The organism is Crocosphaera sp. UHCC 0190 (assembly GCF_034932065.1).
Classification (GTDB): domain Bacteria; phylum Cyanobacteriota; class Cyanobacteriia; order Cyanobacteriales; family Microcystaceae; genus UHCC-0190.
In genome coordinates, this window is the sequence record NZ_JAYGHP010000006.1 from 1 (window position 1) to 57,671 (window position 57,671).

The following is a 57,671-nucleotide window of genomic DNA, read 5'->3' on the forward strand; positions in this document are numbered from 1 at the left end:
TTGTTGATAACAAGTGAAAACGGTTACATCGGGTAAATTTAGTAAAGTATCTAGATGAAAGTCCATTTTTAAGTCTGTAATAAAAAGTAGCTATCGCTACATTTTACCACAGAATGCTGAAAGAGCCGGTGATAGTTTAGATGGTGCAGCAGGATTTGATACTTTAATTGTTAATTTAGCTACGATTACTGATGATGTTTCTATCGATTTAAGTCAAGCAACGAATCAATTTAGCGATAGTTTTGGCACTGAAGCAAGTAATTTTGAAGACTTAGGAAGTATTAATTTAGGAAGTGGCGATGATACGGTTAATTTAGGGAATGGAGTTGGGGTTGATAATGGAGCAGTTATTGATGCAGGAGATGGTTATGATGTTGTTATAGCAGACTTTACGAATGCTGATGATGGCCATATTGGCAGTTCGTTAAGAGGAATTTATAATGATGCTAATACTATCAGAGCAGTGGCTAATGGTGGGGTTATTTTCTTAACCTATAATAATGTTGAAAATCTCAATTTAATTGGTAGTGCTTATAACGATAATCTCATCGGTTTAGCCAATAATGATACTCTTGCGGGTGGTGCAGGGAATGATACTGTTGACGGGAAAGAAGGAGATGATACCGTAACAGGAGTTAACCCCTATTCTGACACAGCAGGCCAAGGAGAAATTGACACAGCAACGGGAGGAAGTGGTAACGATACTTTCTTATTAGGTAATAACAGTCAAGCATTTTATGATGATAATGATATTGCGACCAATGGAACCAGTGACTATCTAAAAATAACTGACTTTACTATTGGGGAAGATAAGATTCAACTACATGGAGATAAGAGTAATTATCGTTTAGATGTTTCCCCCTTAAATGGTTCAGATACTGCTATTTATCTGATTAAACCTAATACTGAACCTGATGAATTAATTGCTGTTCTCGAAAACATTACCTATACTGACTTAGACATTAATTCTGATAGCTTTGTTACTGCATCAGATGTCTTTAACTTCAGCAAAGCAGACTATATTACCGATGAAGATGGGGCAACTCAAGCAGCTATTACCCTAAATCGTACTTTTGGCAACCGAGGAGAAGCAAGTGTTACTGTTAATTTAAGTGATGGTACAGCAACCGCAGGAGAAGATTACACCGACACACCAATAAATGTAACTTTTGCTGATGGAGAAAGCAGTAAAACTGTCTATATTCCTTTACAAGATGACACGGTTTATGAAGGCAATGAAACAGTTAATTTAACCTTATCAAATCCCAGTACAGGGACAACCCTTGGCAGTCAAAATAATGCCGTTTTAACCATTGTTGATAATTCCACTTTAGCCTTTAGTCAAGCTAATTATACTATTAATGAAGATGGAACGGCGATCGCACCTGTTACTATAACCCGTAGTGGGGGAACAGATGGCGCAGTTAGTGTTACTTTAAACCTAACTAATGGCACAGCTACAGCACCCAATGATTATACAAATAATAGTCCTATAACGGTTAATTTTGCATCAGGAGAACGGAAAAAAATTGTCAATATTCCTATCATTAATGACTTAAGCAGAGAGGGTGATGAAACCTTAAATCTAGTTATTTCTAATCCCACAGGTGGCGCAAATTTAGGTACTCAAACCACTGCAACCCTAACCATCGCTGACAATGATATTGGTTTAGATGCTCAATATTTTGATGGTTATTTTAATGATAATTTGAGTTTCTTTACTAATAATCAACCTGTTTTGAACCGCACTGATAAAACGGTTAATTTCTTAGATAATGCTACTTCTTGGAATTTAGGAAATACAGTTTTATCTGATTTAGAAACTTTTAGCGTTCGTTGGCAAGGTGTTATTAATATTCCCACCACAGGAAATTATACTTTTTATCTAAATAGTGATGATGCTAGTTATCTATTCTTAGATGGTGCAACTCAATCACCAACTACAACTAATGCACTGATTAATAATGGGGGTCTTCACCCGTCAGTAGAAAAAAGCGGAACAACCTATTTACAAGCAGGTTTACATCAAATTTTAATTGTATTTGGTGAAAATGCTGGTGGTAGTATTTCTCAGTTTTCTTGGTCAAGTCAAGATGCTGGAATCACTAAACAAATTGTTCCTGATAGTGTATTATTCACTGTAAATAGTACGGACTCCCCTGCATTTTTATCCTTCAGTGAAGCGAATTATAATGTTAATGAAGAAAACGGAACTATTGATGTAACTGTTACTCGTGACGGACGAACAACGGGAGAAGTTACTGCTACTATTAGCTTGACAAATGGCACAGCAACCTATCCAAATGATTATACTCAAAACAGCTTTAATATTACCTTTGCTGATGGCGATACGACCCCTAAAATTATTAGTATTCCTATCGTCAATGACACAAAATTTGAAGCAGATGAAACTATTAATTTAGGATTAACTAATATCACAGGTGGGGCAACATTAGGAACTCAAAGTAATGCAACCATTACTATTATTAGTGAAGATGCTCCTATCCCTGGTACACTCACCTTTAGTAACTCTCAATTTAGTCTTTATGAAAATGGCACATCTGTAATAGCTGTAACAGTAAATCGTACAGGGGGAAGTGATGGAGAAGTTAGCGCAATAATTAGCTTAACCGATGGTACAGCAACCAACCCAGAAGACTATATCAGTAATACTATTACCGTTGATTTTGTTGATGGTGAAACCTCAAAAATTGTCACCATTCCCATTGAAAATGATGACCTATTGGAAGCTAATGAAACTATCAATTTAACCCTAAACTCTCCCACTAACGGCGCAACTATTGGCACAGAAAACACCGCAACTTTAACCATCATTGATGATGATCAACCTGATTTAATTGTAACTAATTTAAGTGGAGAAAATGGGTTTAGCGATCGCAGTACAAATGTCACCTATACTGTTAAAAATGATAGCAATTTTGCAGCCACAGGCCCTTGGGTAGATCGTTTGTATCTCTCCCCTGATAATATCTTTGGTAACGGTAACGATATTGCCATTGGGAACGATACAGGAGGAACATTAGGGCGAGGTATTGAGTTTGCGGGAACCCTTGACCCCCAAATCGAATATACTCGCACTATTCCCGTCATTTTGCCTGAAAACCCCGGTAATTACTACCTGATCGCTGTAACAGATGCAGATGAACAACTCAACGAAGGAGACGCAGAAAACAATAACCAACTTATTACCGTAACACCCCTAACCGTTACACCTCTTTACTATGCAACCATCGAAACTGATATCATAACTAGCGTAGCAGGGCAAACCATCGAGATAAAGGGACAAACTATCAGCAATCAAAACGGACAGCCCATACCCTTTGAATTTGCGACGGTTTACCTCGAAAATGAGAATACAGGCGGAATTTTAACTATTGATATTCTCACCGATGCTAACGGTAACTATAACTATAACTTTACCCCCACAGCCAGCCAAGGAGGTAACTATAACCTCTACGCTACCCAATACCTTAACCCTGGCGAAAGAACCACCCCAGAGGACGAATTTAGCGTTTTAGGGCTAAGTTTCACCCAATCATCCGTTTTACTGAATGTCACAGAAGATGCGGCCAAAACCGGACAACTTACCCTAAGAAATTATAGCCCCCAAAGCTTAACAGGACTCACTACCAGTATTATCGGTGCGCCTAGTGACTGGGTAATTAGTACCAGCGTTGACCCCACAATCGGCAATAATAACACCAGTACCCTAAATTACAGCATTTTAGCCCCAGATGCCGATATATTGCGGGATACCTTTGAAATTGAAGTAACTACTGCCGAAGGCGTAACCAGTCGCATTCCTGTTACCGTAGATGTTAACCCCCTGCGATCGCAATTAGTGGCCAGTTTATCCCCCTTAGATGCAGGAATGCTGCGGGGAGATCAAACCATTGTCGAGTTTACCCTCACCAATACCGGATCATTAGCGTCGGGTAATATAGATGTTCTACTGCCTGATGTACCTTGGTTATCCTTAGCCACAAATACCACAATTCCCACATTAGATCCCAATGAGTCAACTACTGTCACCCTCACCTTAACCCCAGATGCAGATTTACCCCTAACCCTGTATCAAGGTAGTATTGCCTTTAACGATAATTTGCGTCCTAGTGATAGTTTACAACTGCCCTTTAATTTCCGCGCCGTATCCGATGCTATAGGGGGTGTTAACTTCAATTTTGTTGATGAATTGTATTATTTGGCAGAAGGACAGCCAAAAGTTCAAAATACGACCATTACCCTCTTAGATGGTATCACGGGAGAAATTCTCAACACCTATACAGATCCTGATGGGATGTTTTCCTTAGATAACCTAACAGAAGGTTTCTATACCCTGAGAGTGGAAGCAGATAAACACGGTATCGGGACACAAAATTTCGCTGTAGAAGCAGGAGTTACCAAAGATATTGATGTATTTTTACCCTATCAAACCGTTAAATATAACTGGGTTGTTCGTCCCACAGAAATCGCCGATGTTTACCAAATTACCTTAGAAGCGACCTTTGAAACGGAAGTACCTTTACCTGTCGTCACCGTAACCCCTGGTTCTTTCGATCTCTCCAGTTTAGATGAAGTGGGAGAAGTGCAGATCATTGATGTTACTGTTACCAATCATGGCTTAATTGGTGCAGAAGATGCTTACTTCTCCTTTGGTGAACATCCTTATTATGATATTGACCCACAAATCGACTATTTAGGGACAATTCCCGCTAAAAGTTCCCTAGTTGTTCCCATACGTCTCGAACGCTTAGCAGGAGACGGCCCAGCCCCTTGTGACATCTTTGGTGCATTATTCTGGGAATACCAAAACTTTGACCACAGTTTAGACGACTTCATCAACGTTGAACAAAGTACCCCCATTCCTATCTATCATGTTGACGGAGATTGTCCCTTACCTCAAATCACCTATGGTGGTGGTGGTGTTACTGGTGGTGGTGGTTTCGTCCCTGGTGTGATTACCATACCCTTTATTCCCGGTTCACCTACCCCTTATGTTACCGCACGGGTTGGTATTGAAATCAGCCAAGATGCGATCATGACTCGTTCCGCTTTTGAGGGAGTTTTGACCTTAGAAAACCTCAATGATGATATTTCCTTAGATAATATCCTGATTAATCTGGAAATCACCGATTCTGAGGGTAATCAGGTTAATGATCGCTTTGCTATTACGTCCCCAACCTTGATGGGTTTGACTGAGATCAACGGTACTGGTACTCTGGCAGCAGATAGCATCGGAACAGCTAACTTTACTATCATTCCCACCGCTAACGCCGCACCTACTACCGAAACTGAATATAATATCGGGGGAAGCTTCAGTTATGTGGAAAATGGTCAAACTATCACCGTTGATCTCTATCCTACGGAAGTTACGGTATTACCCCAAGCTGAACTATATTTAGATTACTTCCTAGAACGGAATGTTTACTCAGATGATCCCTTTACTGATCCTATAGAAACATCAGTACCATTTGCTTTAGGGTTAATTGTTCAAAACCAAGGTTACGGAACGGCCCAAGATTTAGAAATTATCTCCGCAGAACCGAAAATCGTCGAAAGTGAACAAGGTTTACTGATTGACTTCGATTTAATTGGTACTTCCGTCGGTTCTCAACCTATTACGCCCTCTCTCAAAGTTAATCTAGGAGATATTGCCCCAGGAGAAATTCAAACCGCTAACTGGTATCTGAAATCTACCCTACAAGGGCGTTTTGTGGAATATGATGCCAGTTTTGAGCATATTAACGGCTTAGGTATTCCTGAACTTTCCCAAATTGCAGAAGTCAATATTCACGAATTAACCCACATTGTACGGGCAACAGTTCCCAATGATGACAGTTTACCTGATTATCTCGTTAATGATGACCCTGACGTTGATATTATTCCTGATACTATCTATTTTAGTGACGGGGGGACTGCTGCGGTTAACGCTGTTTATGAGGGGACAACTGATGGCCCTTTAACAACAAGCGATCGCAATGTAGTAATTACGGTTAACTTAACTGACGGTTGGAACTATATTCAACTTGATGATCCGAGTAACGGAGAATCGAGAATTGAAAGGGTTTTACGTTCCGATGGTACAGAAGTTTTATTAGAAAATGTTTGGTTAACCGATCGCACTTTCCCCCAAGCAGGCCGCCCAATTTACGAAAATAAGCTTCATTTATTCGATTATACGGCGACTTCTGGAGATAATACTTATACTTTAGTTTATGATGCCCCTCCTGATAATCCTCCTATGGTTGCTAATCCTCTTAATAACATTAGTGTGGATGAAGATGCAACTAATAGCATCATTGACTTAACTAATGTGTTTAGTGATGTTGATGGGGATGTCATTATTAAGAGTGTATCTGCTAATAGTAATACAGGGTTAGTGACAGCTACGGTTAACAATAATCAATTAACCCTTGATTATCTAGATGATAAATCAGGAACGGCTAATATTACAGTAAGAGGGACATCTAATGGTCAATTTGTTGATAATATCTTCACCGTTACTGTAAACCCTGTAGATGATTTACCTGTAGTTCAAAATCCGATTGCACCTGTTACTGTTAATGAAGATGCAGCTAATACAATCATTGACTTAACAAATGTGTTTAGTGATGTTGATGGGGATGTCATTAATAAGAGTATTTTAATTAACAGCAATCCAGAGTTAGTAATAGCAACTATTAATAATAATCAGCTAACTCTTGATTATCAAGTTAATCAATCAGGAACAGCAGAAATAACCATTCGAGGAACAGCTAACGATCAATTTATTGATAATACTTTTACGGTTAATGTTCAAGGTTTGATGCTTACTGTTAATGGAACAGAAATTAGTAATACCCTAGAAACCTATGGTAATGCTTCTGTTTTGAATGGGAAATCTGTTCCTCAAGATACCCCCCAAGCTGCTGTTACATATCTGGACAATAATAATCAAGTAAAACTTGAGAATAATGCTTGGAAATACTTTGATTTAACTAATTACAATATTACCGCTAATACAGCTTTAACCTTTCAATTCCGTAGTGATAGTGAAGGAGAAATACAAGGATTAGGCTTTGATAATAACGACAATCTTTTTGACAATACTAATACTATTTTTCAACTTTTCGGTACACAAAGCTTCGGAAATCAAGCCTTTAATAATTACAATACTGTTGATGGTTGGAAAACTTATACAATTAACGTGGGAGACTTCTTTACGGGTAATTATAACCGTTTAATTTTCATGAATGATAATGATACTCCTAATAATTTAGGTAGTTCTAGTCAGTTCCGTAATATTATCTTAGAAGAAAATACCCCCCCACCTGTTAGTAATCAACTGACTCTCAATCTTCAGGGAACTAATACTAGCAAAACCCTAGAAACCTATGGCAATGCTTCCATTAATAATGGGAACTCTTTACCTCAAGATACTACCCAATCTGTTGTCACTTATCCTGATAATGGTAATGAAGTAAAACTTGAGAATAATGCTTGGAAATACTTTGATTTAACTAATTATAACATTACTGCAAATACAGCTTTAACCTTTCAATTCCGTAGTGATAGTGAAGGAGAAATACAAGGATTAGGCTTTGATAATAACGACAATCTTTTTGACAATACTAATACTATTTTTCAACTTTTCGGTACACAAAGCTTCGGAAATCAAGCCTTTAATAATTACAATACTGTTGATGGTTGGAAAACTTATACAATTAACGTGGGAGACTTCTTTACGGGTAATTATAACCGTTTAATTTTCATGAATGATAATGATACTCCTAATAATTTAGGTAGTTCTAGTCAGTTCCGTAATATTATCTTAGAAGAAAATACCCCCCCACCTGTTAGTAATCAACTGACTCTCAATCTTCAGGGAACTAATACTAGCAAAACCCTAGAAACCTATGGCAATGCTTCCATTAATAATGGGAACCCTGCACCTCAAGATACTACCCAATCTGTTGTCACTTATCCTGATAATGGTAATGAAGTAAAACTTGAGAATAATGCTTGGAAATTCTTTAATTTAACTAATTACAAGATTACTCAAAATACCCGCCTAAGTTTTCAATTCCGCAGTGAAGAAGAAGGAGAAATACAAGGGGTTGGTTTAGAGAATGATGATAATTTGTTTAATAATACTAACACCATATTTCAACTTTACGGAACTCAAACTTTTGGTAATCAAGCTTTTAATGATTATCAAGGTTTAAATGATGCTGAAGCTGTTAATGGTTGGAAAGATTACAGTATTAGTCTTGGTCAATATTTTACAGGTGATTATGACCGTCTTGTTTTCTTTAATGATAATGACACCCCTAATAATTTAGGCAGTTCTGCTCAATTCCGTAATCTTGTTTTGTCTGAGGCACTTTAAATGAAGAACTCAGTCGAACGCTGAGGCTCACGCGGAAACCTCATGAGTCCGAGAAACCCTATAATTGCAGTTACCTACTTTTGACTACTCGCTTTATAAGGAGCTTTCTCCCACCAAGAATTAAGGGGATAATAGACCACTGGGGCCCATAAACTGCTTAAAATCGCTGACGATAACACTAATTGTTGATAGTCCCGCCAAATATCAATAAAAGGGCGCATAAATCTTATAAGATATTGGAGAGAAGTAAGAGTTTCAGCCACAATTACCATACCAAATACAATTAAAGCAACGGAGATAAAATCTTCTTGAATATATTTTTGTTTTTGAAGACGAGCGGTTAAAACGCCTACCATAACTAAACTCAACATATGGGTAGGATAAGCCCCCGTGAGTCCGTCTTGAATTAATCCCATGACTAACCCGGCGATCATTCCCTGAAATACGCTGCGTTTCATACTCCACACCACCACCCAAATTAACACCCAATTAGTGCCAATACCGAGCAATTCCATTCCAGGAAGACGGGTAAGAGATAGTAGCAGACACAGGGTAGCCGAACTTCCAATAATAATATTATTCAGTAAAGAATACCGTTGCCAGTTCATGGGTTAATAGTTAATAGTTAATAGTTGATGGTTCATAGCTAATGATTTTTTACTTATTACTTACTTTTAAACGGATGAATAACCGCCCATTCTAAATCATTAATGGGGGAAGTTAATAAAATTTTGGCTTCAGGGGCCGGGCCTTTCTCCAAGTCAACAGACTGCACCCGTCCAATAGGTAAACCATCAGGAAACAGACGACTAACCGGAGAAGTCGTAATCGTATCCCCAGGACTAACTTTAGGCACTTTTTCAAAAAAGCGCATCACCGCAATGCGGGAACCATCCCCTTTAATCACCCCCATAGTACCAGTACGACTCACCCGCGCCCCCACATGACTCGTCGGGTCACTTACCAGCAAAACGCGACTGGTATGGGGCGTAACATCCACAACCCGACCGATTAATCCGCCAATTCCCGTTACCACATAACCCACTTCGATACCGTCTTGACTGCCGCGGCCCAGAATTACCTGTTTCCACCAATCATCCGCGCTGCGGCCAATGATAGGGGCCGCAATCACGTTTTGTTTTTGAGCTTCAAAATAACCAAGGAGTTTTTGTAATTGTTGGTTTTGTCGCTCTAACTCTACTAAACGTTGTTCTAATTCCAGGGTTCGTGCGTTGGTTAGTCGCTCTTGTACGACTTCAGGAGACTCGGACTGTAAAGGACGAGTCACCCAATAATACATTTCCAGGATAGCGGCCCCTTGGGTTTGGCGGAGAAACCAACCCATTCCTAAAGCGACCCCTGCCCATATTAGTTTAGAGCCATACCGAGCATACCAACGACGCACTATCAGCATTTTGTGCCTTTCTCTTGAGTCCTGTTTACATCATGCGAGAGCTTTCGCTGAGAACCCGATCTAAAACCGTGGGGTTTTTCAGCACTTCTCCAGTCCCTTTGACGACGCAACGCAAGGGATCTTCAGCGATATGGGTGACAATTCCGGTTTCATGACTGAGTAAGGTATCGAGTCCCCGTAATAAGGCCCCACCACCCGCTAACATGATGCCGCGATCAATGATATCCGCCGCTAATTCGGGAGGGGTACGCTCTAACGTCCGTTTAATGGCATCGACAATGACAGCTAAGGGTTCAGCCATACTTTCGCGGATTTCTTCCCCTTTAATGGTGACGGTACGGGGCAACCCTGACATCAGATGTAAACCGCGCACTTCCATGGTCGGTTCTTCTTCATGACGCATAGGATAAGCAGAGGCTAGACGAATTTTGATTTCTTCAGCAGTTCGTTCCCCAATGACCATGTTGTGGACTTTTTTCAGGTAGTGGATGATGGACTCGGTTAATTCATCCCCTGCAACCCTGACAGACTCACTTAATACCCGTCCTTGTAAGCTTAAAACTGCTACTTCTGTGGTTCCCCCACCGATGTCAACAATCATGTTTCCGGTGGCTTCTGTTACTGGTAAACCGGCCCCTAAAGCAGCGGCGATGGGTTCTTCGATTAAACCCACATCTCTGGCCCCTGCTTCTCTGGCCGCATCAATGACGGCCCGTCTTTCCACTTCTGTAATACCGCTAGGAATGCCAATCACCATTCGAGGGTTGCCCAGGGGACTACCTTCATGGGCCCGACGAATAAACTCTTTGAGCATGATCATGGCACTCAAAAAGTCCGCAATTACCCCATCCCGCAATGGACGCAAGGCCACTACATTACCAGGGGTACGTCCTAACATTTTTTTGGCTTCTTCCCCCACGGCCAGGGGAATTTTGCGATCTTTATCAATGGCGACGACAGACGGTTCTTCGAGGACAATACCTTTGCCAGAAACATAGACAAGGGTGTTAGCAGTGCCTAAATCTATGCCCATGTCCCGCGATAAGGAAAAACGACTAAAAATACCCACGTTTGCTTACGCCCCTTAATATAAAAGACTACTATGGCTCAATGACCCACAAGGGGTCGAACGGATTTTATTACGTTTCTTTTAGTAAGTCTAGCTGTATTAATCAATTTATACTAGAAATTTGCCAATGGTAAGTAGAAGTTATCAGTGATGTCACGTTTGACAAGGGTTCGGGGGGATTTGTTCCCGTTGTGGAGAGGTGGGAAAAGGAATCTTGCAAAATTAACAAAGATAAATTTCCTGTCTGGTCATTGATCACTGACAACTGCTAACTGATAAAATACGTTAGTACCAAATAAATTTGAGCATAAATTTTATGGGCGTAAATGTTGTTAATTTAGTCGGTCGTGCGGGTAGAGATCCAGAAGTCAGATATTTTGAATCGGGAACGGTTTTGTGTACTTTGACTTTGGCCGTTAATCGTCGTTCTAGTAAAAGTGATGAACCGGATTGGTTTAATTTGAAAATCTGGGGGAAAACCGCAGAAATTGCCGCTAATTATGTTAAAAAAGGTAGCTTAATTGGTATTCAAGGTTCATTAGAAATTGAAACTTGGACAGATCGGAATACAGGGACAAATCGTTCGAGTCCTGTAATTCGGGTTGATCGTTTGGATCTATTAGGCTCAAAACGGGATACTGATGCGAATTTAGTGGGCAGTTATCAAGGAGGAGATGATGAATTTTAAAACACTTAATTCTTAATCATTATTGGTGGGTTATATCCCATAACCCACTCAATACTTCTCTCTGTTGAATTATTTTCTAAATTTCTGATAATCAAAAACAAAATCATAAAAAACAACCCCAATTAAAATTAATCCTGGGACTGTTAATCGACTAATAATTAAGGCGACACCAATACTGATAATAATTCCCCATAGAGATGTTTGACGAATGATTTGAAAGTTTTCTATTGTTCGTTGATGTTGATTGAATTTGATTAACTCATTTTGTTGTATAATTTCTCGATAAATTTGCAGGCAAGTTTCAATTTCTTCTGGAGAAGCAGAAATTAATCGCTTTTGTAACTCCTCAATCAATTGATAATTTTCTGATGGTTTATCGAAAGATTTTTGAGATGGCTTTTCTGGTTTGATATCTATCATTTTCAGTTTACCTAAGTTATTTATATCCAATTTTTTAGGTGTTATCATCAATATTCCTTGACAAATTAGTCAATTCCTGATAGATTTTCCAGACAGTCAACTGTTTAGATATAGGATTCAACAAATTAATGCTTATTATCTGTTGTGGCATGATGCGATCAGGATCAACTCTACAGTATCAACTTACTTTAGCAATTCTAGAGAAAACTAACAAAGGAACCGGATTAGGAGAAATTCGTGATGGTGACTGTCAGCAACTTCTGCAAACACAATCAGATGATCAAATGCAGGTGTTGAAAGTTCATCAATTTCGTCATCTCAAGGGAGTAGAAACTGCGATCACACAAGGACAAGCAAAAGGAATTTATACTTATCGTGATATTCGAGATGTTACTGCTTCTTTGATGAAAATGCGAAAAGCGACCTTTGAAAAACTGATGTTTCATACAAGAGAAATTGAAGAATGTATTCGTGATTTTTATCATTGGACTAATCTCGATCATTTGTTGATTTCTCGCTACGAAATCATGGTTAATGATTTAACTCAAGAAGCTTTAAGAATCGCAGACCATCTTAATATTAATCTTTCCCAACAAGAGGCGCAAGTGATTGCCGATGAATACAGTATTGAACGCCAAAAAAGTAGAATTAGTAGCTGGAAAAATAATCAAGTCAATGATTCTAAGTTTTATGATCCGAAGAGTTTACTTCATGCTAATCATATTGATTCTGGTAAACTTAATAAATGGGTTAATACCCTGACACCTCTACAAGTCGCATATTTAGAAACTACAGCTAAAGATTGGCTGATTTCTCAAAATTATCCTCTAAGTCAACCTCTATTTATGGACTGGTTAAGTCAGGTTGTGTATGCTAAATATGGAATTGCTAAAAAGATCAATCGTATCAAAGCTATAAAGTAAGGATAATGATTTACCCATGCAACTTGGTTATACTAAGAATAGTCATTTGTGAGATAATTAATTAGTCATTTCAGGAACATATTCTAATATTTTTTTGGCTCGTTTTTCCCAAGAAAATTCTTTCCCATACTCGATATTTTCCTGATAACCTCTTATTTTTCTAGGATACATTTCTAATGCTTTTTCAATTGACTCGGCAAAAAGAATCGGGTTATCGGGTTCGCACCAAACCCCAACAGGAACAGTATTTTTAAAGTACATTAAGGGAGGAATTTCTGTAGAAACAAGGGGGGTTCCTGATGCTAAATATTGGAAAAATTTGACAGGATTAGTGAAATTTGCTGACTTTCCTGAGAGGTGAGGATGTGCTAAAATATCCGCAGCTTGGAATAAACTAACAAGACGCGATCGCGGTACAATCCAACCTAAAAAATTGATATTATTAACTTGTTCATCTTGGGATAATTGTCGATAATGCTTAACTTGTTCTTCTGTTCCTCCTGTAACACAAAATTGAATATTTGGTAATTCTTTAGCAACATCAATTAATAAATCAACTCCCTTGAAAGGATATAATGCACCGGAATAAATCACTAAATGTTTACGATTATCTTTCAATAGTTCATTGCGCCATTTTTGAGCATCTTCTGGGTATCTTTGTAGAAAGGATTGGTTAAACCCATTATGTAACCAAATGGCTTTATCTGGTGGCATTCCTGCTTCAATTATGCTTTGTCTGGTTAATTCTGATTGAGTAATAATTACTCTAAAATAAGGGTTATTAACAATGTCTTGCTCAAAGGGTGTTTCTGCAAAGTAATGACGTTCAAAAATAGTAGGAATTTGATTTTTAACAGCAGCTTTAGCAAAATTCCAATCTCTTGTATGAACTGCCTGAATATTATTTTTTAGATGAATCGGCAAATAATATTTACAGACTAAGGTACTAAGATTTAGACGATTAATTCCTTTATCAATTATTTGAGGAATAGATAAGGGTAAAACCTTTAATTTATCTTGAACATCATAAAATTCTACCAAGCTTTGAGCAGGTTTTTGGGGTTTAAAGGGAGATAGTAAAGGGAATAAATTAAATCCTGATGTTTGTTTCTCTGGATAAGCTAAAATGGAAGGATAGCCAAGATTAGCGACAGAATTGGCACACATTACATCAAGATGTTCATGTGCAGAGTCAGGTTTTTGTGAAAGTTGACTATAAACTAAATAATGTTTCATTGGGAATTCATTTGAACATTGGCTTAATGATAATTTGTATTATAGGGCATTTTAGTCAATTATCGAGAAGAAAACAATGAAGTTATTCTTCGCTTATCAACCAAATGATCAATGGAAGATAGAAGGTGCATTGAAACGATTTAGAGATAACTATTTATCACGGGATTGGAAATCATTCTGTAAGCAAGACGGAAAAATTATTAAAATTTATCGTGATCTTCGTCATCGTAATGCTCATCCAGATTGGTTATTTACTCAAGGAGGATATCTTTCAAAAGAACAAATGGAAAAATCTCTAGATGATATGATTTTTTTAAGTCGTTTTTATGGTTATATGATTCTAGCGATAGCAGGTGTTAAAGAGTTAAAACCAGAATTTCCATCACCACACAAGGAATCGCCACCTTTATGTACTTTATACCCAAAGCCGTCTAAAAGTTATATCAATCTACAAGATAAAGAAATTGCTCCAAAATAAACTAAAATACTAAAAGAAAATATTGCTAGTTTTGCCGATGATTGGAATAGTGAAAAAATGAATATAAATGAAAATTATAATAACAGATAATTAAATAAAAAAAGGTGGGCAATGCCCACCCTACAAGTTTAATAGTAATTTCCTACTTTTCGGTGATGAATTGCGGTTAAACCATCAGGGTTTGAGACTCGTCCATTGGTAACTTTACTATACACAACCCAATGATCATTACACTCCATTCGACTCACCACTTCACACTCTAAATAAGCTAAAGCATCCACTAAAATTGGTGATCCATTATTAGCAGTTTGGATATTTATCCCTTCAAAACGATCTGCACCAGGGGGAAACCGTTTGAGAAAATGCTTCATTAAGGGTTGATATTTCCCTTCTTCCAGTATGTTTAAAAGGAAGCTATCTCCCACCTGCATTAAAGATTCTATCGCACGATCTTTGGCCACGGAAACCGTAAACCCAGGAGGATCAAAACTTGCTTGTGTCACCCAAGAAGCTAACATTGCCCCATTGATTTCTCCTTTGGTTGCTGTTAGAATATATAAGCCGCCACTAATGCGACCGATCGCCTTATCTAAGTCCGTATCTAAAGATTTGCGTTGTTTAACTTTGCGATCTTGGGTTAAGGTTTGCCCTAAGTCCGTCCCTGCTTCTTCACAGAGTTGATAAATACCTTCTGTCGGGATATCCTTAACACGAATGGACTTAAACCCTTGACCTAAACCTGCTTCTCGAAACTTGGTTAATAAGGGGTCAATTGGTTCGTCATTTCCCCCATAAGACTCAAATAAACCCACATATTGCTTATCTTTCACCGCAGCAATAATGGTTCCTATATTACTGGTGGTTTCCTTGTTGTGACTGCCTTCTAAGGGAGGCATTCCGATCACAATTCCCGCAGAACGGCTAACAATTTCATTCACATCTTGGGGATCAGCAGATTTAAGATCCACCATTTCCACCGCAACCCCTGCTTTATTTATACCTTTAGCAATGGCTTGGGAAAGGCGATCGCTGTATCCGTAGTCAGAAACATAAAACACCGCCACACTTTTCTCGGCTTTGCTTTGTTCCTCACTCCAAGTGCGATAGCGTTCTACTAACTCATGAACATTATAGCGCAATAGAGGGCCATGTCCATTGGCAACGGTGGTAATTTCTCCTAACTTATCCATGCGTTTCATTGCAGAGAGAACAGACCGAGCATTAGGCCCCATTAAACATTCATAATAGAAGTGATAGTCTGGGGCGATCGCGTCTAAATGTTCATCATAGAGACTATCGGAACAATAGTGCATTCCAAAGACATCACAAGTAAAGAGGGTTTCTGTCCCTTTATCATAGGTTAAAATGGTGTCAGGCCAATGTAAATTAGGCGCACTAACAAATTCTAAAACATGACCTTTCCCTAAGTCTAAAGACTCCCCACTTTTCACTAAAATGCGTTCAAAAGGTTGGTGTACAAAATCTTCTAAAAATTGGATAGCAACCTTAGACCCGACAATGGTAATTTGGGGCGCAAGTGCTAAAATATCCTTGACTAAACCACTGTGATCTGGTTCTGTGTGACTGATGACCAGATAATCAATGGTTTTCGGGTCGATTAATCCCGTTAATGTCTCTAAGTATAGCTGACGGAATTTAGCGTGAGAAGTGTCTACTAAAGCAATTTTATCCCCACGAATAATATAAGAGTTGTAAGTGGTTCCGTTTTGGAGTCCAAACTCGATATCAAAACGATCTCTATCCCAGTCGAGAGAGCGAATTGTGGTAGTATCTTGAGCAATATCCGCAGTTTGTATGGTTAGGCGTTTTTCTGTTTTGATCGGGGTTGCAACCATATTCCTCTCCGTTATTATATTTCCATTTTTGTTTATATTGTGACACGATTCTGGGTTAAGGGATGTTTAAAATGCTTATGAAACTGTTCAAAAAGTGTCATCAATTCCCAGACATTGAGAAATCAATTAATTTTTAGGTCAAAGAATCTCGACAAAATAATATCGCTTACTCAATAATTAAAGACGGCTTTCTGCTTGAAAAATTTGCTTTGCTGTCAACAATAATTCTGGAAAAATCAAAGAACTAATATTTTCTTCTCTTTTAAACAAACTGACTTGATATTCTCCATTAATTAACTGATAAATTGAAATAGTAGGTTCTTTGGGGCTGCCAATATATCTGGCTGAACCTTTAGCTAAATAATCAATAATCCAATATTCTTTAATCCCTAATTCTTCATAATCATCAAACTTTTTTAGGTAATCATCGCGCCAATTAGAACTAACAATTTCAATCACTAATTTAGCTGATATTCCCAGAGAAATTGAAGAAGCTTTTTCCCAATAAGTATCATTGACTAACTTTTCCCGATCCAAGACAATAATATCAGGAACATAGCCAGTATTAGGCCGATTAGGTTTAATAGCAGCAGTATTAGGAATGAAATAGGGTAACTGTAGCCTTCTGATTTCTAAGCCTAACTCAAAAGAGATAAAGCCGCCAATTTCTTCATGTTTTCCAATAGGGCGCATCATTTCGACTAATTTTCCTTCAATTAATTGATATTGTTTGCCATCATCGGGATAGTCGTTGATATAATCATCAAAACTGAGAAGTTTGGGGATACTTTGGGTAGTTGTCATAGAAGATAAATTAAACTAACATTATCTACATTGTACAGGACTTACGCAGCGATGCTAACCGTAGGGGCAATTCATGAATTGCCCCTACAATAAGACACTATTTATATAATATTATTTTACTTAATCTGTTGTCCTAAGCCACTAAAAAATTGCCATAACCATCGGATAATTCAATAGTTTCTTCTATCGTGCCGTTAAAATTTCAGGTATAACTCTCTTTTCATGGTAAAATGGTTTAATAATTTGGGTAATCAGTTGTTTTGGGTAAATATGAAAAGTTATTACAAAAAATTGTGCAAGGGACTGCTAATACTAACATACCCTTCGATGAATTGTGCCAGTTGTTAAAGCGTTTGGGGTTTGAGGAAAGAATTCGCGGAGGACACCACATCTTTAGACGAGAAGGCATTGAAGAAAAACCGAATTTACAAAAAGATACTAACAAAGCTAAAGCCTATCAGGTTCGTCAAATTAGAGAAATTATTGTTAAATATCACTTAGGAGAGTAATTTTTATGTATAAATATCAATTATTCATGTATTGGAGTGAAGAAGATCAGATATTTATTGTTGAAGTGCCTGAATTACCCGGTTGTGTTGCTCATGGAAATACTCAAATATCTGCTTTAGAAAATATTCAGGCAGCAATTCAATTATGGATTGAAACCGCACAAGAATTTGGTGATCCCATTCCCCAACCTCATTATCAAAGATTAATTATGGCATGATTTTAGTTTGATTTTTCTCTAAATTCCCTAGATGAATGGCTAAATTGATAATCTTACTATGAATTGGTTAACTGTTGTAACTGTTGTAAACGACGACTTTCTTGTTCAATTACCTTACGAGAAAATCCTTTATCTTGGGCAAGAAGTTCATTAAAAATTGCTCCTTCAATTACCAAGAAAAACGCTTTAGGAGAAGTCACAATACAAGTTCCCATTGCTTCTAAATTACCGAGAATTTCCAACTCATTTAAAAGGGTTACTGGTTCAATTTCTTCCACAAAAACCGTCTCATCTTCCTGGAGACGTTGAGACTCTACTTGACCATCTAAAAGCATCAATAAGTCTTTGCAAACTTCTCCTTGTTCCCAAATTATATCAGATTTATGATACTCTTTGATCGGAACTTGATAGGATAATTCCATTAAGCTTTCTGCTTTCAATGCTTTCAATAAATCACAACTGGAAAGATACAATAATCGTTCTAAGGGTGTGACAACTTTGGTTTCTTGTTCATCGGCATTAGCTAAGATTTGCTGTGCGGTTTCTTTCAGGGAAGGATTCAACATTAAATAAGAATCTAACAGTTGACGGGCCTGTTGTTTTCCCCGTTCATTATCCAGTTTCGCTAATAAATAAAGACTCACTGTTTTGGTTAAAGAATCTGGTTCTGCAAGCAAAGTTTCTAAGTAACTTGCCATCACTTTATCAGACAATTTAGCTGGTTTTGGCCCTTCTTGTTTTAACTGTTGTTGTAGACGAGATAAATGAGTGTCACTCAATCTTTCTGACCATTTTTGTTCATGATCTTCTAATAAACTTGGTAACACATTTGGTGTTAAACTTGCTAATGCTAACACAAGACGAGTGGCTTCCGTTCCTGAGTCCCATTGTTCCAAAATCTTGAGAACTCCCTTAGCAATAACCCGTTGTTTTTGGGCAACTGTAGACCGTAAAATCTCTAAACCAGTCCTTAAATGAGGAATAGCTAAAGTAGCAGGAGGATGTAACAATGCGAGTTCAATATCTTGTAAATCTTGTAGTTGATGTAAGAGAATATGACTGCGGCGTTCGAGTTGAGATTCTTCATCCAAATTAGCAAGAATTTGTTTTTCTTCTTCTAAAGTAATACCATATTCTCGTGATAAAGATTCAACGGTTCCTCCTTCTTTATCTAATACATCACCAATCGCTTTTTCCTTTTTTACCACCTTTAATAATTCCCTTCCTAACCCTTTTGCTCCCCGTCTTCGTTTACTACCAACCATTCCCCGAATGCGTTGACGGAAGGTTTGTAAACGCAATTGATTTTCACGGGAACGCTTTTGATTTGGGTCTAATAAATCGGGATCTTCGACCCCTAATTCTGTTAAGATATTTAAGTGTTCTTGTTCACTAATGCCTAATTCTTGGCGCATTTGTTGCAGCACTTCTAAACTACTTGCTGTGTTAACATAACCTTCTTCTAAAGAATCTCGTAAAATGCCTTTGTATGCTTCTAGACGTTTATCACCAGTAAAACCCGGTAAAATCTTCGCTAACACATAAACTTCATCTGCGGTTAATAAGTCAATAGAACGACCTTCTAAGAAGCGAGAAACATCAACCTGTAAGCGGGTTAACTGTTGTCTTAAACGACTGGCTAAACTTTCACGGGAATAACGTTCAAGACTTCTTCCCCAAGTACGATATAGCCATAAAGTGCTAGTTAATACTAATAAGATATTAAACAAATATTGTACTTGAATGGGAAACTTACTAATATAAGAACGTCCCGCAAAAATAAAAAAGAAATTAAACACCAAAAAAGTTGTTAAGGTAAAAAATTGGTGTTGTAACTGTTGAGGCGTTAGGATAGGATTATTTTTTAATTGATAGGTTTTGTAGATTTTTTCTAATTGGATGCCGACAAAATATCCCAAAGCACTAAATAACCCAACCGTTAAGGGTGCAGCAATTAATCTGGGAATAGGAATGGGGGTATTAAAAATATAAAATCCTGGAGATAACAAGAGTTCTAATTGATTTTCTTGATGAGTCCAAGCACCAGATAATAAATAAGCCCAACTACCTGAATAAAGATAATAATAAAGGAAAAAACCCACTGCTAAACCCGCATAACTGTAATAAAGAAACTTATAATCAGGCTTTTTGATAGCATCCCAATAGGAACGTTCAGCATCAATATCAATACAAGGACTATTACAAGCAACACAAGCACTGGTTTCTGTTCCATCAGGGTTTTGACGACGACACATAGATTGAGTAATTGCGGTTGTTTTTCCTTCATGGGCCACACTATTAAGAAGTCCTCTGGGTTCCCCATAAAACTCTTGTACAGGGGCCATAGGACAGAAATATTGACACCAAGTTTTTCCCCCATAAAGATAACCAATAAGAATAGCAGAAGCAATAGTAAATAGTAAGAAACCCCCTAAAATAGTGCGGTTAGAATCATAGAATAAAAGACGGCCACAAACACCAACATATAACAAAGCAAATTGTAGTTTTAAGCTATTTTTTCCTAACCAAGAATCAGCCTTGATTTTCACTAATTCATAATGAGTTTGTCCTGTGTTGGGATCAACTCTTTTCCGTTGTCGTTGTTTTCCCAAAGCACGAAACAGTTGAGACATGAACCCCAAAGGACAAATTCTCCGCCAAAATTCATGACCAAAAACTAATAACATAAACACGCCACTAGGAACAATTAAGCCCCAAAATAAAGACGCACCTAAATAGTAGGGTTGCTGTTCTAAACAAACCCCTTGAACCCGAATGCAAGCATCAGGATTAATTTTAAAAGGACTCCAATGGGTATTACTATTAGTTAATAAAGGAGAAATTGGGTCATAAAAGAGAGAAAAAATCAGAATCAGCCAACCGCAGGCCAGAAACCATCTGACCCTGTGCATAAACTTTTCAGGAATGGTAGCTAACATGGGATTTCAACAGGGTAAAATGAACAATAATTAATCAATTGTGTCAGTTTGAGATTCTTCTTGAGACTCTTTTGAGGCTTTCTTTTTATCAGCCAGTTTTTTAAACAAAGATTGGCCTCGTTTTGGGGGATAAGTTACTCGATAATACCGTTCATCTTCTTCGATAGTTTCTTCTAAAAAACCTTTTTTAACTAAAGGTTCTAGAAATTTCAACGCGGTTTCTTCATCTTGACAAAGATGAATGGCAACATCGAGTAAACTAGCTTGATTTTGACGACGAATCCAGTTAATTAGATGTTGTTGTGGTTCAGGCAGTTTTTGGAAATCACGAAAGGTTAACCCAGAGGAACGAGACGACTCATCTTGGGAGGATTTAGTCATAATAATATCCTCTAAATTTAGCCTTGAATATGGGAGACAATTCGTTGTACTTCCTTAGTTAAAGGGTGGTCAGGATGATGTAAACAAAACAGTCCTTGACTACCTAAACGCAGCATTTCTGTAGATAAAGGAAGAATTCCCGCCACTGGTAATTGATAGGTTTCATGGACTTTATCTTTGAGAATACCAAAGTCAAAATCAGGCAATGCTTTATTAACCACCAGCAGCATTTTGGGAACTTCTAATTCTCTGGCGACTTCCACAATAACTGCCGTTCCTAAATAGTCTTGTTGGTCAGGACGTAAAATAATAACCAGGGTGCTAGAAAGTCCAATAGCCAGCAAAGTTTCTTCGTTTAATCCGGGATGAGTATCGACAAAAAGATAATCTAAATCAAAGACCTCGCTGACTTCATAAAACCCTCTTTGTAGAAGTTCTACATCGTATCCTTCACTAAGAATTGTGGCAATATCTTCACTTTTCATGCTGGAAGGAATCAGGAAAATTTTGCCATTGGGGTTATTAACTTGTGTGTTGGGATCGGTCAGAACATAACTTACATCGTAAGCGATTTGTTCAGCTTCACAGTCATCCCAAAGATAATCATTGAGAGTTCTATGAATTTTTGTTTCATCGAGGCGAAAAAGAATGTGAATACCTGGAGATTGAATGTCTGTATCGACAATACCAACACGCTTACCTAACATAGCCATGGTGGTTGCTAGGTTAGCTGTCATGTTGGATTTTCCTGTACCACCGCGATAGGAGTGGATAGAAACAATTTCGGTCATAGTTAAGTGTTGTGATTGGATTCAATAATAATTAGGTGCAATGCAAGCGATAATTTAGCTAACAGAGGCTCATCACGGTTCAACTAGGCTAGGAAACAACATTGAGCTTCTACTGTTAGGGTTCCCAAAAAGCTCACGAAAATATTCATGTCCTAGTTTACTCAATAATTAGGGACAATCACTGAACAGGTTTACGGAAGTTTATAGGTTATTGGTTGTTCAAGATTTTCCCTACTGATATCCCTCATAACCCTGTAGAGACGCTGTATACAACGTCTCTACTTGATCTTAGGTTAAATGTCTAACTAATGCGTCTCCGACGGTTTTGGCCTCTTCTTCTGTCATTCCTGATGTCAACGGAGGACAAATATGATTCGGACACCAATATTCAGCGCGGGGCAAACTTTGTTCGGGACACATATCCTTAAATACGGGTTGTAAATGACAGGGAATTTCGTAAACTGTTCCCCCTAAAAAGATGTCCTCTGCTGCTAAAGCGTTTTTAACCTCTGGGATGGTTTTTCCTTCCGGTAGCAGTACCATTAATTTATATTGACTGGCACTGTCCATGTGATCTGTGGAAACAAACTTAATCCCTGCTTCTCTCAAGGGTGCTGTAATTAACTCATAACACTTTTGTCGTCGCTTGATCATCTCTGGTAACTTAACTAACTGAATACGTCCTAAAACCGCATGAATTTCCGTCATACGGGTACTATTACCAAAGTCCGTATGTAACCCCCCAAAGTCCATTCCTCGCTTTCCTTGGTTTCTCAGCGATCGCGCGATATAGTCTTCTTCATCGTCGTTTAGGGTGATCATTCCTCCTTCAAAGGTGGTCATAATTTTGGTGGGAAAGAAGGAAAAAGCGGCCCCATCTCCTAAATTTCCGGCCTGTACCCCCTTAATTTGACTTCCGTGAGCATGGGCCGTATCTTCTAGGACAAATAAGCCGTTTTCGTGACAATACTCTACAATTTGGGGAAACTCAGGGGAAATGACACCGCCAATATGCACCCATAACACCCCAGAAATGGCGGGGGTTGCCCCTTTTTTGACCGCTTCTTTTACCATGTCTAAAGAGGGTGCAAAGGTGGTTTCATCCATGTCTAAGTATTGAACCTGTCCCCCTACCCTCAAAACGGCGGCCACAGTAGCAAAATTAGTGTTTGTCGGCACTAGAACCGTTGTTTTTTCTGCTTTCTTAAGACGTAAAATGATTTCGAGGCCGGATGAACCCGTATTAACGGCGATCGCGTGTTTTGTGCCAACATACTCAGCAAAGGCTTTTTCAAATTCTGCCGTATTCTCCCCTAAAATGAGTCTACCGGACTTAAGAATCTTTTTGGACTCCTCGGCGAAAAAGTCAATTTCTTCCTCTGTAATATCGAAATAAAAGGGTTTGATGGGGTTATTGGTCATGTTATTTTACTGGTTTTTGATGAGGGTGCGTTTCAAATATCACAGTTTAGGGGAATTAGTTGAAAATTGCTAGTCTGTGTTAGGGGAAGTTAAAAGTAATAAGTTAAAAGTTAAAGGTTAAAATTCAACTTCTTCAAGTAAGGTAATTACTTGTTCTTTGGTGACAGTGGGAAAACCATCTAAAAAATCATCAATGGATTCTCCTGCTTTTAAATAATCTAATAAAGTTTGTACTGAGACTCTCGTACCTGCAAAAACGGGAGTCCCACTCATAATTTCAGCGGATACACTGATAATTGTAGAATTGTTTAACATTGTTTTCAATCAGGGTCAATTATCTCTATAATCAATTTTAGTATAATTATTAGCTTAGAAGTGTAACAAAATCTTCTTTATTTTTAAATAATAAAGAAGATTTTGCATTAGCTGTAATTATTCAGTAATTTTACGATACTTCATAATCATCAATTATATGTATATAGGCAAATGGTTAGAAAATCAATCCTTAGAACAGTTATTATAAAACCATTGCTTACTGTTTAATTAACACCCATTATATTGAAACGCATTATCCCAAACATAATCAATCACCATTCTCGCTTTTTTTAATGGCAAAACTAAAATATTTCCTTGCTCATCATAGGATAAAATCGGAACATCTATTTGCTCATTTTCATCACTTTTTCCTGTAACAATTTTACCGTGAATATGCTGTAAATTATTCAATGGCCCATGAATATCAAAATTAAGATCAATTCCTAACTTTTCCGTCATCCATTGTTCAATTTTCCGATCAAGTTGTTCAGGAGTGAATTTTTCTTGACTGGTTAATAAATGATAATAAACTAAAATAATTTCCTTACATTCTTCTTCTTCTGCAATATCAGCTAAAGCTTGAAAAACACTAGCATTATTGGCTAAATTCTTAAAAAACAAAGTATCACTAACTTCTTTTTGAAACTTAATTTGTTTACTTTTATATTGATTATACTGTCTAAAAGCAAATCCTCCCAATGTAATAGTTAAGGATAAAGTTGCCACTAAAATAGGCATAATATCACGAACTTTTTCTTTTTCAACCTTAATAAATTCAACTATTGAAGGAGCATTAATTAAAATAGAAATAGCAACAATAATGATTAAAATATTAGGAACTGCTTTCAAAATAAGGGGAACTGCTGCTCCAATTGCTGGTACACCAAATAACAACCTATCTTTCCAAGTCATGCTAGTTCTAATATTAGGAAATAGTAACTCAATATCAAGTTTTGGTATATTTTTATAGAAATAAAGATACATTTTTCCTGGAATAAAATTTAACTCTTTTTCTTGCTTATTTTTCTTAGCTTTTGCTTGAAAGTAACCCTCTCCTTTAAAGTGAATTAATAAAACGACTCTCTCCAAAATATCAACAATTTTTTCTCGTTCAAAAAAACCAAATTTTTTCTGTGTAATTGTTTCATCAATGTCTCCACGATAGTAACAAAAAAACTGTTCAAAATCATCAAAATCAATCTCTGTTTTGAGATTGATTAAAGATTTTTTGTCTAATGACTGTTGGATAATTCTATTGGGTAACTGTTGATAATTAGCTCTTTCTAAAATATAATTAAAACCCGCAATAACCTGAATTTTCATAGCTTCATGATCTCGAAGACTAGGACTATTTAAGGGTTGAATATCCGTATTAGGATTAAATACAACATAATTATCTTTAATGCTTTCTAAGGTTTGATGAAACCGAAAATGAAAGAAAGCAGATAAAATCTCACAAAACTCTCTAAATATCTTAATATCCTCATCCCGAAGTTTTCCATCTTCCAGACATAAATTAATCAAATCTGTGCGACGATAGGGAATAAAAGATTCTCGTTTATCAACCATAATAATATCATAGAAATTAGTTATAACCAAACTCTTACAATTGTCTACTATTTCTGTAAAATATCCTTAGCAGAAAGTCCATCTCCTTGATAACCAAAATACCATAAAGTAGCCGCAGCTTCTCCTAAAGTAACAGGTTTTTTGGGTTGAAAAAGGGTAGTATAACCAAAGACACGACGCACATTAGACTGTTCACTATTTTGAAAATCTCCATATAAAGCTTGTATTGCTTTAACATCAATTTTTGCCGTATCTTGGAAACCCCAAGTTTCTTTGATATTATCAAGAGATGCTTTCGGTAAACCTTTACCCATGTCTAAAGGAACCTTCCAAGTAATTAAATCTTCTCTCGTTAAAGGTGCATTAGGACGAAACAAAGAAGCACTACTATCGGAGGTTAAACGAGAGGGAATGATCCCTGCTTCAGCTAACCCTTGAATAATGGGAAAATCAGGATCATTAACCCCAACATCAGAGAAAGCAGGTTGAGAGGTTTTAACCCCTAAACGAAGTTGTTTTGCTGGTGTATTTTCATAGAATTTATTATAAGCTTCAAGTAACCATCTGGCATAGGTTCGACGATTAATAATTGCCGTTGCATTTAAAGTTTTATTCCCTGTTTTATCAAGACTTAAAACCCCCAAATTAGCCACCTCTTGTACATAGGAACTTAAGGCATCAGGAATATTTTCAAAATTAACAATTTCACCCGTATTAGAAGGGTTAGAAGGGGGTTGACTGTCTGATGGGGTTGCCGTTATGGTAGAATTTAATCGTTGATAGTCTAAAGAATAGTCTACCGTTCCATCATTGGCAGCAAGAAAAGAAAGTTTGACATCTAATCCATCTTTCTGCGCTGCTAATATGTTATTATTAGCATCAAAAGGTTGGGTAATTTCCCAAGAATTAGACTTAAATTGCTCTTGATAAAAACCAACAATTGTGTTAATATCTTCCTGAGATGACCAACGAGTTAAACCTTTATCTTCAGTGCTATTGTCGGCAACTTCTTTTAAAGTTGAATTCGGATCTTGGGGAATAATAGTAGGAAAATTTTCAGGCAGTTTTGCTTGAGATAGTTCAGTTTGTTGAGAATTTTTTTGTAATCCAGGGTTAGGAGATAAACGATTTTCTAAGCCATTAATGCCAGTACAAGCAGTTAAGAAAGTAATCAACAAGCCAAGAATACTATAACGAATAATCAGTGAGATTTTTAACAACATAGATTAACAACCAAAAGCAAATATAATCTGATCTAATACCCAATTCGGTTTCATGAGGACATTGATGTAGAAGCAATTCATGAATTGCTCCTACAGGGTAGATAAGCTGACAATAAAGATCATAACATTTTAATTAGATTTACTGGTGCTTTGATGTTCCAAAGCACCTTTAGGATAAACAATGCGTTGATGGTGAAATTGCTGCCATACCTTAACAAAAACCTCAGCAATTATTGGTAACTCCTCATATTTAATACCACAATCTGTTAATTGATTATCCCGCCAACGGGCCTTAAAAATCTTATGAATCATCGCCAATGCCGTTTCTGGAGTCGCTTCTTTTAAAGACCTTAATGCCGCTTCACAGCCATCAGCCAACATAAGAATACCCGTTTCCCGTGACTGAGGAACAGGGCCAGCATAACGAAAATCTGCTTCAGAAATGGGTTCCGTTCCATTTCTTTCCGCCTCTTGTTTTGCCTGATAATAAAAATAGGAAATCAGCAAAGTCCCTTGATGTTCAGGAATAAAATCACGAATAACGCGAGGCAGTCCATACTTATCCGCCATAACTAACCCTTCAGAAACGTGCTTTTTAATAATCTCGATACTGGCCCAAGGATCATTCATTTCATCATGTTTATTAGGCGCACCCATTTGATTTTCAATAAATCCTAGGGGATCGTGCATTTTGCCAATATCATGATATAAAGTCCCCGCCCTGACCAATTCCACATTACAGTGTAATTCACGGGCTGCTGCTTCCGCCAAACAAGCCACAAATAAGGTATGTTGAAAAGTTCCAGGGGTTTCCATTGCCAAGCGTTTCAACAGCGCACAATTAGGGTTAGCCAGTTCTACCAAACGAATAGGGGTAACTAAATCAAAAATCCGTTCTAAATAAGGGGAAATTCCCAAGGCCATCACACTCCAGGCCATGCCCGATAACCCATAAAGAATTGCCCCCGGCAAAATGGCCGACCAGATAGTTCCCGCCACTGGTGCCGCAATTAAATAACCTAAAAAGTAAACACTACCTTGTAAAAGACCAATTGCACCCCCTAAACGGGCTAATTCATCCCGTGAACGCAGTCGCCCTGCCATCAAAGCGGCCAAGAGTCCCCCAGCTGTTCCCGCTAAGACATAACTCCAATTAATAGTGGTTGCAGCAAAGGTCGATAAACCACTTAACAGAACAACTTGAGTAATAGCCAAGGTGGGGCCATAAAAGCTGCTGGTGAGTAACCCTACGGCGGGTAGATTAGTATAGCCTAAATTAAAAATTCCCAGTAGCGGTGTACTCAAACTCAACAAACACAACAAAAGATGATCTCGCCGACGCATGGGACGGTGAAGACGATAACTGATGACACAAAAAGCGGTAACTGTCCCGGCCACCAAAACGGCAGACACCCCCAACCCAAACCAATTAATGCCCCGACGACTAAGCTTGAAACTATCAAGAAGGACAAATTCTTCTTGGGTAATGTTTTCTCCCGCTTCAACGATCACATCGCCGGCCTTAACTTCGACAATTACGGGTTCAACGGCTTGGGCCGCTTGTTCTGCCCGTCGCTTCGTTTCTTCTTTATCTACCGTTAAATTATGCTGATTTTGTAGAATTTTCATCAACAGTCCCGTGGCCCCTTGCTGGGCCGAAGAGGACAGGGAACTGTCTAATTGAATAGTAATGATATCTGTTAGCAAATAATCCGGCATTCCTGGGGGAATTCCTTGGGTTAAAATTTTCTGTAAGGTGGTTATTAGAGTTTTTTGGGTTTTATTCCAAGTCTGATCATCGAGGTTTAAAAAGAGTCTGATGAGTTCGGAACTCAGGGGAGAAAGCTTTAAACTAGCCTTTTCTGAGGTGGCCTTAGCATAGCGTTGACGAGACTGTTTAATCGTTTCTAGAAGCCCTTTGAGGGTGGCAGTTGAGGTGGTTTGACCATAATTATCTAATTGGGCGATCGCCGTTGTTAAGGGAGGTTGTAACTCTTGGGTTTTTTGAGATAATGAGGTGGCTTTGTTCCCTGTGGTTAATCGTGTGACGACAGTTTGCCAGTCTTTTTCCGTCGCCGTGCGTAAATATTGTTGGGTCGAGAGGGGAATGATTTTAGGGTTAATGAAGGGAAAAGGGGCGGTTTGTTGCCGTAATTGGTCAATCTCCCCCATGGTTTCTGACAAGTTTAATTTGAGTTGGGTGGTTAATTGTACATCCCGTTGTAAGACGGGAACGACCCCTGTGCGGACTTCTTTGCGTTTTTCTTCAGTGGTTTGGGAATCTTCAAAAGTACCATTCTTCGGTGCAATAATCCTAACTGGGGAAACCGTTCCCACCGATAGCTGAGGCTGGTTATAGAAGCGATAACCGATCACACTGGTCAAAGATATCACAGCTAACCCCCACATTACGGGTGGGTGAATGTTTCTGATAGACTGAGACTTGTGCAGTTTTCCGAGCCAATTCGACGATGGGAGAGATGTGGCTGTTTTTTTGGGGTCTGTTGTCTTCCCCTCCCTTGAGAATAAACCACGACTGTTTTGGTACTGTTGTCGTAGTTTCTCTAAGTGTTGCGTTAAGAATTGGAGCGTTTTCATCTTGTGTGAGGTCGTGTAAAAACGTCAGCGCGGATTGGTCATGAGCTTCATTAGCTACTAAATTAAACTAGGATATACCTTTAAGGGTGGTTCATGGTCGGAGAATAACCTCAGCTTAATTATTGACTTCTCTATTACTTTAATCGTTCTCTCCTTCTATGGGGGTAGGTTGTAAATATTCTTTTTGCGAAATTAGCATCAATGGGGGCCTCTGCTGCATCACCCCAGGCGAACTTACTGCCGTCTTGTCCCCGATTGTCTCTCCCTGTGCTACCTTGTCAACACCCGCCCATCGCTCCCATAATGTAAAGATTTGTTGATAGGATAAGGGGGGATCTGGGTCAATTTGTTGAGCTAAACGCCAAGGAACGGGAATGCCTAAAACACTATTATAGGCTCCTGACAGGGTTCCCGTTAAGGTACTAATTAGGAGACACCCGGTTTGTACTGCTTGTAAAACACTCAGGCGAAAATTATTAGGGGTGCGATTAAAGCAATATAAGGATAAGGGAATTACTGTCTTTTCTGGAGACGTTTGTTGTCGAAAATACCGATTTACTTCTGTTAAAGGGGTTCCTTTATCTAAAAATTCTTGGATTTTTTGTAATGAACTTTCCCAGGATAGGGGAACTTTGTCCGTAATTTCTAACAGGTTTACTGGGGTATTTTTAGCAAGTTTTTCATTTAAAATTTTTCCTAATAAGTCGTTGAAAAATACAATTTCTTTGACAGTTTCTGACGGAATATCCCAAAGGTTGATTAAGGGATTTAATTGTTGCTGGAATTGGTAAGGAGTATCATAAAAGAGAAGACTCAAGGGCAATATTCCTAAGATTAATTCCCCAGAGCTTAAACTGGGTTTTTCGGGAGAGATCACAACCCAGTCCTCTGACATTATTTCTCCCTTTTCAATTAATTTTATCATAACTTTTTTACTCATAATACGCCACCAAAATTGAGATCTTTCTCGATTAATTAAGGTTTCGCCAATGAGATTACCAAATAAACTACCTTGAAATCGACTGAAAAGGGAGTAAGTTATCATTTAAACTAATTGTACCATTTGGGTGTATTCAGTAATAAATTCATCATAGGTTAAGCTATCATTTTCTGCTTGCGGACTCCACAATAATTCTAATTTTAGTAAATAATCAGGGGGCATTGCTGCTAAAGTTTTTAAGGCTGTTTCTAATGCTTCTGTGGTTTGAATATCTTTAAATAGGGGACGATCATGGGCCGTTCCTACTAATAATGTTACCACAATATACATGGCAGATTCATCTTCAGGAGCTAGAACTGTTTTTTCTTGGATATTTCCCCCAACATTCCTTAAGGTTTCTTGGCTTAATTTACTGCGTTGTTCTAAGGATAAGCTTTCAAATTTTGCTTCAGCTTGATCAAGCTTGATTTTTTCAGAACTGCCTAATCCATGACTCCAATATTCAGAATGTCTCAGTAAGACTAAAATGGACTCTTGTAACAATTCTCTTAACCCTTCTTCGGTGCTAGTATTCGCCCTTAAACTCAGTTCTGTTAACTCTAATTGGACATCTTTTGCTGATGCTAATAAGGCGACTTGTAACTGAGAAATAGTAAAAATATCATTGTCTAATTCTCGATTTGATGATTCTGTTGTAGACTTATTATTACTCGCATTTGAAACACTTTTTAGGATGAGAAAAATGATAATTCCTGACACCCCAAAAAAGAGAATTCCTAAAAAAATAGTCGTCCCGGTGGCCCCCATGGGGGTTCCGCTTCCAGTGCGAGATCGACTATGATAATAAGTGGGATTGTTATCAGAATAAACTCGGACTCTTGAGGTTTTTTTGGGAGAGGTTGAACTGCTACTAGAACTAGATTTTGAGGAACTTTTTGAACTGCGACTAAATGATCCTCCTCGACTCCGTCCCCCACTACTTCTGGCCTGGGCCTCTGACTGAAAATTAAGTAAATTTGATGAGGTTAGTTGAGTTTTGGGAATCTCGATGCTGTTTATGGTGGCGATCGCTAATAAAGTTGTTAATAAAAGATTTGTTGTTTTTCTTAACATAATCTGACATTTCCTATCTTCTATCTCTAGTGTTAGGGTTCCCAATTTGAATAATAAATTATCTTTTTTTGGGAAAAAACTCTAGGGAGATCATGGTTACTAAGTCTTGATATAGAAACCGCACAAGAATTAGGAAGACCGATACCGGAACCCAAAGGAAGGTTATTATTTGTCTAATATATCTCATATTAAAGACATGGAAATCTTTGGTTTTTATGTTGGAGAGAAAGGAAAATTATGTCGGGTGTTTATACAGCAAATCTTAAGGGTAATTCAAGTATCCTTGATGGTGGGTTACGGTGGACAATTAATTAACAAATTAGCGGCATAACCGATCGCCACCTAACCCACCCTACGCAATGATTAAATGTTTTGTGATCTTGCCAATGTGAAGATTTCCTTTAGAATTGAAACAGTGTTTTGTTATATTTAAACTTTAATCCCTGTCATAGTCTCACCTTTCTTCTCTTATCTAATCATGACTCAAAGCTTAGAAAAATCCTTAACCACCCCAACTACCCTCATTGAATTATTACGTCTACGGGCCACCAACACCCCAGACGGCCACGGTTATACCTTCCTTATTGACGGCAAAACAGAAACTCCTCCCCTTACCTACGGAGAATTAGATCGACAAGCAAAAGCGATCGCCACCTTACTCCAAAAATACGAAGCTAGAGGGGAACGGGCCCTATTATTGTACCCCCAAGGGTTAGAAGTCATTGCCGCGTTTTGTGGGTGTTTATATGCAGGAGTGATCGCCATTCCTGTCCCCCCACCAGAGTCGGGAAGACTCAAGCGCACCTTACCCCGTTTACGGGCTATTGTCAAAGATGCCAATGCTAAATTTGCCCTCACCACAGAAGGTATTTTATCCCTGGTAGAAAACGTCAAAGACGAATTTCCCGAATTTAATCAAATGAATTGGATCGACACCGCAACGGTTGATCTTTCCTTAGCTGAGCATTGGCAAGATCCCCAAGTAGACAAAGATGAACTGGCTTACCTACAATACACCTCTGGTTCAACTTCTACCCCCAAAGGCGTAATGCTCTCTCACTTTAATTTAATGCACCATGCCCACTATTTACAACGGGCCTGCGGTTATGATGAAAACAGCATTACCCATACTTGGATGCCCTATTTTCATGATTATGGTTTAGTAGAAGGCATGATGGTTCCCCTCTACAACGGAACACCCTGTTATCTCATGTCTCCCTTTTCCTTTATCAAGCGTCCCATTCAATGGCTACGCAATATAACTAAATACAAAGTTACTCATTCCCAAGCTCCCAACTTTGCCTATGATCTCTGTATTCGTCGGGTTAAACCCCAAGAGATCCCCCAACTTAATTTAAGCAGTTGGCAAGCAGCAGGAAATGCCGCCGAACCCATTAATCCTAGAGTAATGGCCAATTTTGTGGAAACCTTCTCTCCTTGTGGGTTTGAATGGGAAACCTTTGCTCCTGCTTACGGGTTGGCAGAATATACTTTACTGGTATCAACTAAACCCAAAGGGAGTCATCCTGTTTTTGCTTGTTTAGACGCTTCTGCTTTGGAACAGGATAAAATTGTGGATGCTGACCCGGAACAAGAGAAAGGTATTCGGGTTTTAGCGAGTTGTGGCCAGTTGGTTTGTGAGACAAAAGTTGCCATTGTTCACCCTGATACTTTAACCCGTTGTGCTGCAGATGAAGTAGGAGAAATTTGGGTATCTGACCCCAGTATGGCCCAAGGTTATTGGCAACGACAAGAAGAAACAGAAAATACCTTTGGGGCTTATATTAAAGAGACTCAAGAAGGGCCTTTTTTAAGAACCGGAGATTTAGGGTTTCTTAAAGAGGGGGAACTCTATATCACGGGACGGATGAAAGATTTAATTATCATTCGAGGAACCAATCATTATCCCCAAGATCTTGAATGGACAGTGCAACATCTTGATCCAGTTTTTCGCTCAGATTATGGAGCAGCTTTTTCCATTGAAAACGGAGGAGAAGAACATTTAGTAATTGTCCAAGAGATTGAACGGCGTACAGGTGATTTAGATACAGAAAAATTATTAGGAGATATTCGCCAAGAAATCGCTGAAGAACATGAAATCCAAACTTATGCTATTGTTTTAGCTAAATCGGGAACTGTATTAAAAACAGCCAGTGGTAAAATTCAGCGTCGCGCTTGTCGTCAAAACTTCCTGAATGGAAACATTAATATAATGGCAGTTTGGAGTGAAAATACTGATGTTACCAGTCGGTTTTCCGTAAAAAATGAAGACTAATTTAAGTTAAAATGTAGAGGCAATCCCCCCGTGGTTGCCCGAAAATTCTTGGTATTATATTGGTGAGAGGAATGAAATGATTATGAATAAAACAATTAACTTAATTATTGTATGCAGCTTATTATTATTAGGCTGTTCCCCTTCAACAGAAGCGAAATTTAAGGACAATTCTTCGTCAGTTATTTCCCAAGGGAATGGTCAAAAATTACCCATTGAAGCTACAATTAATGTCGGAGAAAAAGTTATAGAATTAGAAGTTGCTAAAACACCAGAACAACAACAAATTGGTTTAATGTATCGTAAATCTATTGAGAAAAATCAAGGCATGATTTTTCTATTTGAGGAACTTAGACCCGTGCGTTTTTGGATGAAAAATGTTACGATTCCTCTAGATATGATTTTTCTGGCCAATGGCAAAGTCAAAGCCGTTATCTCGGAAGTTCCCCCCTGTAACAGTGATCCCTGTCCCACTTACGGCCCTGAGACGTTGGTCAACCAAGTCATTGAACTTGGGGGTGGACAAGCCAGAGAATTAGGGATCAAGGAAGGAGATAAACTAGATGTTAAGTTTTTGGATAATTCTCAATAGCTCTAGTAGAATCATTGAGAGGAAAATCTTATAAGTTTTACTGACTTAAAGTTTTACAAACTTAAATTGATTTTTTGAATCATCGATCACAACATCCTTTATAGTATATGGGAAAGAACTCCTCAGAATAGAGTGAGCGACTTACCAATCTTGACAGGTTGAGTGGGAAGAAAAATCAAGGCTTAAAATCAATCAAGGAAACCTTGTTAGTCTTATCTGAGCGATCTTTTACTTAATTTAGTGGTGTGAGGGTGAAGTAAGCGACGCTGATTTAAATCAGAAGTTGTTTTCTATTATTCTATGAAAGCTCAAAATTAGAAATCTTCAAAAGGGTAGCAAACCCTATCAGAAAGATGTATCTTGAGTGATCGTGGATAATGAACCCTAAAATTGTTATTCTCTTATACGGAAAACGTCCCCAAAACGATGAAGTAAACTTTCGGTTTCGAGTGATGACTCAGAAATCAAATCAACTTTTTTTGGGAAGAAAACATCATCCAAAATCAACCCTAAAGTGAAGATAATCATGACAAACACCACTTACACACTATTTTTACGCTTTTTACGCGAAGAATTAGCCTTGTCTGCTGACTCAATTGCGATCGCACAACGCTCCGTTGAACAAACCCAGGGCCCTTTACCCATGTTACTCTGGCAATATGGATTAATTACTTTACATGAGCTAGATCGGATTTATGATTGGTTAGAGGAGGCGTAACATTGATCTTGAATTAGGAGTAAGTCATTGATGATTAGGCAATCAATAAACAATATTTTTTCTCCCCAAGTTCATTACCAAAAAATCAATAAATTAACTAAAATATCTCTTAAAGAAGCGGGAATATCAACTAGCCCGCTTTTTTGGTGTTTAACTTTTAAAATAAATTCAATGAGCAAAAAATTAGTATTATTCGATCATGATGGGGCAATTGATGATATTTTAGCCACCATGTTATTGATGACGATGCCCCACGTACAACCACTGGGAATTATTGTTACCCCAGCTGATTGTTATATTAATGCCGCCCTTAATGTCACCCGAAAACTGCTAGATTTCATGAGATGTCATCACATTCCCGTCGCAGAAAGTACCGTCAGAGGAATCCATCCCTTTCCCGCCTTGTATCGCCGAGATTCCCTGATTATGGATAACTTTCCCCTCCTAAATCAACAAGACACTCTCAAAACCCCTCTTGTCCCTGAAACTGGACAACAGTTCATGGTCAACACCCTACAAAATGCAGTAGAACCCGTTACTTTAATGGTAACAGGGCCCTTAACCACTGTTGCGACCGCCTTAGAGATGAATCCTGAAATTGAGGGAAAAATCAAAGAAATTGTCTGGATGGGCGGTGTATTAAACGTTTCAGGCAATGTAGAAAGAGAATTTGCTCCCGAACATGATGGCACAGCAGAATGGAATGCTTACTGGGATGCGATCGCCGTTGAACGGGTTTGGCAAACCCAGATCCCCCTAATTTTATGTACCCTAGATATTACGAATACTGTCCCTGTAACTGCTGAATTTATCCGTCAATTAGCTAAACAACGTCATTATCCCTTATCTGATTTAGCGGGACTCTGTTACGCCTTAGCTATTCCCCAAGACTACTATTGTTGGGATGTCTTAGCTACTGCTTATTTACATCGTCCAGAGCTATTTTCTGTTAAAGCATGGAAAACCGAGGTAATTACGACAGGATATAGTCAGGGAAGGATTAAAGTGGTTGAAAATGGTCGCAAGGTTTTGGCCATGGATAGTATTAATACAGAAGCGTTTCATCACTATTTATTGCAACAGTGGGGACGGCAACTGATAAGCTGAATAATAAAGGAAATTATTAATGTTTAGGTTTATGAAAGTTCGTGCGATCGCTATTATTCTTGGTTGTTTCTTTTGGTTATTTAGCCAACCGGCCTTAGCCTTGACCAATATTCAGTTATTGGATGTCTCTTACAAAGATTGTTCCCCAGAATTAGCCCAAGGTATTGTTACCAGTGGGGGATCGAGTTTACCTGCCGATTGTTACATTATTACCGGAAAAGCCAAAAATACTTCCGGCAAAACTGTCTATGATGCTGACGTATTTGGCCGCATTAATGATGCCAATAACGAACCTATTTTACAAAACCGCAGTCGTGTCGGTTCCATTCCTGAAGTGCCACCAGGGGTCAGTGAGTTTGAACTGAGAATTAGTGTCCCCTCCGATCAACCGACCCCTTTGAAATTGAAGCAATTTAAGGCTTCTGGGTTTACGACCAAAGTCAACCCTATTTTTTAAGGGTAGTCCACCTAAAACCCCCCCATCATTGATGGGACGCTCCCTAGCATTTGAGAGATGATTTGCAGTAAGAAAATGGCTACGATGGGGGAAATATCTAAACCCCCTAAAGGCGGGATAAAAGAACGGAAAATATTAAGATAAGGATCAGTGATAGGACTTAAAAAGGACATGATTCCATAGGCCCACTCAGCAGTTTGAAACCAAGAAAGCAAAATCCGTACAAAGATCAGTAGTAAATAGATATTGAGAAAGCTCATTAAAGTTTGAACAATCAGTAGGGTAGCATCCATGAGTTAACAATCTTCCTGATTTATGATGGTGTCACCCATCGATCTTATATCAAAACCGATAACATAGTTTTGGCCAGTCTGTAAAACTACAGAACCCTTACCCTCTTCTCCCTGGAAATTCGGTGATTTTGCTCACAACTTTTTTTAAGCACAAGAGGGATGATAGAGACAAGGGGATGTTACGTTTCTTCAACTTTTTTTCTGTATAGTCCCTTTGACCCTTGGTTATGATGACGATGTCAGTTTGATCAGTCAGTTACAATCGGAAGGGAGTCTCTAGAATTTCCCTAAGACAAGGAAATTTCAAGGACTTCCCGCAATGCCTGAAAACAAGGAGTTTTATGTTTAGACTCCCCAACCTAACTCCACTGACTCAGTAAATTCCTTGAGGAATCATTGACCAATCCGATGTAGTGATCCGACGTGACAACTTTAACTCAGTTGAAAGGAAGAAAATCTATGAGTGTTACCGACTATACCATAAAAAACTTTATTTTGAGCAGTTGGACCAATCCCCAATCTCCTCACTCATTTTCTGCTACTAAATGGCTAAAATTGCCCTTTTCTAAAAGTATAAAACCAATTCGTGCTTGGTTGGCTGAACAAGAAATCCGCGATCGCGCTTTTGCTCATCGTCTCTGTCGTTTAATTCCGTCTCAATGTCCCTTTGAACGGGAAATTAAGTTCTTTGACCATGTATTGGTGAGTATTCCTCCTCTATGCAAGCTCAATCCCCTCTATGATGACTTAATGATGCTACGTTTCCGCGCTCTTTGTTATCTTGCTGATGAGTGGAATGAAGATATTAGCCCCTATTGTTAAGTTAAAAAATAATACTTATGTACCAAGACAGGGAAAAATAGTGTAACATTTTTATGTTATCTATCATTGAGAGCAATAATTGCCATGGCGATTATCCCCCTGAAAGCTTGGTATTTAGGAGAATACGAACCGTTACGGGAAGTAGTGAAACGTCCTCCTGATTTACGGTTAAGTCGGAATAGTTTACTAAAATCTGCTTTAAGAGCCGATTTTTTGGATGAAAAACAGATAATTGAGGAATCCGAATGGTTTCAACGTTATTTAGAAGGGGAAGCCGTCGAATTTTACATAGAAGGCAGTGGCGGTTATATTATTGCTAACCTAGATTTAGTGTCTCAGGAAATGTACCTGAGCAAGCAAGACATTACAGCCACTTTAGAACCGATCATTTTTTTTAGTGGACAAACAGAATATCCTGATTCTAGTCAGATTATTCAAACTGTTTTGGGGGAAACCATAGAGAAATATAATCAGCGATCGCGTCATCTCCTCTCGTTAACCGTCGCTTCTCGTCCCCAAGACTCCCCCTTAAGACTCAGTGATAGTCAACTGCGTAAACTGCGAAAAAGCCTATTATTAGTGGTAGATGGGACAGCTATTACCAGTATTAAACAGGATGACATCTCTCGTTTAATTCCCAGTCCTTCTATTTGTACCGAGTTGGGATACGCTTTGCAACATAAACGAGGGGGGCAAATTTTACTGTTACATCAACAGCGAGCAGAGTTATCAGGAAAATGGCCCTTTGATCTGCCACCCCATCAACAACTTGAATTTAAAACATCTGCTGAGTTGAGTCAAACCTTACCTGTTGTTTTAGAAGCTTTATTGCAACGCTTCAAATTAGCCCCCTAGTCACCGATAATAGGAAAGAAGACCAGAGGAATTACTGACTATGCCCAGAAAAGCCGATGAATACGCCGTTTATTTGTTCTTATCCAGTGGCCACCGCGAGGAAGTAAGGTTTAGCCAAATTCAAGAGTTTCAGAAGTGGTATAGCGGGGAATTAGTGCCTAAATTTGATTCTGAGGAATTTATCAATGTTCCTATCAAAAATATTCAGGGAGAATATATGGTTGTTCGTCCTGCAAGTATTATGGCCATTCGGGTTGAACCCGTATTTTTTGGGAGTGTAGAACGAGAGTAATTTTTAAATAAATGGAGTGACACAAACCCGTGAGCAACTCTGTCATTCAAGGAAAATGGTAGATTAGAACAGAAGCTTATCTAATAGGAGTTTAACTCATGAGTCAGACCCCCATAACAGTTACTTACTCGTTAGAAGAAGTCTTAGGAGAGATCAAGCAAAGTATCAAAGACGTAAATCAGAACCTAGACACCCTAAAAAAAGATTTGAGTGACTTTAGGACTGAGACTAGAGTATCTATTGAATCACTTAAGGGGGAAATTAAAACTCTTGATACGGAAGTCAAAGGAATTAATAAACGGTTAGATTCTCAAGAATTTATCAATCGTTCGGTTTCAGTTGGCTTCATTTTAGCCTTTATCACAGGGGTTATCAAGTTATTTTTTCCGAACCTTCTCAACTTTCCCCATTAATATGGATGAAAAACTGTCTTTTTGATAATATTCAAAAGCTCTCTGTATTATTATCCTATGAATAAAGCGATCGCAATATTATCTATCGGACTCGGATTAATCTTTTGTAGCCCACAAATAATAAGTTCAGAAGAACCGCCATTAAGTCAAGTTAAACTGACAGAAATTAATGCAGTTTGGGGAGAAGATGAACAACTTTGGGGAACTGCAGAAAACCCAGGAGATAAATGGGCATTAATTCGAGCAATTAGTTATAGTTTACGTTATTTAGATACCCCAAAAGCGGCTGAAGTTTATAATAATTATCCTATTCCTGGTATTACTCGTGATCGTGTGCGTCGTTCTTTAATCAGGTTTAAGGAATTATTAAAAACCGCTAAAAACCCCGAAGAATTGCAAACAGCAGTACAAAAAGAGTTTATTTTATATCAATCTCAAGGCAATGATAATCAAGGAACTGTACATTTTACAGGCTATTTTGAACCTGTTTATACAGCAAGTCGTCAGCGTACTCAAGAATATATTTATCCTCTTTATCGTCAACCCAAAAACTTTGAAAGTTTGGCAAAACCTCACCCAACTCGTTTAGAATTAGAAGGAAAAGATGGCTTAGGAAATAGTAGTATTATTAAAGGGAATGAATTAATTTGGATGCGTGATCGATTAGAAGCTTATTTAGTTCATGTTCAAGGCTCAGCAAAACTTAAATTAACCGATGGTAAAACTATCAGTATTGGTTACGATGGAAGCACAGATTATCCTTATGTTAGTATCGGTAAAGAGTTAGTAAATGATGGGGTCTTTGCCTTAGATAAACTAACTTTACCCATTTTAATTGACTATTTAACGAAAAATCCTCAAGAATTAAGTAACTATTTGCCTCGTAATAATCGTTTTGTTTTTTTTCGGGAAACTAATGGCGCACCCCCTCAAGGAAGTATCGGGGTTCCTGTTACTGCGGAACGTTCCATTGCTACTGATAAATCTATTATGCCCCCTGGTGCGTTAGCATTAATAAAAACTCGGATTCCTTATACAACCAACACTGGAGAAATAGAAACTAAATTAGTGAGTCGTTATGTTTTAGATCAAGATACTGGAAGTGCGATTAAAGGGCCGGGAAGGGTTGATATTTTTATGGGTACAGGGAAAACAGCAGGTGATCGCGCCGGGTTAATTAGTAATACGGGACAACTGTATTATTTATTATTAAAAAATTAGTAGGGGTCAATATCCGTTGACCCCTACAACAAGGTTGTGAATCTTTAAATATTATTACTATGAATTCTCATCTTTTTGCTTTACAAGCACCCTTTAAACCCACAGGCGATCAACCTCAAGCGATCGCTCAATTAATAGCATCTTTACAAGCAGGAAATCGCTTTCAAACCCTATTAGGAGCAACGGGAACGGGGAAAACATTTTCCGTTGCTTCGGTGATTGAAAAGATAGGAAAACCGACTTTAGTATTAGCTCATAATAAAACATTGGCGGCTCAATTATGTAATGAATTACGACAATTTTTTCCTGATAATGCAGTAGAATATTTTATTAGTTATTATGACTATTATCAGCCAGAGGCTTATATTCCTGTAAGTGATACTTATATTGAAAAAACTGCTTCTATTAATGATGAAATTGATATGCTAAGGCATTCAGCAACCCGCTCTTTATTTGAGCGTAAAGATGTGATTGTTGTTGCTTCTATTAGTTGTATTTATGGTTTAGGAATGCCCGCCGAATATTTAAAGGCATCTGTCCCTTTAGAAGTGGGGAAAGAAGTCGATCAGCGTCAACTTTTACGAGATTTAGTTACTATTCAATACTCTCGCAATGATCTGGAATTACAACGAGGAAGGTTTCGGGTTAAAGGGGATGTTTTAGAAATTGTTCCAGCTTATGAAGATAGAGTTATTCGCGTTGAATTTTTTGGTGATGAAATTGATGCTATTCGTTATTTAGATCCAGTCACAGGTGAGATTTTAAATAGTCTCAAAAACATGAATATTTATCCTGCAAGACATTTTGTTACCCCTGATGAACAATTAGAATCAGCTTGTGAAGCGATTGATTCGGAATTAAAAGAACAAGTTTCCTTGTTAGAAAAGGCAGGTAAACTATTAGAAGCACAACGAATTGATCAACGCACTCGTTATGATTTAGAACTCTTAAAAGAAGTCGGTTATTGTAATGGGGTTGAAAATTATTCTCGTCATTTAGCAGGAAGAAAAGCAGGATCACCACCAGAATGTTTAATTGATTATTTTCCTAAAGATTGGTTATTAGTAGTTGATGAATCTCATGTAACTGTGCCACAAATTAGAGGGATGTACAATGGAGATCAAGCCCGTAAAAAAGTCTTAATTGATCATGGGTTTCGTTTACCGAGTGCCGCAGATAATCGACCTTTAAAATCAGAAGAATTTTGGGATAAAGTGAGTCAGTGTATTTTTGTTTCTGCTACTCCTGGAAATTGGGAAATTGAACAATCAGAAGATAGAGTTATTCAACAAATTATTCGTCCAACAGGAGTATTAGACCCGGAAATTTTTGTTCGTCCAACAGAGGGGCAGGTTGATGACTTATTAGGAGAAATAAAACAAAGAGTTAAGCTCAATGAAAGGGTTTTAATTACTACTTTAACAAAGCGTATGGCTGAAGATTTAACAGAATATTTTCAAGAAAGAGATGTTAAAGTACAATATTTACATTCAGAAATTAAATCTATTGAACGCATTGAAATTTTACAAGCCTTAAGAAATGGAGAGTTTGATGTATTAATTGGTGTTAATTTATTAAGAGAAGGATTAGATTTGCCTGAAGTCTCTTTAGTCGCTATTTTAGATGCAGATAAAGAAGGGTTTTTAAGAGCAGAAAAAGCCTTAATTCAAACTATTGGACGTGCTGCACGTCATATTAATGGACAAGCTATTTTATATGGGGATAATTTAACAGATAGTATGATCAAAGCTATTGAAGAAACTGAAAGAAGGCGAGGTATTCAAATGGCACATAATAAGCTAAATAATATTACACCACAGTCAATTATTAAGCGTTATAGCAATTCAATTTTATCCTTTTTAGACATTTCTCGTCGTTTAAACTCTCAGCAGTTAGAAGAAGTTTATACCCAAGCTGATGATTTACCCTTAGATAAAATCCCAGAATTAATCCAACAATTAGAAACCCAAATGCAAGAAGCAGCTAAAAATTTAGCGTTTGAAGAAGCAGCCAAATATCGAGATAAAATCAAACATCTGAGAAATAAAATATTAGGGCATAAATAGGCTATACTGCTACAAATCAAAAGAAAGTAGGGGTCAACGGCCGTTGACCCCTACTAATTATCTTTGTATTATGTTGGGTAATAATCTACGCGGAATTTTTGCATTAATCTTTGGTTATGGTTATATTTCTTAAATAAACTCTCTGTAAAATTACTAAAAAAGACAAAACAAGAATGCTTTTTCCGTATTTTTCCTAGTAGCGATAATCACAATCACAATGGCACAATGAGATTAATCACACAGAAATGATGTTTCAAGTTCCAGTAACAAGAAGAGTCATTAGTTACTTAATTTAATAAATCATAAACAGTGTGAGACTACTTTTTTGTGACTTTTCTAAGTCATTAACAATATTAGGAGATTTCCATAATGACGGCTGTACAAATCCTAACGCAACAGAATTTACAATCAGTATTAAGTTTTGATGGTAAAGATGATTATATTGATCTCGCTAAAAAGTCAGTCTTTAATGTTAGTAAAAACTTAACACTTTCTGCTTGGATTAATGTTAACAGCAACCGGGAATGGGCAGCAATTATTTCCAAGATTTTTGATACAGGTTCTACTGAAAGTGGTTATGGTATCCTTCTTGATGGCAAAAGTGGTGTATATTTTGGTTTAAAAGTGCCATCAAAAGGGATTCAATATCTTAGCAGTGGTGCTAATACCGTGAAACTCAATCAGTGGCATCATATTGCTTGCACCTATGATGGTCAAACCATAAAAATTTATATTGATGGTGTTGAAAAAGCGTCCCAAAATCTTCCTGATTCTAAAATTGATTATGAGCCTGAAAATAACTTATATATTGGGATGTATAAGGATGACAATGAAGCCTATCATTATACAGGTAAAATAGCCGAAGTTTGTGTTTGGGATAAAGTTTGTACCCTTGAAGAAATCAAACAAAATATGAACCATCGTTTAACTGGCAAAGAAGCTGGTTTAATCGGTTATTGGCCCTTAAATGGGAATGCTTCTGATCAAACTGCTAATAATAATAGCGGAGCAATTAATGGAGCAAATTGGACACAAGAAAACTTAGAATTTCTGCAACCTCTTAAAGCTAATGTAGAGATTGCGGAAATTGTTTACAAAGGCCATGTAAAACGGACTCAATCTGATGAATATATTGAGATTCGTAATAGTGGTAATGGTGCTGCTGACTTATCCAATTGGAAAGTTACCTCATCAGGAAAGGAGCAAATCTTTGCATTTCCAGAAGGTACATCTTTAGCCGCAGGTCAAATTATTCGAGTTTATACTAACGAAGTTCATCAAGAATCAGGTGGTTTTAGTTTCGGCAGTAAAACGGCTATTTGGAACGATAAAGGTGACATGGGTAAAGTATTAGATTCTGAAGGCAATGAAGTGTCTAGCTTTAGCTATGATAATAACTAAGTCATTCAATTGAATTTAGTTAATGATTCCGCATAGCTTTCTGTATGCGGAATTTTTGTATTAATCTTGGGTTATGGTTATATTTCTTAAATAAACTCTCTGTAAAATTACTAAAAAAGACAAAACAAGCATGATTTTTCCGTATTTTTCCTAGTAGCGATAATCACAATCACAATGGCACAATGAGATTAATCACACAGAAATGATGTTTCAAGTTCCAGTAACAAGAAGAATCATTAGTTACTTAATTTAATAAATCATAAACAGTGTGAGACTACTTTTTTGTGACTTTTCTAAGTCATTAACAATATTAGGAGATTTTCAAAATGACGGCTGTACAAACCCTAACGCAACAGAATTTACAATCAGTCTTAAATTTTGATGGACAAGATGACTATGTAGAAATTCGAGATCCTTTTGAAAATAATACAGCTTTTACGATTTCTCTTTGGATTAATCCTGCTCTTTTAAATTCTGCTTTCCATGGATTTATTGGGAAACAAGGAGATGCACATCGTAAACCTGGAATGTGGATATGTCCTAGTGATAAGGCACTACATTATGACTCCTATAGTACCTCCGATCAACGTTATTCTGGTGTATTAAAAAATTTCTTTGAAAGTACGCAACAATGGGTTCATATTGCCTGGGTAAAAGAGGATACTGAGTACAAAATCTATCGCAACGGAGAACTATTTGCAACTGAACCTGCACCCACCAATTTTTATACAACGAATACTAGCTATTGGTTAGGAAGAGTTGATAATTTTTTTCCTGGAAAAATGACAGAAGTTCGTATCTGGAATAAAGCCCGCAGCCAAGGGGAAATCAAAAAAGATATGAACCATCGTTTAACAGGCAAAGAAGCAGGCTTAATGGCTTATTTCCCCTTAAATGGTGATGTTTTTGATCAAACTAACAATAATAATAACGGAACGATTCACGGGGCAAGTTGGACAGAAGAAAACTTAGACTGTCTTGAACCTTTGAAGGCTACAGTAGAGATTGCGGAAATTGTTTACAAAGGCCATGTAAAACGGACTCAATCTGATGAATATATTGAGATTCGTAATAGTGGTAATGGTGTTGCTGACTTATCTAATTGGAAAGTTACCTCATCAGGAAAGGATCAAATCTTTGCATTTCCAGAAGGTACATCTTTAGCCGCAGGTCAAATTATTCGAGTTTATACTAACGAAGTTCATCAAGAATCAGGTGGTTTTAGTTTCGGCAGTAAAACGGCTATTTGGAACGATAAAGGTGACATCGGTAAAGTATTAGATGCTGAAGGAAATGAAGTATCTAGTTTTAGTTACGGTGATCAACCTAAAAAAGAAGAGTCTGTTGATACTATTAAAGCAGAATTAGGCATTTCTGGGTTAAAAATTAACATCAGTGAAAGCGATATTAAGCAGTTAATGACACCTCAAATTAAAGTCAGCTTTTTAGATGCTTTCCGCAGTGCCATGAAAAGCTTTATGGAAGATGGAAACTTAGGAGAAAGTCCCCTATCTATTCTTCACGAATTACCTGGAGAATATGGCTTATCCGATAACCCTAATGCCCAAGAAATGAATGAGAAAATGAAAGAATTACTCAATGATTGTGGCATGGAATTACTCACTGATGCAGAAGATCCTGCGGATGAATGGGCAGGTAAAGTGATGTGTGATGAAACAGGAGAACAATACGGAACTAATAGCTATTGGATCTTTAAATTATCTCCCTCTCAATTTACTGATCTTAACTATGCTGTGGTTGATAAAGCTGGAGTTAAACCTACCGTTAACTGGGGTTTCAGCTAACTTTTAAACGCCATAAGTAACCTCATCTCTCACTAGGGGGCAACGGCCGTTGACCCCTACAATTTTTTTCTTTATTATTACTGTATAGAAACTAATATCACGTTTTCCTAGGCAATTATTCTCAATTATTGTATAATCTCATTGCCATTAATCTCAAGCTTTCTTATTCATGGATAACGCCTTATTAGTTCAACTCATTGGCATTAGCGGTTACATTATTTATATCACCACCTCAGCAGCGGTATACGGTATTTTTGCCCTAGGACTAAATTTACAATGGGGTTTCACTGGACTCATTAACTTTGGCGTGGTTGCTTTCATGACCTTGGGAGCCTATACTACTGTTTTATTAACCCTCACAGGTTTTCCCTTCGTCCTTGCCATCTTAGCGGGTGCAGTTTTAGCAGCAATATTAGGGTTATTAATTGGACTTTCTACCTTACGTCTCAGGGAAGATTATCTTGCTATTGTTACGATTGGGGTATCAGAATTAGTTCGTTTAGTTGCGTTAAATGAAGAATGGTTGACTAAAGGTGCATTAGGATTAAGACAATATCCCCTTCCCTTGAATATTGAACCAAGTTTTCCCCTTAAATTAAGTCTCATTGCTATCTTAACTCTTTTAGGAATTTATGCAGGATGGACACTCTATAAAAGTCTTGCTTCTCAATGGAAACAAAATAAGGAAATTCAAGGTAAAAGTTATCAACCGAGAAAACCTATTACTTTAGTTATTTGGGGAATTATTGCCACCGCTTTAATCTTATTAGTGTATATTACAGGAATAACAGCCCTTTCTTATTATACCTATAAAGCCGGATTAATGGTGTTGGTTTTGTCTGTCTTAGCGATCACTTATAGTGGATTAGAATTTTTAGTTCATTCTCCTTGGGGACGCATTCTTAAAGCCATTCGAGAAGATGAAGAAATTCCCAAAGCTCTAGGCAAAAATATTTTATGGTATAAGTTACAATCTTTTATGTTAGGCGGTGCGATCGCCGGTATTGCAGGTGCTTTCTTTGCTTGGCAATTAACGGCAATTTATCCCGATAAATTTGATCCTCTAATTACTTTTAATACTTGGATTATTGTTGTTTTAGGTGGTTCAGGTAGTAATGCAGGTACAATTTTAGGAGCAATTATTTTTTGGGCTTATGATTCCTTAACGCGCTTTATATTACCTCAACTTGGTATTTTAAGTCCCAGTCAAGCTGGTTATTTTCGGATTATGGTAATTGGCTTAATTTTAATGGTCTTAATGGTTTGGCGACCTCAAGGAATTTTAGGTAAAAAAGAAGAATTAACCTTAGGTCGTTAATTGTCATATTACTTGTTAATTAGGTCACGGACTAATCGTAATGGTAAAAAATATCCCATCATCCTGTAAAGAATTTCCGCCTTGAAATAGCTCCTTTCCTAAACGGTTTGCCCAGTCAATACGGGCATTAAAAAAACTACCATATTGTAGTTGTAAACCGATCCCAACGGAAGCTAATTCATTAATCGCTGGATCTGGTGTATCCCCGCTATTCCAACCTTGACCATAATTTAAAAAAGGCACAATTTGCACCAAAACCTTATCATTAGGCATACGATAAATCGGTAAACGTACTTCCATTCCTGCAAAAATTCCATTATCGGTTAACAAAGAATTCTGTCGATATCCTTCTACATTCCCTAAACCCCCTAAAGAAAATTGCTCTAAAGAAACAATAGGACGATCAGCAATTTGGAAATCACTTCTGATCAAAAATAAAGTATCAGGTGCCAATAATCTAACCCATTGTGCTTGACCCCGCCATAAAAAATAGTTACTATAAGGAGACTCAGGATTAACAGAAAAATCAAAGGGTTTTGTTGTCCCTAATGCTTCAATTCCCCAGTTAAATTCTGACCGTGCAGACAACACTTGTTGATCGCTTCTTCCTACCCATTCCTGAGCAAATCTGATGGTTGAAATATGAGTTCTTCCATTATTATCTGAACCCCTCCCAGGAAAAGGAAGTCCCTGTAAATAAAGAGTTTTAGTTTGTTGATGATCGAGATCTAACTCTAAAGCAAACTGTTGATTAGGAGTTTCTATAATAGGTTGTTTAAATTTGAAAGAATACTTTTGATAATCGGAATTAATCTCTAAAATATCTAAGGGTTGCTCAATAATTTCCCCTGTTAAATTCCTAAAACCTACTTGAACTGTGCCATTATAAACATTGACCGGAACTTGATAAGTCACCTCAATATCATCACTGCCATCTGTATTAAAATATGTTAGCTCAACTTTATCCCCATTACCCGTTAAATTCTTCTCAGATAGATTAAACCCTCGACGAATTTCTCCCACTTGAGGGTTGCGTCCATCATCAATAATAGCTGTCGGAAAAAAAGAACGTGCTGTAACTACATTAACAATTAAAAAATTATTACCTGGACGGGGACTCGCAGTTAATTCTGCGGAAATTTTCTCAATGATCGGATTTAATTGTAAAATTTGTAACCCTTCGACTAAACGGTTAATATTTAAGGGCGTTTCCCCCGCTAATGCCAAGCGATCGCGGACATAATTTGGGTTCAGTTTTCCCTCAACTGTTACCTTAACATCTTCTAATTTTCCCTCGACAATATTAATTGTAACGATTCCATTTTCAATGGTTTGGGGAGGAATATAAGACCCAGAAGTCACATAACCATTATCAACATAAAGTTTCGTAATTGCTGATCTCGCTTGCAATAATTCAGAAAAGGTAATGGGACGACCCGTAAATTGCTGAGTCGCCTGAGCTAATTCTTCTGTACTAAAAGCCGTATTTCCCTGAAACTGAAACTGCTTAACTGTAATGGTTCCTGATATATTAGCAGGAACTTCCTCTACAGTATTCGGATTAAAGGAAGGGATTTTTAGGGGAGTTTCTGGTAAAGGGACAGGTTGGGTAGGGGTTAACTCCGGCAAAGAGGGGGGACGAACAGGGTTTTCTTCAAAGGGTTGTGCCTGAAGTTTACCGCCATTCAAACCACTAAGCCATAGAATACCAGCAAAAACAATCAACAAATTAGGGAGACGGAGACTGGTTAGTCGTTGACAAATCATAGCAAGTGGCTGGCATAAAACCGGAACTGTGAGGAGTCACAGCGGATGCTTGGGCCGTCAGCACTACTTTACCATCGGCATCGGTGATCCATCCTTGTGCTTCCACGATGGGAGGCCTGTGTGTTTCCCTCTGGTTAAGAGGTTCGGGGGAGGATGAACGATTGTTATGAACTTCTGATGAAGGCTCGAAATTGGACAAAGTATTATTAGGATAACCTAATTCAGTTAATCCTGTCTGAGTATTGACACCTTCATGGGGGTTTGGGTATAAACCCCCGCGTCCCCTAATGATAAATTCTCCTCTAGTTAAGGCCCCACCAGGACTACAAGCATCAATAATGAGTTTTTTGGCATCCACCACATCGGCGGGAAGTTTCACTAAGCTTCTTTGGGGATCAACATCAGGACGGTTAATGGCCACAGTCCCTAATTGACCAAACTGGGAACTAGCAGTAATGTCACTCAGGGGAGTCAGTTTTGCTCGTTCTTCAATGCCAAATACCCCCGAAGTCGTAATATCAATATTACCCCCTTGCCCTAGAAAAGCATTGGCAAAAATATCACTATTTTCGGCGGGAACGGCAATAATAAATCGGGCGTTAATATCTATGTTCCCTCCGTTACCACTTCCTTGTTGGGTTCCTGCAGTGGTAGAAATTTGGCTATCATGTCTTAGGATTAACAATTGGTTGACATCAAGGGCAATGTTTCCCCCTTCTCCTGATGCCGTTTCCGCAGTTAGGCGGCTATCATTATCTAATAAGATATTTTGCGCCTTAATATTAATATTACCCGCATTTCCTAAACCAAAACTGCTGACAGTCACTTCTGAATCATTGTTGACCGTTAGATTATCGGTAATAATGTTTAAACTCCCTGCATTAGCTAAGGTATTATCAACTTCTAATAATTCTGGTGCAATGCCCAATCTTACTAATTCTTGGACATTTTCCGGCGTTAAGGGTTGACTGGTAGCAGTGAGTTGACTGTTGTTGTCTACAACAATCGACCCAGCATTGAGGGTTAAATTACCCCCTTGACCTAAACCAATACTTCTAACCGCTACTCGTGAGTGATTATTAACTGTTAATTTGTCCGTTTTAATGGTTAAATTTCCTGCATTCCCTGTTCCTTGGGAAGAGGCAGTTAAAACGCCTTGATCTAGAAGAATAGTATTGGCTTGAATATTTATATTTCCCGCCGTTCCTTCCCCCAAACTTGCCGCAGAAAGAACGCCCCCATTCGCCACCATTAATCGATCAGTATTAAGGTTAAGACTACCTCCTTGGCCAAAACCCAAGAATCTGATATCGCTAAACCCTGATTCAATAAAAATTGCACTAGGAACTCTTCCTGCTTCAATGCGATTGGGAATAATCTCGGTGCCAGTGATTTGTACCGATTCAGAGGCATTGATGTTAACTGTTCCCCCTTTACCCGTAGCTGTATTAGGGGGATCTCCTCGTAAAACAGCAGTGGCAGCCGAAATCAGTCCTCCATCTTGTAATCCTAAGTTTTTGGCATTGATATTTATGTCTCCTCCATTGCCTGAACCCACTGTAGTTGTACTTATGGTGCTATTGGTCAAAAAACCCGTTCCTATAACATCAACTGAATCAGAAGCATTAATTTCCACGTTACCCCCTTGTCCTGCACCAAACACCTCTGATGCAACTAATGCTCCATCACGCAAAATTAACTTTTGAGTGTTGATGATAATATTACCCCCCGAACCTGTTACCCCTGAGCCAACCTCAGCGAACAAACCCGTGAGAAAATCTTGCGTTTTGGAACCCGTCATTTCAACAGACTCGGTAGCGTTAACAGTAATATCTCCCGCCGTTTGAGAGTCTTGAGGACGACTAAATATTTGTGCATTATTGTCTAAGGAAATTCGTCTTCCTTGTAGCTGAATCGAGGAATTAAACCCTCGGATAATCTCGAATCCTTGTGAGAACAAGATATCTTGAAAGTTGTTGACTCCTTCATAACCTAGTTTAAATCCACTGTTAGTCTTAGTTATTTGAACGGTACTCTTGCTGCCAACGCTTCCTAATTCTATGCGTCCATTGGTAACGTTTATTCCTTCAGCTTCGTTTTCTTCATTACCTGCTCCTATAAAGTGGATATTTCCCCCCACAAAAGCTAAGGTATTGCCAGGATTGACGCTCAGATCAATCACTCGGTCAAGCAGAATATTTCCTGGGTTAGAGCCAAATTGTAACCCAACCGGAACACTCATAGTTAACAATGGATTGGGTTGTGTATTAGTGGCACTAAATTGAACCCCATCAGCAAATTCTATGGACTCCGCACTACTCGCTAAAAAAGACCCCCCAATATTGACTTGAGCATTGGGGCCAAAAGTAATGCCATTGGGATTAATTAAAAATAAATTAGCCGTACCATTGGCGCGAATTATTCCCTCAATCTGGGAAATAGAAGCACCGGTGACACGGCTAATAATATTATTTATCTGATTAGAATTATTAAAATATGCCTCGACTTTGTCGGGAATAGAAAACTGATTAAAACTGTGAAATAAATTATTACCCTGTTGTGTCCCCCCAGTAATTTCTAATTGATTACCTGTTGGGGTTACTTGGGTGTTTACAGTTCCATCACTAGAGACTTGCGCTAGAGTTGAGGGAACAACCGTTAAGTAACTGACGGTAAGGATGCTGATACAGGCTGGGAATCTGTGAATTGTAAAATAACGACTGACACTCATCACACATTAGTTAGATGTCTATGTTGTAAGTCTGAGTCTAAGGATAATCCATCGAAACTGACCTTTTAATTATAGACTGCATCCCTATACCAATGCTTGTTAGATTTTTTAAATCTCAACGTATTGCATTGATTTATCAATCTACTAACATCTAGCACATCCTTGAGGTTGAGTGGTTTCGGTAACAGGATTATGGCTTTCCCCTTGAGTTTGTTGTTGGGTGGGAACATTAGCCATTACAGAAACATTAATACCAGCAGTTAAAGCAACGGTTAAGATAGCGACTAAAGTGTTGTTGAATTTCATTGTTTTGGCTCCTTTTGTGTTGGTTGTTTGTTTGTTCTCTATGTCTACATAATAAGCGGTGATTCTAGATAAAACCTACCGGAGATATGCGTGAGTTTTAAGCAAAAAAAATCTTTTTTTCCGTAGAAAGCACACAGTGATTAAAAACACTGCTCATAAGCTGGAAAAATTAGGGAGTAGATCTATGAACATCATCGGTTATGGCATAGGCTTGCCAGGTCTTCTCTGGAACCTTGAACATACCCTCTTGGGAAAATCCCCTAATCCGGTAATCAAAGTCATCCTTAGAGAGAGATTGTAACAGGCAACTTAAACATTCCTAAGTGATCCTAACCAGAACTGAATTTTGTTCTTACCCATACTATAGTTGATATTACCTAATTTTACTCGAAGTTTCAAGTAAAATTAAACAAACAAATCATCTCGATACAATCAGATACAAAACGCAAAATAACCTTGGTCATTGGGTAAAATCAAAACAAAATTGGACAATATTGTCCAATTTTTTTAGATATGTTAAGCCGAATAAAATAGACAATATTACTCAAACTTGAACACAAGACTTTAATCCCCAAAACTGAGGGGTTATATAGCAGAAGGCAGGGGGCAGGAGGCAGGAGGCAGGAGGTTAAAACCTCACTGCTATTGGGTTTGAGGTTTGAAAAATGTCCTATCCTCCTTGGCGGTTGCTATATAAGCTATTAAGCATCCAAATGGCTAGTTTAGACTGCGGGGGAGCAGGGAGAAAGGGGTTGAGGGTTTGTACCAAGACTTTAAATAAGCGGTTTAAATTCACAACAGCTTACATCCTGTTAACCTGCTTGCTCTTGAGCTAATAAAGCTTCTGCATTTTCCTGGGAGAGGGGTTTGGAAAAGAAATATCCTTGTCCATATTCGCATTGTAGGGACTCTAAGATCTCAAGTTGTGTCGATGTTTCGATCCCTTCAGCAATGACATCTAAGTGCAAATTATGCCCCAAGGAAATAATGGTTTGTACAATGGAAATATACTTACCACTCTCTTCTCCTTCCTCCATACGCCCCACAAAAGACTTATCAACCTTGAGAGTATCTACGGGAAAACGGTGTAAATAACTCAAAGAGGAATATCCTGTGCCAAAATCATCGATACTCAGCCGTAAACCTAACCCTTTTAATCGATTCAGTAATTCAATCGCCGCTTCCACATCATTCATCATCATGCTTTCGGTGATCTCTAATTTCAGGCGATCGCCATCAATCTCAGATTCATCTAAAATACTCTCAATCTGCTTGACTAAATCGGGTTGAGCAAACTGACGGCCCGATAGATTGACACTCATAATTAAAGCAGGAGTCCGGGGAAATTTCTCATGCCAGTAACGAATTTGCTCACAAGCTTCAGTTAAAATCCATTCTCCCAAAGGAACAATTAAGCCAGTTTCTTCAGCAACGGGGATAAAATCCCCTGGAGAGACAAACCCCCGTTGAGGGGAAATCCAGCGAACCAAAGCCTCAAAACCCGCTATTTGACGAGTTTTCAGAGAGATGATCGGTTGATAATAAAGTTGAAACTCTCCCTTTTCTAATCCTAAACGTAGGTCGGTTTCCAATTGCCAACGTTGTACCGCTTGGGTATCCATTCCCGTTTCAAAGATTTGGGGACGACCCGATCCAATGTCCTTGGCCCGATACATAGCGATATCCGCATAACGAAGCAATTGGCCACCCTGAAAGTCTTGGCCGGTACGATCAAAAGCAATTCCGATACTAATCGTCGTAAAAATTTCTTGTCCTTGCCAGTAAAAAGGTTGACTTAAATCTTGTTGGAGTGTTTCAGCAAAGGTTTTTACCGATTGAGAGTCCCTCACGCCTTGTAACCAGATGACAAACTCATCACCCCCAACCCGTCCCAAATACTCAGAAGATGTCAGGTGTTTTTGTAAACGCTGAGCAATTTCCATCAATAAATAGTCCCCTGCTTGATGTCCTAACCCATCATTAATGGTTTTGAAGCGATTAACGTCAATAAACAAAACGGCTATCAATTCCCCTTTGACAAAGGCTTTGCTAGTGTTAATTTTTTTCAGTTTTCCTTCTAATGACCGTCGATTAGCCAATCCCGTCAAAGGATCATGATAAGTTTGATAAACAGTCTTATAGGCTAAAACAAAGGCCCCCGCCAGCAAAAAACCCAATAATGGGGGAATAATAGGAATCCAGCCAGATTGGGTGAAAATCACAAAACCCAATCCCCATAATCCTCCAAGGGCGATTAGGACATTGCCCCCTAAGAGCCAAAGACGCTGCGATCGCCAAACAACAATTCCCCCCAATAATGACCAAAGCCAAATCCAAGCCCATTCCAGGCCCTGATTCCAAAACCAAAAGGGTTGTTGGCCATCCAACACTGTCCCTAAAATTTGACTGACGATTTGGCTATGAATCACTACCCCTGGCATTTCAAAATTTTTCGTTTGGGTAGCACTATAAGGGGTGGGAAAGGTGTCTTTACTACTAGGGGCGGTGACTCCAATTAAAACAATCTTATCTTTTACCCAATCGGGGTCAATTTTCCCCTCTAGGACTTCTGTTAAGGAGACTTCTCTCGCCGCATTTGTGCCTCGATATTTTAATAAAATTTGCCAGCCTAAAGCTTCTGATGGTGGTAGTTGATAACCTCCGGCGTTACTTGACAGACGAGGAAAGGACACTGGTCCAATTTGCAAGGCCTCTGGTTTAACTTGTAACCCTTGATTTTTCTGAGCTAGGTAATTGAGGGCAATTTGTAAAGCAAAAGAACTTTCTTTAATCTTCCCTGATTTGGATTGAATGTACATAAACGTACGACGCACCACATTATCAGGATCAATCGGGAGATCGCTAAAACCTACTCGATGGGAGGGAATCTCATCAGGTGGGGGGACTCCTTCGCTGTCAGCGGTGGGAAGTTGCTTAACCACAACAATATTGTCAGCTTGTAAAACTTGATGTAGTAATTCACCGCCAGGGGGATGGGGAAGATCCCGATAAATATCAAGACCAATAATTTTGGGGTTGTAGATTTGTAATTTATCAAGTAATTGAGCAATGACTTCATCAGAAAGAGGCCATTTTTTTTGTTGTTGAATATCTGCTTCCGTAATCCCCACCACTAACAACCGAGAATCATGGCCCCCAAAAGGTAAAGCTCTGATCAGTTGATCGTAGGCGACTAATTCCAAAAATTGTAAGCGGCCAGTCTGTCTGAGTCCAATTAACGGCAAAGTAACCAAAACACTCGAAAGAAGAATGGCCGAAATTGAGGACATTCTCGCCTTTTTAAGTTTTGGACTGGGTTGACTCATTGGGGGGTTAAACAACCCATCAATCTCTTGGGAAGGTTGTTTGTTGACTTGAGCAACAAAGAAAAAAGAGCGAATTATTTGATGGAGCTTACCTATCACAGCAGTTTAAATTAGTGGGCAATAAAGAGAGTCGGGGATGTTAATCTTAAAGACTTCCCAATTTTTACAAAACAACTGGGAGAACTTCAAGTATCTTGTGATTGTTATCACAGCCTTTAAAAATAACTGGACGGAGAACAACAATGGAGAGTAGAATATAAAATAAGGGTATTAATTAAATTATTGCACTCAATCCTATTGCATAGATCTTAAATCCAAATTAACTTGGATTATTTATTAATTAAGTGTATTGACAGGGAAAAGAAATGATTCTCAACAAACGCTCCATCAAGAAAGCAGCAACACTGCTCAGTGTTACCTTAGTGACAACTCTATCTTTGATGGATTGGGTGGTCATGGCCCAAACTCAAATACCTTCTAATGATCAAGAAGAGTCGATCGCTAATCAGGTTCCTGACCGCCGTAAAGGAGGGGCAAGTAGACGACCTCAAGCACAAGAAAATGCTGAGAATGAGATGGCTGAAGCCCCCCAAAGACGTAAACCTGCGGCAAGTCGCCCCTTCAATAATCAATGTGACTTTGATCCGCAACAGTTAACAGCTTTAATTCCTAAAAATTTGGTCGGTGCAACAGCAACAAATGATCCGACTTTATTATTCTCTGTTCCTGCCATTTCTACCAAGACAGAAATTGAATTTGTATTGCGTGGGCCGCAAGATGAATTGGTGCAGAAAAAAAGCTTTCAGGGTCAAGGCAAAGAGGGAATTATGAGCTTACAACTCCCTAAAGTTCCTCTTCTTTCTACCGCCAATTCCCAAGACAAATATCATTGGTATTTATCGGTTATTTGCAATGCTGATGATCGAGCCTATGATGTGGTGGTGGAAGGGTTATTACAACCAGTCCAACTGGACTCCAATCTGGTACACCAAATTGATCAAGCCACATTAGCTGAACAAGTAAACCTGTATCAAGATCATCAAGTTTGGCATGAAACCCTTAAGGTTTTAGTCGAATTAAAACGATCGCAGCCCCAAGATTCAGCCATCTTGGCCCTGTGGACAGATTTGCTGAAATCAGTGGATTTAGACCCGGTTATTGGTCAAAAATCCCTCTTAGAACCCCAAATTCTAACGTTTAACCCTTAACTCAATAAAGCCTTGATAAAAAATTGAGGCAATACCAACATCCGTCGCCAACGCCAAGGTTCTTGATACAGCCGATAAAGCCATTCTAGGTTGTTTTCCCGTAACCAATGAGGGGCGCGGTTTTTTATGCCTGACCAAACATCAAAACTTCCCCCAACCCCAATCCAAATCGCCTGGGGACATAAATGTCTATTCTCCTGAATCCAGTATTCTTGACGGGGGACTCCTAACCCCACCAAAATTAAGCGAGGTTGTTGAGTTTTTAGGGTTTGTTTCCAGGTTTCCTGTTCTTCTGGGGATAAATAACCATGGGATGTGAGAATGGAGATTTCTGGGATTCTATTGCGCCAATAATTGGCTGCATCTTCTGTAACTCCTGGTTTGCCACCATAAAAGATAATGGGAGAAGACGAGCTAATAGGAGCGAATTTTTCGAGCAAAGATTGAGCTAACTCAATTCCTGGACAGCGTTGCTGTTGCTTTCCCCGAAATCTTAAATAGATTACTACCCCTGCCCCATCAGGAATCACTAATTCGGCAGTTTGAATGACTTGAGCCACCTCAGACTCTTGTTGGGCCAACATGGCCATCTCTGCATTGAGGGTCACAACATGAACCCCTTGATTATGCTCTATACAGTTTAGTAACCAATCACTATAGTTATCACTCAGATGAACGGGTAAACCGAGAACAGGAAATGTATTTAGGGGAGTAAACATAACCAAAGGGGGACAAAAGTTTAAAGTTTTTTAACAACCTAGAGATTAACACACAAGGATGGCTGTTTTAGCGGCAGAGAAGTGATAGCTTAGTTATATTGTGATTAATGATACGTAGCTATTTTCAAAGGTTGGGTTAAGATCGGTAAAATTTTGGGCGATCATGGTCATTAGATTTCAAAAACCCTGCCCTAATAAACTCAGCAGTGATTGTGAATTTTACTGTCTAATCCGTCAAAAATAAAATTTTCTTAAGCTTTTACTTCTCCATTATGCACAAAAAAAACCTTTTTCGGCTCATTCCGTCCTGCTTAAGTCTGGTACTTTTCGGCTTATCCATCTGGACAATTCAGCAAAATTTACAAAATTATCAAGCAGACACTTTTTGGCAGACTTTATCGAAGATTCCCCACCATCATATTCTCTGGGCGATCGCCTTGATGAGTATCAATTATCTAATTATGACGGGATATGATTTTCTTGGGGTGGCTTATGTTCGTCGTTCTATTCCTTACTCAAAAACGGCTTTAGTCGGAATTATCTGTTCTGGCATTAGCAACAGTGTCGGGTTTGCCTTATTAAGTAGTTGTATGATTCGTTATCGATTTTATTCCGCTTGGGGATTATCTGTCGTTGCGATCGCTCAAATTTCTGCTTTTTGTAATCTATCTTTTTGTTTAGGATTGT

General features: G+C 38.3%; 46 protein-coding genes (1 of these 46 running past the window's edge). 23 read left to right on the forward strand and 23 right to left on the reverse strand.

Annotated elements, in window-relative coordinates:
- Nucleotides 1-463 precede the first annotated feature (463 nt).
- Complete coding sequence (locus tag VB715_RS10495) at nucleotides 464-8,389, forward strand: Calx-beta domain-containing protein (RefSeq protein WP_323301156.1); 7,926 nt, start codon at nucleotides 464-466, stop codon at nucleotides 8,387-8,389.
- 74 nt (nucleotides 8,390-8,463) lie between these two features.
- Here VB715_RS10495 and mreD read toward each other — a convergent pair whose 3' ends face one another.
- The 3 genes from mreD to VB715_RS10510 are packed head-to-tail and all read right to left on the reverse strand — an operon-like array spanning nucleotide 8,464 to nucleotide 10,836.
- Entirely contained in the window at nucleotides 8,464-8,997 is a 534-nt protein-coding gene (mreD, locus tag VB715_RS10500) for a rod shape-determining protein MreD (protein WP_323301157.1), read from the reverse strand.
- Nucleotides 8,998-9,053: 56 nt separating this feature from the next.
- On the reverse strand, nucleotides 9,054-9,803 hold the full coding sequence (gene mreC, locus VB715_RS10505; RefSeq protein WP_323301158.1) for a rod shape-determining protein MreC: 750 nt from the start codon (nucleotides 9,801-9,803) through the stop codon (nucleotides 9,054-9,056).
- Between the two features lie 25 nt (nucleotides 9,804-9,828).
- On the reverse strand, nucleotides 9,829-10,836 hold the full coding sequence (locus VB715_RS10510) for a rod shape-determining protein (protein ID WP_323301342.1): 1,008 nt from the start codon (nucleotides 10,834-10,836) through the stop codon (nucleotides 9,829-9,831).
- A gap of 352 nt (nucleotides 10,837-11,188) precedes the next feature.
- Here VB715_RS10510 and VB715_RS10515 point away from each other — a divergent pair, with 352 nt between their 5' ends.
- Nucleotides 11,189-11,560 carry a single-stranded DNA-binding protein gene (locus tag VB715_RS10515; RefSeq protein WP_323301159.1) on the forward strand — a complete coding sequence of 124 codons (372 nt, stop codon included), beginning with the start codon at nucleotides 11,189-11,191 and terminating at the stop codon, nucleotides 11,558-11,560.
- A 69-nt stretch (nucleotides 11,561-11,629) separates the two neighbouring features.
- Here VB715_RS10515 and VB715_RS10520 read toward each other — a convergent pair whose 3' ends face one another.
- Complete coding sequence (locus VB715_RS10520; protein WP_323301160.1) at nucleotides 11,630-11,980, reverse strand: hypothetical protein; 351 nt, start codon at nucleotides 11,978-11,980, stop codon at nucleotides 11,630-11,632.
- A 128-nt stretch (nucleotides 11,981-12,108) separates the two neighbouring features.
- On the opposite strand from VB715_RS10520, the gene VB715_RS10525 reads away from it, so the two are divergent.
- Nucleotides 12,109-12,903, forward strand: coding sequence for a sulfotransferase domain-containing protein (locus tag VB715_RS10525; RefSeq protein ID WP_323301161.1), 795 nt, complete (start codon nucleotides 12,109-12,111; stop codon nucleotides 12,901-12,903).
- 57 nt (nucleotides 12,904-12,960) lie between these two features.
- On the opposite strand, the gene VB715_RS10530 is transcribed toward VB715_RS10525, so the two are convergent.
- Entirely contained in the window at nucleotides 12,961-14,139 is a 1,179-nt protein-coding gene (locus VB715_RS10530) for a glycosyltransferase (protein ID WP_323301162.1), read from the reverse strand.
- Nucleotides 14,140-14,215: 76 nt separating this feature from the next.
- Between VB715_RS10530 and VB715_RS10535 the strand changes: the two genes are divergently transcribed.
- Nucleotides 14,216-14,617 (forward strand): hypothetical protein, encoded by a 402-nt coding sequence (locus VB715_RS10535; RefSeq protein WP_323301163.1) that lies wholly within the window; start codon nucleotides 14,216-14,218, stop codon nucleotides 14,615-14,617.
- A gap of 128 nt (nucleotides 14,618-14,745) precedes the next feature.
- Here VB715_RS10535 and VB715_RS10540 read toward each other — a convergent pair whose 3' ends face one another.
- Nucleotides 14,746-16,473 (reverse strand): diflavin flavoprotein, encoded by a 1,728-nt coding sequence (locus tag VB715_RS10540; RefSeq protein ID WP_323301164.1) that lies wholly within the window; start codon nucleotides 16,471-16,473, stop codon nucleotides 14,746-14,748.
- 177 nt (nucleotides 16,474-16,650) lie between these two features.
- Complete coding sequence (locus VB715_RS10545; protein ID WP_323301165.1) at nucleotides 16,651-17,277, reverse strand: Uma2 family endonuclease; 627 nt, start codon at nucleotides 17,275-17,277, stop codon at nucleotides 16,651-16,653.
- Nucleotides 17,278-17,537: 260 nt separating this feature from the next.
- Here VB715_RS10545 and VB715_RS10550 point away from each other — a divergent pair, with 260 nt between their 5' ends.
- Both VB715_RS10550 and VB715_RS10555 read left to right on the forward strand, forming a co-directional pair.
- Nucleotides 17,538-17,786: a type II toxin-antitoxin system HicA family toxin gene (locus tag VB715_RS10550; protein ID WP_323301166.1), complete on the forward strand. Its 249-nt coding sequence runs from the start codon at nucleotides 17,538-17,540 to the stop codon at nucleotides 17,784-17,786.
- A 5-nt stretch (nucleotides 17,787-17,791) separates the two neighbouring features.
- Nucleotides 17,792-18,004, forward strand: coding sequence for a type II toxin-antitoxin system HicB family antitoxin (locus VB715_RS10555; protein ID WP_323301167.1), 213 nt, complete (start codon nucleotides 17,792-17,794; stop codon nucleotides 18,002-18,004).
- 56 nt (nucleotides 18,005-18,060) lie between these two features.
- Here the strand turns inward: VB715_RS10555 and VB715_RS10560 are convergent, their stop codons facing one another.
- The 10 genes from VB715_RS10560 to VB715_RS10605 all read right to left on the reverse strand — a co-directional run bounded on the left by VB715_RS10560 (nucleotide 18,061) and on the right by VB715_RS10605 (nucleotide 31,295).
- Nucleotides 18,061-20,943, reverse strand: a complete 2,883-nt coding sequence (locus VB715_RS10560) for a cyclic nucleotide-binding domain-containing protein (protein ID WP_323301168.1) — start codon at nucleotides 20,941-20,943, stop codon at nucleotides 18,061-18,063.
- A gap of 30 nt (nucleotides 20,944-20,973) precedes the next feature.
- Nucleotides 20,974-21,324, reverse strand: a complete 351-nt coding sequence (locus VB715_RS10565) for a hypothetical protein (RefSeq protein ID WP_323301169.1) — start codon at nucleotides 21,322-21,324, stop codon at nucleotides 20,974-20,976.
- A 17-nt stretch (nucleotides 21,325-21,341) separates the two neighbouring features.
- A complete protein-coding gene (locus VB715_RS10570; RefSeq protein WP_323301170.1) occupies nucleotides 21,342-22,115 on the reverse strand; it encodes a MinD/ParA family protein in 774 nt (257 codons plus the stop codon).
- Between the two features lie 288 nt (nucleotides 22,116-22,403).
- Nucleotides 22,404-23,537, reverse strand: a complete 1,134-nt coding sequence (locus tag VB715_RS10575; protein ID WP_323301171.1) for a DegT/DnrJ/EryC1/StrS family aminotransferase — start codon at nucleotides 23,535-23,537, stop codon at nucleotides 22,404-22,406.
- Nucleotides 23,538-23,654: 117 nt separating this feature from the next.
- Nucleotides 23,655-23,852, reverse strand: a complete 198-nt coding sequence (locus tag VB715_RS10580; RefSeq protein ID WP_323301172.1) for a DUF433 domain-containing protein — start codon at nucleotides 23,850-23,852, stop codon at nucleotides 23,655-23,657.
- Nucleotides 23,853-24,080: 228 nt separating this feature from the next.
- On the reverse strand, nucleotides 24,081-25,421 hold the full coding sequence (locus VB715_RS10585; RefSeq protein WP_323301173.1) for a TMEM143 family protein: 1,341 nt from the start codon (nucleotides 25,419-25,421) through the stop codon (nucleotides 24,081-24,083).
- A 47-nt stretch (nucleotides 25,422-25,468) separates the two neighbouring features.
- Nucleotides 25,469-26,644, reverse strand: coding sequence for an S-layer homology domain-containing protein (locus VB715_RS10590; RefSeq protein ID WP_323301174.1), 1,176 nt, complete (start codon nucleotides 26,642-26,644; stop codon nucleotides 25,469-25,471).
- Between the two features lie 129 nt (nucleotides 26,645-26,773).
- Complete coding sequence (locus VB715_RS10595) at nucleotides 26,774-29,242, reverse strand: HD family phosphohydrolase (RefSeq protein WP_323301175.1); 2,469 nt, start codon at nucleotides 29,240-29,242, stop codon at nucleotides 26,774-26,776.
- Nucleotides 29,243-29,381: 139 nt separating this feature from the next.
- A complete protein-coding gene (locus VB715_RS10600) occupies nucleotides 29,382-30,287 on the reverse strand; it encodes a hypothetical protein (RefSeq protein WP_323301176.1) in 906 nt (301 codons plus the stop codon).
- Nucleotides 30,288-31,295 carry a DUF1517 domain-containing protein gene (locus VB715_RS10605; RefSeq protein WP_323301177.1) on the reverse strand — a complete coding sequence of 336 codons (1,008 nt, stop codon included), beginning with the start codon at nucleotides 31,293-31,295 and terminating at the stop codon, nucleotides 30,288-30,290. It abuts the gene before it with no gap.
- 169 nt (nucleotides 31,296-31,464) lie between these two features.
- Here VB715_RS10605 and VB715_RS10610 point away from each other — a divergent pair, with 169 nt between their 5' ends.
- The 6 genes from VB715_RS10610 (at nucleotide 31,465) to VB715_RS10635 (ending at nucleotide 36,441) form a co-directional block, all read left to right on the forward strand.
- Nucleotides 31,465-31,626, forward strand: coding sequence for a hypothetical protein (locus VB715_RS10610; RefSeq protein ID WP_323301178.1), 162 nt, complete (start codon nucleotides 31,465-31,467; stop codon nucleotides 31,624-31,626).
- Between the two features lie 147 nt (nucleotides 31,627-31,773).
- Nucleotides 31,774-33,570 carry a fatty acyl-AMP ligase gene (locus tag VB715_RS10615; RefSeq protein ID WP_323301179.1) on the forward strand — a complete coding sequence of 599 codons (1,797 nt, stop codon included), beginning with the start codon at nucleotides 31,774-31,776 and terminating at the stop codon, nucleotides 33,568-33,570.
- An 82-nt stretch (nucleotides 33,571-33,652) separates the two neighbouring features.
- A complete protein-coding gene (locus tag VB715_RS10620; protein WP_323301180.1) occupies nucleotides 33,653-34,159 on the forward strand; it encodes a DUF192 domain-containing protein in 507 nt (168 codons plus the stop codon).
- 526 nt (nucleotides 34,160-34,685) lie between these two features.
- Complete coding sequence (locus VB715_RS10625; protein WP_323301181.1) at nucleotides 34,686-34,877, forward strand: DUF2949 domain-containing protein; 192 nt, start codon at nucleotides 34,686-34,688, stop codon at nucleotides 34,875-34,877.
- Nucleotides 34,878-35,048: 171 nt separating this feature from the next.
- Nucleotides 35,049-35,984, forward strand: coding sequence for a nucleoside hydrolase (locus VB715_RS10630; RefSeq protein WP_323301182.1), 936 nt, complete (start codon nucleotides 35,049-35,051; stop codon nucleotides 35,982-35,984).
- A gap of 31 nt (nucleotides 35,985-36,015) precedes the next feature.
- On the forward strand, nucleotides 36,016-36,441 hold the full coding sequence (locus VB715_RS10635; RefSeq protein WP_323301343.1) for a hypothetical protein: 426 nt from the start codon (nucleotides 36,016-36,018) through the stop codon (nucleotides 36,439-36,441).
- 11 nt (nucleotides 36,442-36,452) lie between these two features.
- Here VB715_RS10635 and VB715_RS10640 read toward each other — a convergent pair whose 3' ends face one another.
- Nucleotides 36,453-36,734, reverse strand: coding sequence for a YggT family protein (locus VB715_RS10640; protein WP_323301183.1), 282 nt, complete (start codon nucleotides 36,732-36,734; stop codon nucleotides 36,453-36,455).
- 459 nt (nucleotides 36,735-37,193) lie between these two features.
- On the opposite strand from VB715_RS10640, the gene VB715_RS10645 reads away from it, so the two are divergent.
- The 9 genes from VB715_RS10645 to VB715_RS10685 all read left to right on the forward strand — a co-directional run bounded on the left by VB715_RS10645 (nucleotide 37,194) and on the right by VB715_RS10685 (nucleotide 46,927).
- Nucleotides 37,194-37,556 (forward strand): Mo-dependent nitrogenase C-terminal domain-containing protein, encoded by a 363-nt coding sequence (locus tag VB715_RS10645; protein ID WP_323301184.1) that lies wholly within the window; start codon nucleotides 37,194-37,196, stop codon nucleotides 37,554-37,556.
- 84 nt (nucleotides 37,557-37,640) lie between these two features.
- Nucleotides 37,641-38,411 (forward strand): hypothetical protein, encoded by a 771-nt coding sequence (locus VB715_RS10650; RefSeq protein ID WP_323301185.1) that lies wholly within the window; start codon nucleotides 37,641-37,643, stop codon nucleotides 38,409-38,411.
- 40 nt (nucleotides 38,412-38,451) lie between these two features.
- Entirely contained in the window at nucleotides 38,452-38,703 is a 252-nt protein-coding gene (locus tag VB715_RS10655) for a hypothetical protein (RefSeq protein WP_323301186.1), read from the forward strand.
- Nucleotides 38,704-38,801: 98 nt separating this feature from the next.
- Nucleotides 38,802-39,116, forward strand: coding sequence for a hypothetical protein (locus VB715_RS10660; RefSeq protein ID WP_323301187.1), 315 nt, complete (start codon nucleotides 38,802-38,804; stop codon nucleotides 39,114-39,116).
- 57 nt (nucleotides 39,117-39,173) lie between these two features.
- Nucleotides 39,174-40,337, forward strand: coding sequence for a murein transglycosylase A (locus VB715_RS10665; RefSeq protein WP_323301188.1), 1,164 nt, complete (start codon nucleotides 39,174-39,176; stop codon nucleotides 40,335-40,337).
- A gap of 59 nt (nucleotides 40,338-40,396) precedes the next feature.
- Nucleotides 40,397-42,403 (forward strand): excinuclease ABC subunit UvrB, encoded by a 2,007-nt coding sequence (gene uvrB, locus VB715_RS10670; protein ID WP_323301189.1) that lies wholly within the window; start codon nucleotides 40,397-40,399, stop codon nucleotides 42,401-42,403.
- A 369-nt stretch (nucleotides 42,404-42,772) separates the two neighbouring features.
- Nucleotides 42,773-43,804: a LamG-like jellyroll fold domain-containing protein gene (locus VB715_RS10675; protein ID WP_323301190.1), complete on the forward strand. Its 1,032-nt coding sequence runs from the start codon at nucleotides 42,773-42,775 to the stop codon at nucleotides 43,802-43,804.
- A gap of 326 nt (nucleotides 43,805-44,130) precedes the next feature.
- The gene (locus VB715_RS10680; protein ID WP_323301191.1) at nucleotides 44,131-45,609 is read left to right on the forward strand and encodes a LamG-like jellyroll fold domain-containing protein; all 1,479 of its coding nucleotides are present in this window, start codon (nucleotides 44,131-44,133) and stop codon (nucleotides 45,607-45,609) included.
- A 169-nt stretch (nucleotides 45,610-45,778) separates the two neighbouring features.
- On the forward strand, nucleotides 45,779-46,927 hold the full coding sequence (locus tag VB715_RS10685; protein ID WP_323301192.1) for a branched-chain amino acid ABC transporter permease: 1,149 nt from the start codon (nucleotides 45,779-45,781) through the stop codon (nucleotides 46,925-46,927).
- Between the two features lie 24 nt (nucleotides 46,928-46,951).
- Here VB715_RS10685 and VB715_RS10690 read toward each other — a convergent pair whose 3' ends face one another.
- The 4 genes from VB715_RS10690 to VB715_RS10705 form a co-directional block, all read right to left on the reverse strand.
- Nucleotides 46,952-48,694 carry a ShlB/FhaC/HecB family hemolysin secretion/activation protein gene (locus VB715_RS10690; protein ID WP_323301193.1) on the reverse strand — a complete coding sequence of 581 codons (1,743 nt, stop codon included), beginning with the start codon at nucleotides 48,692-48,694 and terminating at the stop codon, nucleotides 46,952-46,954.
- Entirely contained in the window at nucleotides 48,657-51,425 is a 2,769-nt protein-coding gene (locus VB715_RS10695; protein WP_323301194.1) for an S-layer family protein, read from the reverse strand. Before VB715_RS10695 ends, VB715_RS10690 begins: the two co-directional genes overlap by 38 nt.
- 144 nt (nucleotides 51,426-51,569) lie before the next feature.
- Nucleotides 51,570-51,731 (reverse strand): protochlorophyllide oxidoreductase, encoded by a 162-nt coding sequence (locus VB715_RS10700; RefSeq protein ID WP_323301195.1) that lies wholly within the window; start codon nucleotides 51,729-51,731, stop codon nucleotides 51,570-51,572.
- Nucleotides 51,732-52,543: 812 nt separating this feature from the next.
- Nucleotides 52,544-55,156 (reverse strand): EAL domain-containing protein, encoded by a 2,613-nt coding sequence (locus VB715_RS10705; RefSeq protein ID WP_323301196.1) that lies wholly within the window; start codon nucleotides 55,154-55,156, stop codon nucleotides 52,544-52,546.
- A gap of 266 nt (nucleotides 55,157-55,422) precedes the next feature.
- Here VB715_RS10705 and VB715_RS10710 point away from each other — a divergent pair, with 266 nt between their 5' ends.
- On the forward strand, nucleotides 55,423-56,265 hold the full coding sequence (locus tag VB715_RS10710; RefSeq protein WP_323301197.1) for a DUF928 domain-containing protein: 843 nt from the start codon (nucleotides 55,423-55,425) through the stop codon (nucleotides 56,263-56,265).
- Here VB715_RS10710 and VB715_RS10715 read toward each other — a convergent pair.
- Nucleotides 56,262-56,984 carry a WecB/TagA/CpsF family glycosyltransferase gene (locus VB715_RS10715; protein ID WP_323301198.1) on the reverse strand — a complete coding sequence of 241 codons (723 nt, stop codon included), beginning with the start codon at nucleotides 56,982-56,984 and terminating at the stop codon, nucleotides 56,262-56,264. The two genes, VB715_RS10710 and VB715_RS10715, sit on opposite strands and share 4 nt — an antisense overlap.
- A gap of 272 nt (nucleotides 56,985-57,256) precedes the next feature.
- Here VB715_RS10715 and VB715_RS10720 point away from each other — a divergent pair, with 272 nt between their 5' ends.
- On the forward strand, nucleotides 57,257-57,671 hold the beginning of the coding sequence (locus tag VB715_RS10720; protein ID WP_323301199.1) for a lysylphosphatidylglycerol synthase domain-containing protein. The gene runs 551 nt beyond the window's last position; only the first 415 of its 966 coding nucleotides appear in the window; the start codon lies at nucleotides 57,257-57,259; its stop codon lies off the right edge, out of view.

What these genes read in the sequence shown, in the direction of transcription:
- VB715_RS10665 (WP_323301188.1), top strand. Translation starts at nt 39,174, where the DNA reads ATGAATAAAGCGATCGCAATATTATCTATCGGACTCGGATTAATCTTT.
- VB715_RS10555 (WP_323301167.1), top strand. Translation starts at nt 17,792, where the DNA reads ATGTATAAATATCAATTATTCATGTATTGGAGTGAAGAAGATCAGATA.
- VB715_RS10520 (WP_323301160.1), bottom strand. Translation starts at nt 11,980, where the DNA reads ATGATAGATATCAAACCAGAAAAGCCATCTCAAAAATCTTTCGATAAA.
- VB715_RS10565 (WP_323301169.1), bottom strand. Translation starts at nt 21,324, where the DNA reads ATGACTAAATCCTCCCAAGATGAGTCGTCTCGTTCCTCTGGGTTAACC.
- VB715_RS10680 (WP_323301191.1), top strand. Translation starts at nt 44,131, where the DNA reads ATGACGGCTGTACAAACCCTAACGCAACAGAATTTACAATCAGTCTTA.
- VB715_RS10615 (WP_323301179.1), top strand. Translation starts at nt 31,774, where the DNA reads ATGACTCAAAGCTTAGAAAAATCCTTAACCACCCCAACTACCCTCATT.
- VB715_RS10585 (WP_323301173.1), bottom strand. Translation starts at nt 25,421, where the DNA reads ATGGTTGATAAACGAGAATCTTTTATTCCCTATCGTCGCACAGATTTG.
- VB715_RS10510 (WP_323301342.1), bottom strand. Translation starts at nt 10,836, where the DNA reads ATGGGCATAGATTTAGGCACTGCTAACACCCTTGTCTATGTTTCTGGC.
- VB715_RS10580 (WP_323301172.1), bottom strand. Translation starts at nt 23,852, where the DNA reads ATGTTAAACAATTCTACAATTATCAGTGTATCCGCTGAAATTATGAGT.
- VB715_RS10560 (WP_323301168.1), bottom strand. Translation starts at nt 20,943, where the DNA reads ATGTTAGCTACCATTCCTGAAAAGTTTATGCACAGGGTCAGATGGTTT.
- VB715_RS10710 (WP_323301197.1), top strand. Translation starts at nt 55,423, where the DNA reads ATGATTCTCAACAAACGCTCCATCAAGAAAGCAGCAACACTGCTCAGT.
- VB715_RS10650 (WP_323301185.1), top strand. Translation starts at nt 37,641, where the DNA reads ATGGCGATTATCCCCCTGAAAGCTTGGTATTTAGGAGAATACGAACCG.
- VB715_RS10640 (WP_323301183.1), bottom strand. Translation starts at nt 36,734, where the DNA reads ATGGATGCTACCCTACTGATTGTTCAAACTTTAATGAGCTTTCTCAAT.
- VB715_RS10675 (WP_323301190.1), top strand. Translation starts at nt 42,773, where the DNA reads ATGACGGCTGTACAAATCCTAACGCAACAGAATTTACAATCAGTATTA.
- VB715_RS10695 (WP_323301194.1), bottom strand. Translation starts at nt 51,425, where the DNA reads ATGAGTGTCAGTCGTTATTTTACAATTCACAGATTCCCAGCCTGTATC.
- VB715_RS10590 (WP_323301174.1), bottom strand. Translation starts at nt 26,644, where the DNA reads ATGTTGTTAAAAATCTCACTGATTATTCGTTATAGTATTCTTGGCTTG.
- VB715_RS10530 (WP_323301162.1), bottom strand. Translation starts at nt 14,139, where the DNA reads ATGAAACATTATTTAGTTTATAGTCAACTTTCACAAAAACCTGACTCT.
- VB715_RS10655 (WP_323301186.1), top strand. Translation starts at nt 38,452, where the DNA reads ATGCCCAGAAAAGCCGATGAATACGCCGTTTATTTGTTCTTATCCAGT.
- mreC (WP_323301158.1), bottom strand. Translation starts at nt 9,803, where the DNA reads ATGCTGATAGTGCGTCGTTGGTATGCTCGGTATGGCTCTAAACTAATA.
- VB715_RS10635 (WP_323301343.1), top strand. Translation starts at nt 36,016, where the DNA reads ATGAAAGTTCGTGCGATCGCTATTATTCTTGGTTGTTTCTTTTGGTTA.
- VB715_RS10540 (WP_323301164.1), bottom strand. Translation starts at nt 16,473, where the DNA reads ATGGTTGCAACCCCGATCAAAACAGAAAAACGCCTAACCATACAAACT.
- VB715_RS10645 (WP_323301184.1), top strand. Translation starts at nt 37,194, where the DNA reads ATGAGTGTTACCGACTATACCATAAAAAACTTTATTTTGAGCAGTTGG.
- VB715_RS10535 (WP_323301163.1), top strand. Translation starts at nt 14,216, where the DNA reads ATGAAGTTATTCTTCGCTTATCAACCAAATGATCAATGGAAGATAGAA.
- VB715_RS10515 (WP_323301159.1), top strand. Translation starts at nt 11,189, where the DNA reads ATGGGCGTAAATGTTGTTAATTTAGTCGGTCGTGCGGGTAGAGATCCA.
- VB715_RS10700 (WP_323301195.1), bottom strand. Translation starts at nt 51,731, where the DNA reads ATGAAATTCAACAACACTTTAGTCGCTATCTTAACCGTTGCTTTAACT.
- VB715_RS10630 (WP_323301182.1), top strand. Translation starts at nt 35,049, where the DNA reads ATGAGCAAAAAATTAGTATTATTCGATCATGATGGGGCAATTGATGAT.
- VB715_RS10715 (WP_323301198.1), bottom strand. Translation starts at nt 56,984, where the DNA reads ATGTTTACTCCCCTAAATACATTTCCTGTTCTCGGTTTACCCGTTCAT.
- uvrB (WP_323301189.1), top strand. Translation starts at nt 40,397, where the DNA reads ATGAATTCTCATCTTTTTGCTTTACAAGCACCCTTTAAACCCACAGGC.
- VB715_RS10620 (WP_323301180.1), top strand. Translation starts at nt 33,653, where the DNA reads ATGAATAAAACAATTAACTTAATTATTGTATGCAGCTTATTATTATTA.
- mreD (WP_323301157.1), bottom strand. Translation starts at nt 8,997, where the DNA reads ATGAACTGGCAACGGTATTCTTTACTGAATAATATTATTATTGGAAGT.
- VB715_RS10575 (WP_323301171.1), bottom strand. Translation starts at nt 23,537, where the DNA reads ATGACCAATAACCCCATCAAACCCTTTTATTTCGATATTACAGAGGAA.
- VB715_RS10600 (WP_323301176.1), bottom strand. Translation starts at nt 30,287, where the DNA reads ATGATAACTTACTCCCTTTTCAGTCGATTTCAAGGTAGTTTATTTGGT.
- VB715_RS10625 (WP_323301181.1), top strand. Translation starts at nt 34,686, where the DNA reads ATGACAAACACCACTTACACACTATTTTTACGCTTTTTACGCGAAGAA.
- VB715_RS10595 (WP_323301175.1), bottom strand. Translation starts at nt 29,242, where the DNA reads ATGAAAACGCTCCAATTCTTAACGCAACACTTAGAGAAACTACGACAA.
- VB715_RS10525 (WP_323301161.1), top strand. Translation starts at nt 12,109, where the DNA reads ATGCTTATTATCTGTTGTGGCATGATGCGATCAGGATCAACTCTACAG.
- VB715_RS10570 (WP_323301170.1), bottom strand. Translation starts at nt 22,115, where the DNA reads ATGACCGAAATTGTTTCTATCCACTCCTATCGCGGTGGTACAGGAAAA.
- VB715_RS10685 (WP_323301192.1), top strand. Translation starts at nt 45,779, where the DNA reads ATGGATAACGCCTTATTAGTTCAACTCATTGGCATTAGCGGTTACATT.
- VB715_RS10690 (WP_323301193.1), bottom strand. Translation starts at nt 48,694, where the DNA reads ATGATTTGTCAACGACTAACCAGTCTCCGTCTCCCTAATTTGTTGATT.
- VB715_RS10545 (WP_323301165.1), bottom strand. Translation starts at nt 17,277, where the DNA reads ATGACAACTACCCAAAGTATCCCCAAACTTCTCAGTTTTGATGATTAT.
- VB715_RS10660 (WP_323301187.1), top strand. Translation starts at nt 38,802, where the DNA reads ATGAGTCAGACCCCCATAACAGTTACTTACTCGTTAGAAGAAGTCTTA.
- VB715_RS10605 (WP_323301177.1), bottom strand. Translation starts at nt 31,295, where the DNA reads ATGTTAAGAAAAACAACAAATCTTTTATTAACAACTTTATTAGCGATC.